The organism is Halosaccharopolyspora lacisalsi (assembly GCF_014137975.1).
Lineage (GTDB): Bacteria > Actinomycetota > Actinomycetes > Mycobacteriales > Pseudonocardiaceae > Halosaccharopolyspora > Halosaccharopolyspora lacisalsi.
Genome location: NZ_JACGWZ010000004.1, coordinates 115,344 through 173,014, shown reverse-complemented (window position 1 = coordinate 173,014; position 57,671 = coordinate 115,344). Strand labels below are relative to the sequence as shown.

Here is a 57,671-nt window from a genome sequence, read left to right as displayed (position 1 = left end):
GCCTGATGTACGTGGCGGCCGAACGCGTGAGCGCGGGAAACATCGTGCGCCGTAGCGGGATCAGGCTCGTCACCGAAGCCACCGACCTCGGACACCGCTTCGGTGACCTGTTCGACGACATCGACCTCGAACGCGTCGAGGACTTTCACACCGAAACCTGGCGCAAGCTGCTCACCAACCTGGCCGCCAATCCCGTCACCGCGCTGACGCTCCGACGCCTCGACGTGTTCCGCACCACCGAGGTCCGCGAGCTCTCCGGAGGAGTGCTGAGCGAGGCCGTCGCCGTGGGACGGGCCGAGGGCGCGCAGGTGACGAAAGCCGACGCCGAGCGAACACTGGCGGGCCTGGCCGGCGACTACTCGCCGGAAAACGGCACGTCGATGCTCTACGACCGCCTCGCCGGACTGCCCACCGAGCACGAGCACATCACCGGTGCTCTCGTCCGAGCCGGGCAGCGCGCCGGGATCGCCACCCCGCTGAACCAAGCACTGCTCACGCTGCTGCGGGCGATCCGCCCCGAGCGTCGGGAGTGACTCAGGCCCGATCGGAGCTGTCGACCTCGGTCCTGCTGCTACGAGTAGCACCGACCGAGGCCACCACCACGCAGCAGATCGCCAGCCACTGCACCGCTCCCAGGGCTTCCCGCAGCACGAGCAGGCCCGCCAGGGCGGCCACAGCCGGTTCGAGGCTCATCAGGACGCCGAACACCCGTTGCGGAATGCGTCGCAGCGCCTCCAACTCCAACGAGTACGGGATCACCGAGGACATCAGCGCGACCACCAGTCCGACGGCCAGCACTTCGGGGCGCAACAGCACCGCACCGGCCTCGGTGACGCCGAAGGGAACGACCACGGCCGTGGCGACGAGCATTCCCAGCGCCAGACCTGAACCGCCACTGGTGTGGTCGCCGAGTTTGGCGCCCATCAGGATGTAGCAGGCCCAGCAGCAGGCGGCCAGCAGGGCGAACGCGATCCCGACCGGGTCCAGTTGCCCCCCGCCCTGGGACAGCAGCAGGACTCCCAGCCCCGCCAGCACGGCCCACACCACGTCCGTCTTGCGGCGCGAGCCGAGCACCGCCACGGACAGCGGGCCCAGGAACTCGATGGTGACGGCGACACCGAGCGGAATCCGCTCCAGTGCCTGGTAAAGACTCATGTTCATGCCGCCGAGCACGACACCGTAACCGAGCACCACCAGTGCCGTCCGGCGATTCATGCGCAGGGACGGCCGCCAGACGAGCAGCAGCACCAGGGTCGCGAAGGCCAGTCGCAGGGTGACCATCCCGCTGGCTCCCGCCAGGGCGAAGATCTGCTTGGCGAAGGCGGCACCGACCTGGAGGCTGATGATTCCCAGCACCACCAGCATCGGTGGGGGCACCGAACCGAACGCGCTGACCGCGAAGCGGTTCCATCCCCGCTCGTCCGACGATGCCCGATCTACCTGAGCCACTGTCTTCGGTGCTCCTCTCCGTACGACGGCGCCGATCGATCGACGCTCGTATCCGTCCGACCACGGCCGCCGAGCACGCTACTCGCAACCGCGATTCGCCGAACCGGCCATTCCCGCACCCTCACCACGGACTCACGCCGATCATGCGATGCTGATTCCCCGGTCGGCGCACACGACTGCCGAAAGCACCTCCACCCAGTCATCCACCGCGACGAGGAGTATCCGTGCCGCGCATCACACACCGAGTCGGTGCCTTGCTGCTGCCCCTGGTGCTGCTGACCGTCGCGGCCTGCTCCGCGGGGCCTTCCGACCGCCCCGCCGTGGCGTACCGGGGTGCCGAGCAGCAAGTACCCTCCGAGCCACCCGCACCGAAGCCCGCTCCGACCCCCCCGCTCGGTCCCACCGCCGATGACGCGCTGAGCTGGAGGGACTGCACCGAACGAACCAGCGCCGAATTGGCGGCCCCCGTCCCGCCGGAGCTGACCTTCTCCTGCTCGCGGCTGCTCACCAGCCTGAGCCCGCCCAATCCGAGCGGCGGTGGAACCGCCCGGATATCGCTGCTGTCGGTCGGTACCGGTTCGGTTCCGCTCGTGGTGGTCGACGGTCTCCGGGGCGAAACCGGTACCACGCTGGCGGCTCGATGGGCCCTGCGCCTTCCTCCCGAGGTGCTGAGCACGTTCAAGATCATCGGTGTGGACCGTCGGGGACTCGGGAGGTCCGAACCCGTCGAGTGCGCACCGCCCGCCGACCGCGCGGCCATCGTCGGATTCGATCCCCGCGCCGACCGCCGCGAACAAATCGACCGCCTGCTGAACTCTGTCCGCTCCGCCAGCCAGGAGTGCCTGCTGGAGCTCAGCGGGCGCGCCCAGGCCTACGACACCTGGCGCGCCGCCTCCGATCTCGAGGAACTGCGCATCGAGCTGGGCGTGCCCAAGCTGCACGCCATCGGCCGGGGTGGAGGTTCCCGCGTGTTGACCACGTACTCCGAGCGCTACCCGGACTCGGTGGGACGCATGGTCCTCGACGGCGCCCCCGATCCGTCGCTGGACGCGCTGCGGAGAACGCGACAGCGGGCGGAGAACGCGGAAAGCACCTTCGACGCCTTCGCGGCGGCGTGCGCGGAAAACGCTCCCTGCCCGCTGGGCCCCGATCCGCGCCGATCCCTCGACGAGCTCGTCGAACGCAGCCGCGGTGCTCCCCTGCCCGGGCCGGGTTCACCGGTAACGGCGGGTGAAATCGTCCGAGCGACCCTGCACGGGCTCGCCGACCCGAGTAGGTGGCCACGGCTGGTGCACGCCCTGGACAAAGCCCTGCACGGCGACGGCGGCGGTATCGCCGAGATGATCGCGCCACTCGTCAGCGGCGACACACACGGTCCGGCCGGCCTCGACTCGAGGATGATCACCCGGTGCAACGACACCGCGCTCAGGCTGCCACCGCAGCGGAGCACCGAAATCGCCGCGACCTGGAACGACCGGTACCCGCTGTTCGGCGGAGTGTTCGCCCAGCAACTGATCCGCTGCTCGCTGTGGCCGCTACCGCGGCAACCAGTACCGGCGCCAAGCGACCCGAGCCTTCCCCCGGTTCCGGTCATCGCCACGGCCCACGACCCCTTCACCCCTGCCGAGGGCACCCGGAGCATGGCCTCCCAGCTGGCAGCGGGGGTCACCATCACCTGGCAAGGCAGCGGCCACGGAGCGATCGGACGATCGCGATGCGTGACCGGTAACGTCAGCCGATTCCTCGTCCACGGCGCCGTCCCGGCGGCGGACACGGTCTGCCCGGCCTGAACACGACCAGAAAACGGGCGGTGCCCGGGGCTCCCCCGGACACCGCCCATCAGTTCAGCAACTGGAGCAACATCCGCACGAAGGTCCAGTGCAGCTACCACAGCAGTTGCAACCGCCCAGCTGGGCGGTCTCGGCGGGCTTGTCCTCAGTGCGAACCATCGCAGCCTCCCGGAACGAGTGAAAACCGGCGACACCGATAATGCTGCGTGCGGTGTCCGACGTGATACCGCCAGTCAGGGGATATGCACCCCGACGAGATGTCGGACAGACCACATGATTGGTGGGTTGCGTCACTCAGCGTGTGGTCGAACCGCTCCTCCTTTGGTGAACCGCACCGTCGAGAGAGCATGACCCGGTCGAACGGGTTTATCGTGAGCATATGGCACAGCACGGCCGGGACGACGAGGAGCCGGAAGGACCGACCGGCCGGTTCGCCGACGACATGATCGGCCTCGACCCGCACGACCCCGAGGTCCAGGCGTTCGCCGCTCACCTGGACCGGATGGAACGGTCCCAGTCCAGGGCCACCGTCGAGGGGATGCTCCAGGGAGTCGGGGAGTTCGCGCAGAGCGCCAACCGAACCGGTGGCGGGCGGCGGTTGCTCGCGGTCAGCGTGGTCACGCTGATCCTCATCGGGGTCGCGCTCACGATATGGAACGCTCTCGGCTTCATGCTGACGGTCTTCTTCGGCTGACGGCTTCGACGCGGCACCGCACCGAAGTATTAGTGTGGAGGCATGGAACCGGCAGCAGGATCCACGCGGGTCGCGAAGTCCGAACAGCAGTGGAAGGAACAGCTCGGCACCGAGGAGTACGCGGTGCTGCGCCAGGGCGCCACCGAGCCCCCGTTCAGCGGTGCCTACGTCAACGAGAACACCGTCGGCTCCTACGAGTGCCGGGCCTGCGGAACGGAACTGTTCCGCAGTGAGACCAAGTTCGCCTCCCACTGCGGCTGGCCGTCGTTCTACGACCCCCGCGACTCCGACGCGGTGATCGTGCGCGAGGACCGCGGCATGGGGATGGTCCGCACTGAGGTGCTGTGCGCGAACTGCCACAGTCACCTCGGCCACGTCTTCTCCGGCGAGGGCTACGACACCCCCACCGACCAGCGTTACTGCATCAACTCGGTGGCACTGAGGCTCGTCCCCGCCGAGTGAGCGCGGGGTTCAGGCCACGACTTCGACCTCACGGGGAAGTCCCGGCGCCCCGGCCAGGCGCTTGTCCGTCATCAGCAGCGGAACGCTCAGCGTCTCGGCCAGCGCCCCGTACAGGGCATCGTAGGACGTGATCGCCCCACGCAGTCGCCACGCCGCATCCGACAGCGGACCACCATGTGAGTAACGTTGATCCACCATGTACCTGGTCGTGCGCAGGGCCGAAGCCGCCGCTTCCTCGGTGACAAGGCCCGCGCGCAGCTGCTCACGCATCACATTGCCCACTTCCGCATCGATCAGGTGCGGAGCTCGGCACTCAGTCCGTGACAAGCGCACGGAGAAGGGCTCCGCCCCTCCGAAGGATCCGTGCAGGCGAAGACAACAGCCGAGCTGTCGATAACCGCGACTTCGGTCATCGACGACCCGCGTCCTCGGCCTCCAGCACGGAGTCGACGGACACTCCGGACCCGGTGCTTCTGGCTACCTCGCGCACCGTGGCCATGACGTCGGCTTTGGCGACAAAAGCCGCTCTCCATAGCCGCATCACGCATGTACGCCTGCAGCGACTTGCCCTGGGCACGAGCATCCCCGCGGAGCTGCTCGTAGTCCTCCTCCGGTATTTCCCGGATCTGAATCGTCGCGAGACCACGCCTGTAGCGCACCGGCAGCGCATTAGCGCCCGAAAAGCGCACCTTCGGGGATCCGCTCGGCTCAGGGCAGCTTCGCGACGAGGGCGGCGACATCTAGGCGGTGACCGGTGTAGAACGGCGTCTCCCAACGCGTGTGCCTGCGAGCCTCGGTTCCCCGCAGGTGCCGCATCAGATCGACGATCCGGTGCAGCTCGTCCGCCTCGAAGGCCAGGATCCACTCGTAGTCGCCGAGTGCGAAGGCGGGAACCGTGTTCGCCCGAACGTCCGGGTAGTCCCGGGCCTCCTTGCCGTGACCGGCGAGCATCGCGCGCCGTTCCTCGTCCGGCAGCAGGTACCACTCGTAGGAGCGCACGAACGGGTAGACGCACACGTAGTCCTTCGGCTCCTCGCCCGCGAGGAAGGCCGGAACGTGGCTCTTGTTGAATTCCGCGGGCCGGTGCACGGCCACGTTGCTCCACACCGGCTCGGAAGCCTGTCCCAGCGGAGTCGTCCGCCGGAAGCCCGTGTAGGCGTCCTGGAGGGTCTCGATCTCGGAGCAGTGCCACCAGATCATGAAGTCGGCGTCGGCACGCAGGCCGGAGACGTCGTAGACACCGCGCACCACCACGTCGGAGTCCGCGAGACCGTCCAGGTACTCCTGCGTCTGCTGTGCGGCCTTGTCCCGCTCCTCGGGCAGCATGCCCGGCTCGATCCGGAAGACCGACCACATGGTGTAGCGGATGGTGTCGTTGAGCTCGGAGTAGTTCAGGCGCGCCATGCTCCCAGTTTCCCACCACGAACCGGCCCCCGCGCCAACAGGTGGTCGGTGATTTCCGTCGCTGCCGCCTCCCCAGTGGCCACGCAGGCGGGCACTCCCACACCGTGCAGGGTCGCACCGGCCAGGGCGAGACCGGGCACCCCCGCCACGGCCTCCTCGATCCCGGCGACGGTGTCGAGATGACCGACACCGTACTGCGGCAGTCCACCTCCCCAGCGAGCCACGGCGGTGTCCACCGGCTCCGCTCGAACACCGGTGAGCTCCGCGAGGTCGGCACGCACCCGACGAAGCAGCTCGTCGTCGTCCACGCGCAGCTCGGCGGCATCACCGCGCCCGACGGAAGCGCGGAGCAGCACCTCTCCACCGCTGCCGCGCAGGTGCGGCCACTTGCGGTCGGAGAGCGTGAACGCCTTCGCCGTGAACGGTGTTCCGTCGGAGTGGGTCTCTCCCCGGGCCACCAGCACGCCCGACGCGTCGGGCAGCTCCGTTCCCGGAGGCAGGGCCATGCCCACCACCACCGTGGAGGCGAGCTCGACCGTCCCCATCCCCTCCGCCGCCGCGGGCACCACGTCGGACAGCAGGCGCCGGGCCGAGGGGGCGGGCACCGCCAGCACCACGGCATCCACGTCGAGAAGTTCGGCACCCGTCGCGGAGCCGACCCGCAGCCGCCAGCCCCCGTCCGAGCGTTCCAGGGATCGCACCGGCAGACCCAGCCGCACCCGCGCCGAGCTCCGCTCGGAGAGTCGGTCGATCAGTGTCCGGTATCCGGAGCGGAAAGCCCCGAAAACGGGCGGCTTGCTCTGCTGGTCGGGAGCCGGTGTCGGAAGCGCGGCCCGCACGGCCGCGGTGATCGACTCGGCGCCGGCGTCCAGCGCCGCGGCCAACGAGGGAACCGTGGCTCGCAACCCCAGCGCATCGGCAGTACCCGCGTAGACTCCGCCGAGCAGCGGCTCGACGAGGCGCTCGACGACTTCGTCGCCCACCCGCTCGCGGAGCAACCGTCCCACCGAGACGTCGGCGCCCTCCATGCGCAACGGTTCCAGAGCGGACTCGGCGTGCATCGCTCGCACACCGGCTTCCGACAGCACGTGGCGGGCCGACTCGGCCGAGGCCGGAATCCCCATGACCGCTTCGGCGGGCAACCGGGTCCGAGCACCACCGGCTCGGAGCGCGGCCGATGCCGAACTCGGATTCACGAGCTCGTCGGTCAGGCCGAGTTCCGCGGCCAGCCGTGGCACTTCCGGACGACGGGCGAGGAAGGCCTCGGCCCCGAGGTCGTAGCCACACCCGGCCAGCTCCACCGTCCGGAGCTTGCCGCCTAGTCGGTCGGCCTGGTCGAGCACGACGATGTCGGCCTCCGGCCCCAGTTCCCGCCGCAGTCGGTGCGCGGCGGTCAATCCCGCCACACCGCCCCCGACGACGGCAACCCTGGCCCCGGCCATCACCGGCGCCGGCTCGCCGTGTGGACGAGCTCGACGACCCGGGTGAGCACGTCCGGATCGGTCTCGGGAAGTACACCGTGACCGAGGTTGAAGATGTGTCCGCCGGTCTGCCTGCCTTCGTCGAGAATGCGACGCACTTCCCGCTCGACGGCGTCGTTCCCGGCGAACAGGACCGCCGGGTCGAGGTTGCCCTGCAGCACGGGTTCCCGCGTTCCCGATCCGCGCACCCGGTGTGCCGCGGCATCGAGCGGGACCCGCCAGTCGACCCCGACCACGTCGGCTTCCGCCGAAGTCATCGCGCCGAGCAGCTCACCGGTACCGACACCGAAGTGAATACGCGGAACTCCTTCGGCGCTGGCGGCAACGCCCTCGAAGATCCGCCGGCTGTGCGGGAGCACGAACTCGCGGTAGTCCCGCAGGGACAACGCACCCGCCCACGAGTCGAACAACTGCACGGCATCCACGCCGGCGGCCAGTTGCGCGCGCAGGAACGTCAGTGTCGTCTCGGCCAGCTTCTCCAGCAGCGCGTGCCAGGTGTCCGGGTCGGAGTGCATCAGGGCCTTGGTGCGCTCGTGGTTACGACTCGGCCCGCCTTCGATCAAGTAGGAGGCCAGCGTGAACGGTGCCCCGGCGAAACCGATCAGCGGAGTGCGGCCGAGCTCGCTCAACAGCATCGTCACGGCTCGACCGACCGGCTCCACCTGTTCCGGGGTCAGTCGCGGCAGGGCCGCCACGTCGGCGGGCTCACGCACCGGCTCGGCCACGACCGGACCTGTACCGGGGACGATGTCCAGTCCCACTCCGGCCGCGTACAACGGCAGCACGATGTCGCTGAACAGGATCGCCGCGTCGACGCCGTGACGGCGCACGGGCTGCGCGGTGATCTCGCACACGAGTTCCGGCGTCAAGCAGGCCTGCAGCATCGAGGTGCCCTCGCGGGCCTTGCGGTACTCGGGCAGCGAGCGTCCCGCCTGACGCATGAACCAGACCGGCGTGTGTTCGGGAACACCTCCCCGCGCGGCGACGAGCAGGGGAGTTTCGTCGAGGTCCCGGCGCGCCGGGACGGAGGGGGTATTGGTCATCTTCACGGGCTTCCGGTCGGTCGCAGTGGAGGAACAGTCACCGAGGTCGCAGGCTCCGGCCGGGCTATCCTCGCACGCCACGACAGACGGTGCGGTCAGGGCTTCACCGCTTCGTGCCATGATCACACGGCGTGGCTCCGACACCCTCCGCACCAAGACGCCTACAGTTGCTCCCCGTGACGGAGATGTCGGTGGTGCCCGAGGTGTTCCAGCAGGCAGTGGCCGCTTTGACGTCGCCAGACCCGCGACCGGAGATCGAAGTCGGCGAGGTCGACGCGCCCAGGCGGTTGGCCCCGTGGACGCACGCGCTGGCCGCAGAGGCCAACGGTCCCGCGGGAGAGCTGGCTACGGCGCGACTGATCCTGCTGCACGATCCGAACGGTCAGGAGAACTGGGACGGGGTGTGGCGACTGGTCGTCTACCTGCAGGTCGAACTCGATCCCGAGTTGGCCGCCGACCCGATGCTGCCCGCCGTCGGATGGTCGTGGCTGACCGAAGCGCTCCAGAAGTCGGGCGCCCCGTACACGGCCCTCGGCGGGACGGTCACGCTGACCTCCTCGGCGCGCTTCGGCGACATCGCCGGCCCGGAGCGTAGCCACGATCTCGAGATGCGTGGCTCGTGGACCCCTCTCGACGCACACCTCGAGCCACACTCGATGGCCTTCCACGACCTGATGGCCAGCGCCGCCGGACTGCCTCCGGTGGGGGTGTCGATCCTCGCTCCCCGCTCGGGCGAGGGGCCCCAGCGGGGCTGAAGACGACGAGCCGCGGACGGTCGACACCGCTCCCCTTTGGTTGAATGCACAACCTTTTCACCAAGCTCAAACCCTGTTTGTCGCATGAACACGCTTCGGCGTTAACAGGATTCAGCAATAACCCCCAAAGGGGTTAATTGATCATGGTTTTCCGGCAACTCGATTGGATACATACCCGATTGATCGTCCCATCAGCCCGCTCGGACGGTTAGGCTACTTCCTGACGACACCACTTTCGGTCGATCAGTGGCGCGGCTGATTGGACGAAAGTCCCGGTGCCGGTCGGGGGGCACGACCGACTCCAGGGAGGTAGTGACGTGGCTGCCGTCGGCTTAGCTCAGGCCGCTCGTACCACGCCTGCCGGCGCGTTGCCGGCCAACATGGTCCCGCACCCGCGGGAAGAGCTGTTCACGGTGCTCGTGGTGGACGACCATCCGCTGCTTCGGGAGGCCATCTCCTCCCGTCTGCTGCAGATGGGAGCCGGCACGGTGCACGAGGCCGCATCCATGGCCGAAGCCAGAGCTCGTGCTCTGGCGACCGGCCCGTGCGACCTCGCCATTCTCGATCTCGGGCTCCCCGACGGAACCGGTATAGATCTGGTTACCGAACTCCGCACCCAAGGCTGGCCGCGGATCGTGGTGCTCGCTTCGTCCGATGACCCCTACGCGGTCCGGGCCGCCTTCCAGGCAGGCGCACAGGCGTATCTGCTGAAGTCGGCCTCTCCGATGGTGGTCACCGACGGGGTGCGCCGCGTTCTCGACGGCGGTGTCTACGCAGATCCCAGCGTGGCCCCCGTGCTGGCCGCGGGCACGCGAGTACCGGGGACCGACAACACGCCACGGGAACTGTCCGGGCGCGAAGTCGAAGTGCTCCAGCTGGTGGCCGACGGTCGATCCAACAAGGAGATCGGCGAGGCACTGAACCTGTCCGCGCTCACGGTGAAGAGCCACCTGTCGCGGATCGGCCGCAAGCTGGGTACAGGCGACCGGGCACAGATGGTGGCCTTGGCCATGCGAGCCGGGGTGATCCGATGAACGAGTAATCGTCGTCACGTTCGGTCGGTACCCGACGGACATGGCCGGCCCAGGCCATGAGCACGGCGCACCACGTATCGTCTGATACTCGTGGAAGCTGCTCATTCTGAGTCCGCCGGGACCGCCCGTTGTGACCCCGTACCGCTGACCGAGCCCGCCGGTGGCACCCCACCGGTGACCGAGGATCCGGAAACGCTGCACGCCGTTGCCGACACGCTGGCGGCGGGGCGAGGTCCGGTCGCCATCGACACCGAGCGCGCTTCGGGCTACCGGTACTCACAACGTGCCTACCTGGTGCAACTACGCAGGGAAGGTGCGGGGACCGTCCTGGTCGACCCGATCGCGCTCGGGGGCGAACTCGCCCCGCTGGTGACAGCGCTCTCGGAGACCGAATGGGTCCTGCACGCGGCCTCCCAGGACCTGCCGTGCCTGGCTGAGCTCGACCTGCACCCCGCCCGGCTGTTCGACACCGAGTTGGCCGCCCGACTCGCCGGATTCGACCGGGTTTCGCTGGGTGCGCTGGTGGAGCGAACGCTGTCCTACCAGCTCGAGAAGGGCCACGGCGCGGCCGACTGGTCACGCCGTCCGCTGCCACGGGAGTGGCTGGTCTACGCCGCGCTGGACGTGGAGCTGCTGCTCGAGCTGCGCGCGCTGCTTCGAACCGAGCTGGACGGGCAGGGCAAGCTCTCCTGGGCACACGAGGAGTTCGAGGCGATCCGCACCGCGCCACCCCCGGCACCACGCGCCGAACCCTGGCGCCGCACTTCGGGGATTCACCGCGTACGCAGCCCCAGGCAGCTCGCGGCCGTTCGGGCTCTCTGGCAGGCCCGGGACAAGCTGGCACGCGAGCGCGACATCGCTCCCGGCCGGGTGCTGCCGGACAGCTCGATCGTGCAGGCGGCCCGGTCGACTCCCCGGAACGAGGCCGAACTCACCGCGCTGCCGGTCTTCGGCGGTAAGCAGCAGCGTCGCCGATCGGGCGTGTGGATGAACGCGCTGCGTACGGCGGCGCAACTGCCCAAGGGCGAGCTTCCCGACCCCTCACCTCCCCAGGAAGGGCCACCGCCGGCGAATCGCTGGGCCGAGCGCGACCCCGCGGCCGCCACCCGACTGACGGCGGTGCGGGACACGCTCACCAGGATCGCCGAAGCGAACCGGCTGCCGGCCGAGAACCTGCTGCTACCCGACCTGGTACGTCGCCTCTGCTGGCAACCTCCGGAGGATCCGACGGTGGAGTCCGTCACCGAGACGCTCCGGTCCGGCGGTGCCCGTGAGTGGCAACTCGCTCTCACCGCCGAGGCCATCGTTGACGCCCTGCGAGTGTCCTGACACCACCACGGATCACGCCGACCGAGGGACCGACTGCGGGGCCGATTGGTTACCGGCCGGTAATAAGCGCTAGAGTCGACATTACCGGCCGGTAGCGGCGTGGCCTCCTCGCCCGCGGCCGAGGCTGACACCACACCGACAAGGAGTACGCCGTGGCCGCACCTGCGTCGGCACCCGCCGACACCAGCGCACCACGTGCCCTGCGGAACGTGGTCTTCGTCGACGGCGTCCGCACGCCGTTCGGCAAGGCCGGACCGAAAGGCATGTACGCCGAGACACGCGCGGACGACATGATCGTCAAGGTCATCCGGGAGCTGTTGCGACGCCATCCCGAGATGCCCGCCGAGCGCGTCGACGAGGTCGCCATCGCGGCGACCACCCAGACCGGCGACCAGGGAATGACCATCGGACGGACGGCATCACTGCTGGCCGGCCTGCCCAAATCCGTCCCCGGCTTCGCCATCGACCGCATGTGCGCGGGAGCGATGACGGCGGTGACCACGACCGCGGGCGGGATCGCCTTCGGCGCCCAGGACATCACCATCGCCGGCGGCGTCGAGCACATGGGGCATCACCCGATGGGCGAGGGGGCGGACCCCAACCCCCGATTCGTCTCGGACAAGATCGTCGACTCCTCGGCGATGGTGATGGGCTCCACCGCCGAGAACCTGCACGACCGCTATCCCGAGATCAGCAAGCAGCGCGCCGACGCCTACGCCGCCCTGAGCCAGCAGCGCTTCGGCGCGGCCGCCAAGGCGGGCAGGATCGCCGCGGACCTGGCACCGGTGGCCATCCGTTCCGCCGAGCAGGGCTGGGGACTGGCCACCGCCGACGAACCGCCCCGTCCGGAGACCACGGTCGAGAGCCTGCAAGGACTCAAGACGCCGTTCCGTCCGCACGGCCGGGTCACGCCCGGTAACGCCGCCGGACTCAACGACGGTGCCACAGGCTGCCTCCTCGCCGCCGAGGACACCGCCGCCGAGCTCGGCCTGCCCGTGGGGATGCGCCTGGTCGGCTACTCCTTCGCGGGAGTGGAGCCGGAGGTCATGGGAACCGGGCCGATCCCGGCCACCGAGAAGGCCCTGGAGCGGGCCGGGTTGTCCATCGACGACATCGGACTGTTCGAGATCAACGAAGCCTTCGCGGTCCAGGTGCTGGCCTTCCTGGACCACTTCGGCATCGCCGAGGACGACGATCGGGTCAACCCGTGGGGCGGTGCGATCGCCTGCGGGCACCCGCTGGCTTCCTCCGGCGTCCGTCTGATGAGCCAGCTCTCCCGCCACTTCGCCGACAATCCCGATGTCCGCTACGGCATCACCACCATGTGCGTCGGCTTCGGCATGGGCGGCACGGTGATCTGGGAGAACCCGCACTACACCGGGGGAGCCCACAAGGGGGGTACGCAGTGAGCACGCAGCAGAACTCCGCGGCGGTCTTTCCGAACGAGGTCGTCACCCGAGCGTTCACCCGCCTGATCGAGGTTCCGGGTGTGGACGGTCGGATCGCCCTGGTCACCGTCGACAACGGTCACGACCACACCCGCCCCTCGACCTTCGGTCCCGCGGGCCTGGCGAGCCTGGACGCGGCTCTCGACGAGGCCTTCGCCGCGGAACCCACCGCCATCACGGTCACCGGAAAGCCCTTCGTGTTCGCCGTCGGCGCGGACCTGGACGGCATCGGTGAGATCCGTGAGCGCGAGCAGGCCCACCATGTCGCCAGGGCGGGCCACGAGGTGTTCCGTCGCCTGACCGAGTCGACCATCCCGACCTTCGCGCTGGTCAACGGTGCCGCGCTCGGTGGCGGCCTGGAGCTGGCGTTGTCCTGCCACTACCGCACCGTGGCCTCCAACGCCGGCGCGATCGCCTTCCCCGAGTGCTTCCTCGGACTGTTCCCCGGATGGGGAGGTACCCAGCTGCTGCCGAACCTGATCGGCGCGGACGGCGCCGTCACGGTCATCCTGGAGAACTCGCTCAACCAGAACAAGATGCTCGACCCGGGCAAGGCCACCGGAATGGGCATCTTCGACGTCGAGCTGGACTCCCCGGACTTCCTCGAGGAGTCGCTGCGCTGGGCGGCTCGCGTGCTGTCCGGTGAGGTTCGGGTGCAGCGACCGACCATCGACCGCGGCCAGGCGTGGGACGACGCCGTCAACAGGGCCAGGGACATCGTCGAGGCCAAGACCCACGGTGCCTCCCCCGCCGTGAGCCGGGCCGTCGAGCTGATCGAGATGGCGCGCAACGACGATCTCGACGCCGGGTACGCGGCCGAGACCGAGTCCCTGACGAACGCGCTGATGTCCGACGAGCTGCGGGCGGGCCTGTACTCCTTCGACCTGACCCAGAAGCGGGCCAAGAAACCGGCCGGTGCCCCGGACAAGTCGTTGGCCCGGCAGGTCAACAAGGTCGGCGTGGTCGGTGCCGGACTCATGGCCGGTCAGCTCGCGTTGCTGTTCCTGCGCCGCCTCCAGGTCCCCGTCGTGCTCACCGACATCGACCAGGAGCGCATCGACAAGGGAGTGGCCTACGTCCACGGCGAGATCGACAAGCTCGCCGGGAAGGGCCGGATCACCGGCGACGAGGTCAACAAGCTCAAGTCCCTGGTCTCCGGATCGCTGGACAAGCAGGCCTTCGCCGACGCGGACTTCATCCTCGAGGCCGTCTTCGAGAAGATGTCGATCAAGCAGCAGGTCTTCGGTGAGCTGGAGCGGTACGTCTCGCCGGAGGCGATCCTGGCCACCAACACCTCCTCGCTGTCGGTCTCGGAGATGGCCTCGACGCTGGAGCACCCCGAGCGGGTCGTGGGTTTCCACTTCTTCAACCCCGTGGCGGTACTGCCGCTGCTGGAGGTGGTACGTGGCACGTCCACCGACGACGCCTCGCTGGCCACGGCGTTCTCGGTCGGAAAGCAGCTGAAGAAGTCCTGCGTGCTCGTCTCCGACGCTCCGGCCTTCGTGGTCAACCGGCTGCTGACCCGATTCCTCGGCGAGGTCATCGCCTCCGTCGACGAGGGAACGCCGTTCGAGGTCGCCGACCGCGCCCTGAACCCCCTCGGGCTGCCGATGAGCCCGATGGTGTTGTTGGAGCTCGTCGGCCCGGCCATCGCCCAGCACGTCAACGAGACTATGCACGCCGCCTACCCGCAGCGCTTCGGCCTCAGCGAGAACCTGCAGCGCTTCGTCGAGGCGGGCAAGACGGGTGTGTGGCGGACCGACGACCAGGGCAACCAGGTCCTCGATCCGGAGGTCGCCGAGCTGTGGAAGCAAGGTGACCGGCCCTCGACCGAGGAGCAGGTCCGCGAGCGGTCGCTGCGGGCGCTGGCCGAGGAGGCCCGGATCATGCTCGACGAGGGCGTGGTCATGGAGGCCCAGGACCTCGACCTGGGCATGATCCTCGGTGCCGGCTGGCCGTTCTGGCTCGGCGGCATCACCCCGTACCTGGACCGGGCCGGCTACTCCGAGCAGGTCAACGGCAAGCGGTTCCTGCAGCCGGGCGTGGCCAGCGTGCCCACCGACTGAATCGAGCCGTCGAAACGGGGCCCGGACGTGTTCGTCCGGGCCCCGTTTCGCATGTCGGCGGCCGATGTGAGCTGCCTCATGGCATGACGAGAACGAGCACAGAGCAGAAGTGGGGACCGGTGACCACGCTAGTTCAGCACGAACTCGCCCGCACCGATCTCTACGCGCTCGGCGGTGTCGGGGTGGAGATCAGCACCGCGAACCGCACCGCGGGGGCCCCGACTTCGCCGGGCTCGACACTCCTCCGATCGGCCCCTCCTCCGAACCGCCAACGTCCTGCTGTTCGGCGAGATCTGGTCCCCGGACAACACGTGGTCGGAGCAGCAGCGCGAGTTCGAGTCCTGCGCGCACGCGAGGATTTCCCACCTCTGGAGCGTGACCCAGGATCGGCGCGGCCCCGTGGAGGTCGCCGCCTACCGGCTGGAGGACGGCCACTACGTTCCCGAGACCACGGCCAAGCTCGGTGACGGCCCCGCATCGTCACCACCGGTAACGTGCCCGTCGAGCTGGACATCGTCGCCCTGCGACTGTGGATCTCCGGACAACGACGACGGCGCAGGGGTGGCACCGGGGCCGGTGTCGAACCCGTACACCTCGGATCACGGACGCTGACTGGCAGGCCGACTTCGAAGGCCGGATCCTGATCCTCGACTGTGGTGCCGTCTCCCGTTGTCTACAGCCGCCGCTGCTGCGTCCCCGAAGCCGGACTTCCGTGACCTCACCGTCATGGACATGGCCGAGCTACGGGAACACATCCCGAGAAGCTGGCCACGGGAGCACGCTACGTCCGGCACCCCGATCGAGACGTGGTCCTCCAACGGGGACGGCTCCACTCCCCGATCGAACGAACCACCTACCACCGTCACACGCGGCTCTACGAGCTGGCACGAGAAACTCGCTCCCCGGGGCCCACGGCGGTCGTGGAGCACGGAACCAACCCGGGCCTGGTGAGTCACCTGACCAAGCAGGCTCTCACCGACGTCGCCACCACGATGCTCGCCGAACCGACGCGGGCTTTCCGCACACCGGAGCGCGACGAAGTGCTGGCGGCGGCGAACCCCTACCTGGGCGAACGCCCCTCCGTGGCCACCGGCTGGACCCCGCACAACACCGGTACGGACTCGCTCACGGTTTCCCACGACGATGCGCACACCACCGACCCGTGGCAGTTTTCCAGCGTCCTCGCGTCCTGACGGGACTCTCCCCACGAGTGAGCGGAGGCATGCCGGCCCGCACACCGGTCACGGTGCGACGGGAAGCTCGACGGTCACCGCCAGTCCGCCACCGGACACCGGTTCGGCCCGGACTCGACCGCCGTGAGCCAGTACCGCCGCCCGCACGATGGACAAGCCCAGACCGGCACCGGTGCGCATCGTGCGCGGTACCCCCGCCCGGCGGAACGGCTCGAACAACGCCTCGGCTCGGTCCGGAGCCACTTCCGCGCCCGAAGCCACCACGTGCAGCAGTGCCCACCGGGGACCACCATGCGTGGTGATCTCGATCCAGCCGTCGTCGACGTTGTGCCGGACCGCGTTTTCCACCAGATTGCCCACCACCCGCTCCAGGAGGGCCGGATCTCCCACGGCGAAGGTCGGCTCGGCACAACGGTGCACGCTCAATCCGCGTTCCCGCGTCTCCCCGGAGACGGCGGAGAGCGCACGGTGCACGAGATCGGTGAGATCGACCGGCTCGCGCACCGCCAGCTCCGCTCCCTCCGTCCTGGCCAGCAGTAGCAACGACTCCACCAATCGCTCCGACTTGGTGGTGGCTTCCCGGACCACTCCCGCCATCCGGCGCAGCTCGGCGGCGTCGGCGTCCGGATCGGACAGCGTCACGTCCAGTTCGGTACGGATCACCGACAGCGGGGTGCGCAGTTCATGACTGGCATTGGCAACGAAGCGTCGCTGTGATTCGAAGGCGGACTGAAGACGATCGAGCATCGCGTCGAAGGTGTCGGCGAGTTCGGCCACCTCGTCGCGCGGCCCCTCCAGACCGATACGTTCCCCGAGCGACTCGACCGACAGTCGGCGGGCGTACTCGGTGACCTCGTGCAGCGGACTCAGCACCCGGCCGGTCACGGTCCAGGCGAGTACGGCTGCCGCCACGACGACGGTCACGAAGGCGGATCCGCCGACCACCAACACCTGTTCTCGTGCCGATTCCCGCAACACCGCACCCAACTGGTGCGTCGGGACCGGCACGCCGTCCACCCGGACCGTGGTCTCCCCCGGCAGTCGAGGAACCGCGCTCACGACATTGCCGACCAGCAACCATCCCAGCCACAACAGCAGCGCACTCACGATGGCGACCAGCCCGGTGGCGAGCAGGGTCAGCCTCAGCCGCAATCCCGGCCCCCTGCGCACGGCAGGGCGCGCGGACGCGGACAGCGCCCTCAGGGCCGCACGCCCCCGCACCACGGCTCAGTCCGCACTCGCGGTGCCGGAGTCGGTCCCCCGCCCGGCCGTGGGGACTCGGTAGCCGGAGCCGACCATCGTCTCGATCAAGCTCGGCTCCCCCAGTTTCTTGCGCAGTGTCATCACGGTGACCCGCACGGTCGTGGTGAACGGATCGGCGTATTCGTCCCACACCCGTTCCAACAGCTCCTCGGAACTGACCACCGCGCCCTCGGCGGCGAGCAGCACCTCCAGGACGCCGAACTCCTTGCGGGTCAACTCGACCTCGCCACCACGGCGGCACACTCGACGCCTGGCCGAGTCCAGCGTGAGACCACGAGCGGTGAGCAGCGGCGGAACGGCGGGAGTGGAACGCCTGCCCAGGGCCCGCACCCGAGCGGTCAACTCGTCGAACGCGAACGGCTTGGCGAGGTAGTCGTCGGCACCCAGCGACAGCCCTTCCACGCGGTCCTGGACGGTACCGCTGGCGGTAAGCATGATCACTCGAGTGAGTTCCCCCGACTCGACCACTTCCCGGCACAGTTGGTCACCGGAGAGTTCCGGCAGGTCCCGATCGAGCACGATGACGTCGTAGCGGGTGATCGAAGCCTTCTCCTGGCCGCTCGCACCGTCGTAAGCGACGTCGACGGCCATACCCGCCTTGCGCAGCCCTCGTGCGACCGCATCCGCCAACGGCTGCTCGTCCTCCACAACAAGGATCCGCACACGTTCACCGTGCCACAATCCGGCCCCTCGTGAGGGGCCGGGGCATGGCTTGCTCATTCATCGTGCGGCGGTTCCCCGCCCGTGGCCACGTGGGCGTCGGTCTCGTCGAGCGACCCACCGAGGCGGTCGGACACCCACTCGGTCACGCGTCGGGCGACACCCTGCTCGGTCAGGCCCAGCTCCGCCAGCACCTCGCCACGCGAAGCGTGCTCCGGGAAACGATTCGGGATCGCCAGGTCGCGCAGGGCGACATCGATGTCGGCGTCGCGCAACTCCGCGGCCAATGCCGAACCGAAGCCACCGTGGCGACCGCAGTCCTCCAGCGTCACGACGTGGCGGTGTTCGGCGGCCATGTCCAGCACCACCCGCGGCACCGGAAGCACCCAGCGCGGATCCACCACGGTGACCCCGATGCCCTGGTCCGCGAGCCGTTCCGCGGCAGCCACGGCGAGCTCGCCGAAGGCGCCGATCGCGACCAGCAGCACGTCACGGTCCTCCTCGGAGGCCGGACGCCGCAGCACGTCAACACCACCGACGCGTTCCAACGCCGGAACCTCGTCGATGACCGAACCCTTCGAGAAACGCACCACGGTGGGGCCGTCGTCGACCGCGACGGCCTCGCGCAGCTCCTCGCGCAACGTCCCGGCATCGCGCGGCGCCGCGACGCGGATCCCCGGCACCACCCCGAGGATCGACAGGTCCCACATGCCGTTGTGGCTGGGGCCGTCGTCGCCGGTGACACCGGAGCGGTCCAGGGTCACCGTCACCGGTTGGCAATGCAGCGCCACGTCCATCAACAGCTGATCGAAAGCGCGGTTGAGGAAAGTGGAGTACACCGCGAAGACGGGGTGCAACCCGCCCATGGCCATACCGGCGGCCGAAGTCATCGCGTGCTGTTCGGCGATGCCCACGTCGAAACAGCGCTGTGGATAGGCCTCGGCGAACTTGTCGAGCTCGGTGGGGCCGAGCATGGCCGCCGTGACGGCCACGACGTCGTCACGCTCGCCCCCGATGCGTACCAGTTCCTCGGAGAAGACATTGGTCCAGCTCCGCGGTGCGGGGGCGGCCGGAACACCGGTCTGCGGGTCGATCACCTTCACCTGGTGCATCTGGTCGGCCTCGTGGTTCTCCGCCGGGGCGAAGCCGTTGCCCTTCTGAGTGACCGCGTGCACGATCACCGGGCCGCCGAAGGTCTTGGCCATCGTCAGTGCGTACTCCAGCGCACGCATGTCGTGACCGTCCACCGGCCCCAGGTACTTGATGCCGAGATCGGAGAACATCACCTGCGGGCTCAGCGCGTCCTTGATCCCGCTCTTGGCGGCGTGCAGGCCGGTGTAGAGCGGCCTGCCGACGACGGGGAGGTTACGCACGGTGCGGCGACCGTTCTCCAGGGCACGCTCGTAGCCGGGACGCAGTCGCAGCGAGGCCAGGTGCTCGGCCAGTCCGCCGATGGTCGGTGCGTACGAACGACCGTTGTCGTTGACCACGATCACCAGCGGCCGTTCCTGGTCGGCGGCGATGTTGTTCAGCGCCTCCCAGCACATCCCGCCGGTCAGGGCACCGTCACCCACGACCGCCACCGCGTGCTGGTCACGCCCACCGAGTTGGAACGCGCGGGCGAGCCCGTCGGCGTAGGACAGCGATGTCGAGGCGTGGCTGTTCTCGACGAAGTCGTGCTCGCTCTCCGCGCGTGAGGGGTACCCCGACAGCCCGCCACGCTTGCGCAGTCGGTCGAACCCTTCCCGACGGCCCGTGATGATCTTGTGCACGTAGGCTTGGTGCCCGGTGTCGAAGACCACGGCGTCCCGCGGGGAGTCGAACGTCCGATGCACTGCCAGGGTCAGCTCCACGGCCCCCAGGTTCGGCCCCAGGTGGCCACCCGTGCGGGAGACCTTCTCGATGAGGAAGGTTCTGATCTCGGCCGCCAGCTCGACCAGCTCACCGTGCTCCAGGGACTGGACATCGGCCGGGTCATGCACGGACTCCAGCAGCGTCACCGCTCCACCTCGCTCGTAGTACCGGACTACTCGGGTTCGCTCGCATGTTCTTCGTATCGACCGGCCGGCCACCATGCGGCCCCCGCCAGTCTACGGAGCCGTCCGCGCCATACCCGACAAGGTCCGGTCCGCCACGCCACGGTCACCCACCGAGGATCTCAGTCCTGCTGTAGTACGCAACATCACTCGGCGTAGTCAACGTCCCTCTCCAGCAGAGCCAGGCTCTCGACGTGGTGAGTCATCGGGAAGGCGTCGAAGGCCTCGATCTCCCCGAGCCGGTAGCCCTGTTCCACGAACAGCCCCACGTCCCGCGCCAGTGCCGCCGGATCGCAGGCCACGTGCACGATCCTCGTCGGGCGCCGCGCCGAGATCGCTTCGACGACCTCGCGACCGGCGCCCTTGCGCGGCGGGTCGAGCACGACCACGTCGGGATCGGCCGCACCGAGATCTCTTCCTCCGAGGACCTTCTCGACCGGCCCCGACCGGAAACCGACCTGCGGCAGGTCGCTCAGGTTCGCCGTGGCGTCGCGCACCGCGCTGCGAGCCGATTCCACCGCGAGCACCGCGCCGGCGGGACCGACCTGCTCGGCCAGCACCGAGGCGAACAAGCCGACACCCGCGTAGAGGTCCCAGGCGGTACCACCGAAAGGTGTCGCGGCCATCCTGGCCACGGTGGCGGCGAAAGCGTCGGCCGCGGCGGGGTGCACCTGCCAGAACCCGTGTGCCGACACGTTCCAGGAACGCCCCACCGCCTCCTCGCGAGCGAACTCCCCGCCCTGCACGCGTTGGGAAGCCCGCTTGACACGACCCCGGCGCGGGTCACGCGTGTGCGCCGTCACGTGCACTTCGTCGTCGACGTCCTGCGTGACTTCCACCTCGGAATCGGGCGACCAGTCCCGCGAGGTCACAGCACCGACCGCCGCTTCCATCGTGATGGGGCAATCCGTGATGGGAATCACCTCGTGGCTGCGATGCACCCGGAAACCCGGTCTGCCTTCGCCGTCCACGGCCGTCCGAGCACGACTACGCCAGCGCAGCAGTCCACCCGGGAGCGCGCGCACCTCGACGGGATGGTCGATGCCCGCGATACGACGCAGTTGCTCCGTGACCACCGAGGACTTCAGCTCAAGTTGCGTCTCACCGTCGGCGTGCTGCCAATCACACCCACCACAGCGGCGAGTGCCTCTGGCGGGATCGGCCAGCGGACACGGAGGAGTCACTCGCCCGGCCGCGGCGGAACGTACCTCCACGGCGTCACCCCGGCAGAAACCGCCGCCCTTGTCCTCGGTGATTTCCACCACCACGGTCTCCCCCGGCAGGGCATGGCGGACGAACACCACCCGTCCCTCGTGACGCGCCACGCAGTGGCCGCCGTGGGCGGCAGAGCCGACCTCGACCTCCAGTCGACTGCCCGTCCAATCCGGCTTGTCGTTCACCGTTTACCGTTGCCCTTCTCCTGTTGATCCGCCCCCCAGCGCACGGAACGCCTGGGCACCGGAGTGCGCGACTTCGCCCGGGCCGAGGATTCCAGCTGCCAGGGCACGCTGGTCACCATGACACCGGGTTCGAACAGCAGCCGGCTCTTCAGACGTAGTGCACTTTGATTGTGCAGCAGTTGTTCCCACCAGTGCCCGACGACGTACTCCGGAATGAACACCGTCACCACGTCACGCGGGCTCTCCCTGCGGGTCCGCTTGACGTACTCGACCACGGGACGCGTGATCTCCCGGTAGGGCGACTCGATGACCTTGAGCGGAACGGGCGGGTTCTCGGCGTCCCAGGCCTTCCTCAGCGCCCGCGTGTCCCCCTCGTCGACGTTGACCGTGATCGCCTCCAGGGTGTCGGGGCGGGTGGCCCTGGCGTAGGCCAGCGCCCGCAGGGTCGGCAGGTGCACCTGGGAGACCAGCACGATCGCGTAGTTGCGCGAAGGAAGGACGGCGGGCTCGTCGTACTTCTGCAGCTCCTGGGAGACCCGGTCGTAATGCCTGCGGATGGCGGTCATCAGCAGGTAGATCCCGCCCATCGCGGCGATGGCGATCCAGGCGCCGTTGGCGAACTTGGTGATCAGCACGATCACCAGCACGGTCGACGTCATGAACAGCCCGAACGAATTGATCGTCTGCGCGCGGCGCATTCGCTTCCGGGCGGGCGGGTCGGTCTCGGTGCGCAGCAGCCTGTTCCAGTGCCGGATCATGCCGCTCTGGCTCAGCACGAAGGAGACGAACACCCCGACGATGTAGAGCTGAATCAGGCTGGTGACCTGAGCTTCGAAGGCCAGCACGAGCACGATCGCGAAACCGGCCAGGAACAGGATCCCGTTGGAGAACGCCAGGCGGTCTCCACGAGTGTGCAGCTGGCGAGGCAGGTAGCGGTCCTGGGCGAGGATCGAACCCAGCACCGGAAAACCGTTGAACGCGGTGTTGGCCGCCAGCACCAGGATCAGGCCGGTGAAAAACATCAGGTAGTAGATCGCCGGGGAGAAACCCCCGAAGACCGCCCCGGCAAGTTGGGCGATCAAGGTCTTCTGCTCGTACCCGGCGGGTGCTCCGACCAGCTGGTGCTGCGGTTCCTCGGCGATCACGGCGCCGGTCATCCCCGCCAGCGTCAACAGGCCCATGAACATCGTCACCGCGAGCAGTCCCATTCCCAGCAGGGTCGTGGCGGCGTTGCGCGACTTGGGCTTGCGGAAGGCGGGCACTCCGTTGCTGATGGCCTCCACACCGGTCAGCGCGGCGCTGCCCGACGAGAACGCCCGCAGCACCAGAAAAACGAATCCGACGCCGACCATGTGGGCCTGCTCGGTCTTCAGCTCGAACCCGGCACTCTCCGCGCGCAACTCCTCGCCCAGCACGAACGCGCGGAACAGCCCGACGGCGATCAACCCGAGAACACCGACCACGAAAGCATAGGTCGGAATGGCGAACAGTGTTCCGGACTCCCGGATACCGCGCAGGTTCAACGCGGTCAGGACCACGATCGCGAGCACGGCGAAGGCGACCTTGTGAGTGCCCACGAACGGCACCACCGAGCCGATGTTGGCCGCTGCGGAGGAGATCGACACGGCCACCGTCAGCACGTAGTCGACCAGCAGGGCACTCCCGACCACCAGTCCCCACCGGGGACCGTGGTTGACCGTCGCGACTTCGTAGTCCCCTCCACCGGAGGGGTAAGCACGGACGTTCTGCCGGTAGGAAGCCACCACGGCGAACATCACCAGCACGACCACGAGCCCGATCCACGGGCCGACCGCGTAGGCGGACACCCCGGCCACCGACAGCGTCAGCAGGATTTCCTCGGGGGCGTAGGCCACGCTGGACATGGGGTCCGAGGCGAAAACCGGCAGGGCGAGCCGCTTCGGCAGCAGGGTGTGAGATAACCGGTCACTGCGGAAAGGCCGCCCCACCAGCAGGCGTTTCGTCGCGATCGCGAGCTTGGACACGCCCAGAGCGTAAGGGCTGCGCTCACCACTTCGTAGGACGGCTGGCATCGGCTCCCGTTCACGTCACAACCCGTTTCCAACCTCCTACCGCAACCCCCTGCCACAACCCCCGCGTCACCCGATACGGTGCATCAGCCCGCGACCCGCCACAGGCCGGTCCGCGGGTACGACATATCGGTCTTGATCTCGTGAGCGCGGTCGCGCTTCCCTGCGTCGAGTACCGTCACAGCTACCGGACCGCCGTTGGCGGAACCGGTCGACATCCCGCGATGAGGAGAACAGGTCGTGCACGTGGTGATCTTGGGCTGCGGGCGGGTGGGAGCCTCCCTCGCAGCGGCGCTACAGCGGCTCGATCACACCGTGGCCGTGGTGGACAAGGACACCCAGGCGTTCCTGCGACTGAGCAGACAGTTCCACGGGCAACGGATCAACGGCAACGGTTTCGACCGCGAGGTGCTGGTAGAAGCGGGCATCGAGCGGGCACAGGCGTTCGCCGCCGTCTCCAGCGGAGACAACTCCAACATCATCGCTGCCAGGGTCGCCCGCGAGACCTTCGGCGTCGACCAGGTCGTGGCCAGGATCTACGACGCCAAGCGCGCCGAGGTGTACGAGCGACTGGGCATCCCCACGGTGGCCACCGTGCCCTGGACCACCGACCGGTTCCTGAGGATGCTGCTACCCGAAGGGGTCGCCACCGAATGGCGTGAACCCTCGGGGTCGGTCGCGGTGCTGCAACTGCCGCTGCACGAAGACTGGGTGGGGCACCACGTGTCCGCCCTGGAAAGGGCGACCGGCACCCGCGTGGCGTTCATCATGCGATTCGGCCGGGGAGTGTTCCCCGACGGCACCACGGTCGTACAAGCCGACGACACGGTCTATGTCGCGGCGCTGTCCGGCAGCATCACAGAGGTCACCGCTGTCGCCCAACGAGCCCCCGAGGAGAGCGAGTAGATGCGCATCGCGATCGCCGGCGCCGGTGCTGTCGGTCAGTCCATCGCGCGCGAACTTCTCGACGGCGACCACGAGGTCATGCTGATCGAACGCAGCCGTCAGAACCACCAGCCCAGCAACATTCCCGGCGCGGAGTGGGTGCTGGCCGATGCCTGCGAACTGTCCTCCCTCGAGGACGCGGGCATCGAACGCTGCGACGTGGTGATCGCCGCCACCGGCGACGACAAGGTCAACCTAGTCGTGTCGCTGCTGACCAAGACCGAGTTCGCGGTACGCCGGGTCGCGGCCAGGGTCAACGACCCCCGCAATGAGTGGTTGTTCACCGATGCGTGGGGGGTGGACGTGGCCGTGTCCACCCCGCGAATGCTCGCGGCGATGGTGGAGGAAGCGGTCAGCGTCGGTGACCTGGTCCGTTTGATGACCCTGCGGCAGGGGCAGGCCAACCTGGTCGAGGTGACGCTGCCCCAGGACACTCCGCTGGCCGGGTCCCGAGTGCGTGATCTCGCCCTGCCCACCGACGCCGCCCTGGTCACGATCCTGCGTGGCGGACGCGTCATCGTCCCGCAGCCCGACGATCCCCTCGAAATCGGCGACGAGATGCTGTTCGTGACCACCGAGGACGTCGAACAGGAGATCCGGGCAGTCGTCCACGGCGGGAAAGCGACCTGACCGGTCGACGACGAGGTGGAGGTCCCACGCGTGTTCCCGCCGCATGCTCCTCCGGCGAGCTTCACCCCATCGAGGGGTTCGATCGTATGGAAGCGTCGTCCTGCCTGGTCTCGCTCTCCGAGGCCGCCTCCGCTTCCTCGGCGATCCTGGAAGCGCGGCGCACCGCCCAGACCGTCACCAGCAATGCCACACCGGTCAACGGGTACCCCATCGCGATTCGCGCGAAGGCGAGCCAGCCGGTCGCGTCGGCGACGTACAACCACTGCTGGACCACGAACTTGGCGGCGAAGACCGCGGTCCACGACAAGGTGGCCACGTCGTAACCAATCAGTGCTCGACGCTGGTGACGCCACGAGAAGCCCAACCCGTTCAGCGCGGACCAGGCGACGCCGACGAGCGGCCAACGCGCCAGGACGGACAGCAGGAACGCCCCACCGTAGACGAGACTGGTCCAGATCCCCAGCAGGAAGAACCCCTTGGCGTCACCGGTGCGGTAGGCGATGAAGGAGCAGATCACCACACCGAGCACTCCGGAGATCGCCGGCTGCACCGCCTCCTTGCGGACGATGCGCACGACCATGATGGTCACGGCCACCCCGACCGCGGTCCAGATCGCCGGCATCATGCCCAGCAACGAGTTCACCAGCACGAACACGACGATCGGCACGGAGGAATAGGCGAGGCCACTGACACCACCCATCTGCTCCAGCAGGGTTCGTTCGGGGTCGGTGCCGGCCACGCGATGGCGTGCTCCTCGTCCCTGGGTCGTCGGGGTCTCCTGAGAGTCCCCGTCCGGCCGCGTCTCGGAACCGCCGACCAGGTCGGGTGCCCGATCGCGGTATTCCGATGATCCATTGTCGCTCATGCGGTGTTCTGCAACTCGTAGTAGGGGTTGTAAAGAACCTTGTGACCGTCGCGCACCGCGATCCGACCACGAGCCTTGACAGTGCGGCCCGGTTCGATGCCGGTGATACGGCGCCGTCCCAACCACACCAGAGTCACCCCGTCGGTACCGTCGAACAGCTCGGCCTCCAACGTCGGCGCCGATGCCTTGGGGGCCTGCCCCACACTGCGCAACCGTCCCAGCACCACGGCCTCCTGGCCGCACTGGCAGTCACACGCGTGCTGCGCACCGAACGCCTGCGACCTCTCGGAGAGGTCGTCGGCGTCGAGTTCACCGACATCGCTGGTGAGGCGACGTACGAGGCGGCGTAGATAACCACCTCCGGTGTTGTTCATCTGGCGCTCCCGTGCGCTTCGGGGGCCGACTCCCAGCCCGTCCGCGATCCAGCGTAGCCCGCTGGGCGGCCCTGAGCGCCACCCCGGCGCGAATCCGGGCCTCAATCCCACGATCGTGTTCTCTTCGCGCTCACGCCGACGTTCAGGCCTGTTCGTCCTGCTCCTGGGCCTGCTGGATGTGCTGGGCGATCTCGTCGGGGAGCTCGATCGGCAACGGAGTGCGCACCGGCATCGGTTCGTCACCGCGCACCACCACCGTCTCCTCCACCAACGAGTACAGCATCTTGGTACAAGCTTCGATGTTGTCCGCCGGTGCCGCGGCGACGCCGCGCAGCAACCAGCGCGGCCCGTCCACTCCCACGAAGCGCAACGCGGCCTTGGAGGTGTCGGCCTCGAGTTCGGGACCCCACTCCCCCTCGCGCACGTTCACTCTCGCTCCGTCCGAACGCAGTTGCTCGACGAGCTCCTTGCGGACCTCCTGCCACAACTCCCCCGTCTTGGGAGCGGCGAACGCGCTCACGGTAAGTCGACCGAGCTCGGTGAGTACGTGTACGGCGCGCACCGGGCCGGAGGGATCGACCTCCACTTGCAACTGGCCCCCCTCCGGAACCGGGAACCGCACCGAGCCCAGGTCAAGCCGCTCCATCCCGTCGTCGGGAGCTTCGGCCTCGTCGTAGGGACCGGCTATCTCCTCATCGGTGTGCCCGCCGTCGTCGGCGGACATCTCGGCCTCGTCCGACTCCGTCTGCCGCCCTCGACGACGACCCCATCCGAACATGAGCTCAGACCTCCGTTTCCTGCTCGGCGCCGGACAGCTCCGACGCCGTCAGCGATTCGTGTCCACCGGTTGATCCATAGCCACCGGCGCCCCGCCGTGTTTCCGGCAGCCCCCCCACCTCGTCCACCTCGTCGAAAACCACGTGTTCGACCCGCTGGAAGACCAGCTGCGCGATCCGGTCACCACGACACAACGACACCGCAGTGGTGCGATCGTGATTGACCAGACACACCTTGATCTCGCCCCGGTACCCGGAGTCGACCGTCCCCGGCGCGTTGACCACGCTCAGTCCGGTACGAGCAGCCAGCCCCGAGCGGGGGTGCACGAATCCGGCGTAGCCGTCGGGCAACGCCACCGCCACCCCCGTACCCACCAGGGCACGTTCTCCCGGGCCGAGCTCCACGTCACGGGTCGTCACCAGATCGACACCAGCGTCACCGGGATGAGCATACGAGGGCACGGGAACATCGGGATCGGTACGGGTCAGCAGGACCTTCACACATGGCACGGACGGCGAGACTACCCTGAAAACGTGTCGGAGAGTTCAGAAGTAGCCGGTTCGCAAGGTGCTACCCCCGAACGGGTGAGCCCCACTGCCGGGTCGGCGGAGTCCGAACGGCGTCCGCTCTTCCGAGAGCGCCTCTATGCTTCCTGGTGGATGTGGCCGCTGCCGGTGGCCGCGGCCGTGCTGCTGGGCGCCGAGGTGCACCTGGGGTACCCCGGTGTCCGAGCGTGGCTGCCCTACGTGGTGCTGATCCCCCTGGCCGTGGCCGTCCTGTTCTGGCTGAGCCGCACCACGGTGGAAGTCACCGAAGAAGAGCTACGGGCCGGTGACGCGCGCCTGCCTCGCAGGTTCATCGAAGACGCCGAGATCGTGCGAGCTTCGGAGAAGCAGCGAGCGCTGGGCCCCGAACTCGACCCGACGGCTTTCGTCGTGCACCGTCCGTGGGCTCCGACGGCGGTGCGCGTGTGGCTCGACGACGCGAACGACCCCACTCCTTACTGGGTCGTCAGCACACGTCACCCGCGGGAATTGGCCGCACTCCTGCGCACGCGCTGAGAACGGCTCGGAAAACGAAAACCGGACCGGACGGCCACGTTGGGGTACACGTCCGGTCCGGTCTCACGCCGTCGACTTCACGCCGCGCAATCGCGGCAGACCAGCTGACCGCCACGCTCCTCCGCGAGGCGGCTGCGGTGATGCACGAGGAAGCATTTCGAGCAAGTGAACTCGTCGGCCTGCTTCGGCAGGACCTTGACGGTCATCTCCTCGCCGGACAGGTCAGCGCCCGGCAGCTCGAAGTTCTCGGCCATCTCCGACTCATCGGCGTCGACGACGCCGGACTGCGCGTCGTTGCGCTTGGCCTTCAGCTCCTCCAGCGAGTCCTCGGCGAGCTCCTCGGAGTCATTGCGCCGTGGAGCGTCGTAGTCGGTCGCCATCGTGTTTCACCCCTGCGTTTGTGGAGATTGCAATGGTGTGCCGCTGGATAACGATCCAGCGCCCGGATTTGTGCCCGTGGGGCCGCGTGACGGAGGTCTCGCCCAGCTGCGCCCCAAGTGCCCCCGAAACGAGCGACTCGCACCGGCCGTCACACCCTCAAGCGCCGAGAGGGTAGCCCATCACGACTCGGATTACGCATCAGGTCACCCGTATGTGTGGTATGCACTTCACCTACGCCGCTCGCCATCGCCACGAACCGGCGAGCGGTTGCCCGTGAAGGGTTCCCGTGGTCCGATAGCAGCGGCGCGCGAAGCGTTTCGACTCGATCGGACAACAACTCCGATACAACCCCCTTCCGGACTCACACGGCTTCCACTGAGCGCCTAGGCTGATCTTCGAGTACCCGTGTACCGGGTGAACCCCGTGCATCGGGCGAACACGGCATCGACCAGGGGAGGATGGCAGGACGTGTCCACCGCGAGGACAAGGCAAGGGCAGCGGAAGCCGCGGTACAGGCGGCGGCGGCCGGTGCCGGCGATCATGCTGCTCGCGGCACTCATCGTGCTCTCGGGCTTCGCGTGGACCAGGGTCTTCGAAAGCACCGAGACCACCGAGGTGGCCACTCGGTGCAACATCCCGACCAGTTCGGCGCAGCAGAGCCCGGCGCCGGTACCAGCTCCGACGGACGGGCCGGTTGCCACTCCGGTCGGCAGGATGCTGCCCCGGGACGGCCTGAACGACACCGCCCCCATCCCACCGCAGGACGTCGGGGTCCGGGTGCTCAACAGCAACGGCGAGGTGAACCAGGCGACCCTGATCAGTCAGGAGTTGACCAATCTCGGCTTCGGCAAGGGCGGCGAACCCGACAACGATCCCGTCTACACCGCCTACAACCTGAACTGCCACGGTCAGATTCGCTTCGGTGAATCAGGGGCGCGGGCAGCCCGCACGCTGAGCCTGATCGTCCCGTGCGCCCAGCTCGTTCGCGACCAGCGCGGTGACGCGACGGTCAGTCTGGCCCTCGGCTCGGAGTTCGACGGCATCAAGAGCACTCAGGAAGCCAAGCGAATCCTGCAGAAGCTGCAGAACTGGGACGCCAAGCACGGGCAGGGCGGGGCCCGGCAAGTGAGCCAAGCCCCGCGGATCAGCGACGAGATGCTGTCACGGGCACGCGACGTTCACTGCTGAGGGACCTCCCTGCCCGGCACTCAGACCTCGGTGGCACCGGAGCGCTTCAACGCCGTGGCGAGATCGTCGGCGATGCGGGGTGTCACGCAGAGGATCGCCTCGTCCCCGAGCCCGTCGTCCGTCCCGGACTCCGGCAGGCGTACCAGGGCGCCCGCTTCTTGGGCGATCAGTGAACCCGCGGCCCAGTCCCAGCGTTTCAGGCCGTACTCGTAATAACCGTCCAGCCACCCCGCGGCCACCGCGCACAGGTCGAGCGAAGCCACTCCCCCGCGGCGAATGTCACGAATCTCACCCACCAACCGGGCCACGGCGCCCGCCTGGGCGTTACGCCGCTCTTGATCGTAGCTGAATCCGGTACCGATCAGCGCCAGATCCAGTCGTTCGGAAGCGCTTACGTGTAGTGGTTTCCCATCGAGATCCGCGCCCTGGCCCAGTGCCGCGCTCCAGACACGGCCGGAGCAGGGCTCCACCACGGCACCCGCCACGGAAACCCCGTCCACCTGGGCCGCGATCGAGACCGAGAACCACGGGTAGCCGTAGAGGTAGTTGACGGTGCCGTCGATCGGGTCGACGACCCACCTCAGACCGCTCAGGGAGGTGTCGCCGCCTTCCTCCTCCCCCAGCACCGGTTCGTTCGGGCGCAGCTCGGCCAGCTCGTCACGGATCAGGCGCTCCGCCGCCCGGTCGGCGGCGGTGACCACGTCGGTCTCCGTGCTTTTCGTATCGACGTCGCCCCGAGCGGTCACCTCCTCGCGTAAAGTGCTGGCAAGTTCGGCCGCCAGGCCCGCGATCCGCACCGCGACCGTGCGCAACTCCCGGACGTCGTACTCGTTTACCAATCCCACGAACACATCGCACCACAGCGCGGTTAAGGTCTGCACACCTCGTCCTGAATCGAATAGGAAGGATCAGGCATGAGCACTGCCCGCGGTTTCGGCATTGACATCGGGGGGTCCGGCATCAAGGGGTGTCCGGTCGACACGGACGAAGGTCTGTTGACCGAAGAGCGCCTGAAGTTGTCAACTCCGCAGCCTTCGACCCCGGACGCGGTCGCCGACTCGGTCGCGGAGATCGTCGAGAAGTTCGGGTGGAACGGCCCAATCGGCATCACCCTGCCGTGCGTGATCAAGCAGGGCATCGCGCTGACAGCAGCGAATATCGATCGGAGCTGGATCGATACAGACGCCCAGGGGCTCTTCGCCGAACGACTCGGGCGTTCCACCGAGGACGTCATCGTGCTCAACGATGCCGACGCGGCCGGAGTCGCCGAGATGCAGTCCGGTTCCGGCACCGGACGCAGCGGGTTGGTCGTCGTGCTGACCTTCGGCACCGGCATCGGCAGCGCGATGTTCCTGAACGGCGAGCTGGTGCCGAACACCGAGTTCGGCCACATAGAGATCGACTCGCAGGACGCGGAGTCCCAGGCCGCCGCCTCGGTCAAGGACGCGCTGGAGCTCTCCTACCCCGAGTGGGCTCCCCGAGTCAGCCGCTACATCCAGGGGATCGAGCGCTTCCTGTGGCCGGACCTGATCATCGCCGGGGGCGGGGTGAGCAGGGAGGCTGAAGAGTGGTTGCCACTGCTGGCCACACGCACGCCGATGGTGGCCGCGACCCTGAAGAACGACGCGGGGATCGTGGGGGCGGCATCGGCGGCCGCCACGGGCATTGAGCACTGATCACGCCCCCCACGTGATGTCCGGACGAGGGGTGAATCCCCCTTGCAGCGGAACCAGACTCACTCGACGCAGTTACAATGGAACACGACCCGCCGAATTCGAGGTCTCCCGGCAAGCCTCGGAAGGCTCGGATGGCGGGCTGTTCCCGACCTCTGGCGGCCGAGGTTTCGCGCCCCCGGCCAGCCCTGATCGACCGTCGCGAAAGGGCGTACGTGGCAGCCGCAGAAACCGCAACCCGACGCTCCAGCTCCGCTGCATCCACCGGCGGTGCCTCAGCCGAGCCGGCCCCGTCGAAGGCCACCCCTCCCGAAGAGGTGGCGCCGCAGTCCGACGCCGACGAGCCTCAGAAGCCGAAGACGTCTCGCAGCAAGGGGACGTCGAAGGGTTCCGGCGGCACTAAGTCGACCACCCGCAAGACCGCCGCCAAGTCGACGGCGAAAAAGGGCACGAAGTCGGCGTCCCAGACAGGCTCGTCCGCCACGGACGCATCGGCGGACCCGGCTCAGGCCACGGGCGAGAATCTGGAGATCGACGAACCCATCGAAACCGATCTGACCTCGGCGGATGTCGGCGACCTGGCCGGCGTCGAGGTGGACATTCCCGAAGAACCGGCCGTCCCCGAGGACGAGGACGGCAAGGCCGACCCCGACTTCGTATGGGACGAGGAGGAGTCGGAGGCGCTCCGGCAGGCGCGCAAGGACGCCGAGCTGACCGCTTCCGCCGACTCCGTCCGGGCCTACCTCAAGCAGATCGGCAAGGTCGCGCTGCTCAACGCCGAGGAGGAGGTCGAGCTCGCCAAGCGCATCGAGGCCGGGCTCTACGCCTCCGAGCGGCTGCGCCAAGCCGAGGAAGCCGACGAGAAGCCTCCCCTGCAGATGCGGCGCGACCTGCGCTGGATCGTGCGTGACGGCGAACGCGCGAAGAGCCATCTGCTCGAAGCCAACCTGCGCCTGGTCGTCAGCCTCGCCAAGCGCTACACCGGACGCGGTATGGCTTTCCTGGACCTGATCCAGGAGGGCAACCTCGGCCTCATCCGGGCCGTGGAGAAGTTCGACTACACCAAGGGCTACAAGTTCTCCACCTACGCCACTTGGTGGATCCGCCAGGCCATCACCCGCGCCATGGCCGACCAGGCCCGGACCATCCGGATCCCGGTCCACATGGTCGAGGTGATCAACAAGCTTGGCCGGATCCAACGTGAGTTGCTGCAGGACCTGGGCCGCGAGCCCACTCCCGAGGAACTCGCCAAGGAGATGGACATCACTCCGGAGAAGGTGCTGGAGATCCAGCAGTACGCTCGGGAGCCCATCTCACTGGATCAGACCATCGGCGACGAGGGCGACAGCCAGCTCGGTGACTTCATCGAGGACTCCGAAGCCGTGGTCGCCGTGGACGCGGTGTCGTTCACCCTGCTGCAGGACCAGTTGCAGTCGGTCCTGCAGACGCTGTCCGAGCGCGAGGCCGGCGTGGTGCGACTGCGCTTCGGCCTCACCGACGGCCAGCCGCGCACCCTCGACGAGATCGGGCAGGTCTACGGCGTCACCCGTGAGCGGATTCGCCAGATCGAGTCCAAGACGATGTCGAAGCTGCGTCACCCCTCCCGCTCGCAGGTGTTGCGCGACTACCTGGACTGAAGGGCTCCGACACGCACGCGCGAAGGCCGCCACCGCCGTCGTGGCGGCCTTCGCGCGTGCGTGACCCCGTGCCCGCAGCGTCCCGCTGTACCCGCTCGCGCGAATTTCGCTTTTTCCTCCCGAATGCTGGACGGTGGGTGTTCGCTTCCAGCGGAATCCCCAGTGGCCCTACCCGCTCAAAACTGTGGCTCAAGACACTCCAAAGGCCCCGAGGGGACTTTCCCGCCACTCAAACCAGGGCAGCCAATGTCCATTTTTGCTGGTCACAGGGCTTATTCCAACACTTGATCACCATGAGTAACTTTCACTGGTGCGTTCGGGTGTCACGGAGTGACGAGCCTCGCGAACTTTGCTTGGAACACTGACTTCCGCTCAAACGTCTGTAAGAGTGGAGCTAGCGAACACCGACCCAAACAGAAGGGACCCGGTGGTCGCAGCAGGATCGAGGCGCCGGAGAAGTCCGGCGCCGGGACGGAGGGAGATTCCGATGCCTGACACGCTCACCCGCCCCGAGCTGACCGCCGCCGACCGCTGCGACCGCTGCGGGGCCGCTGCGAAACTTCGTGCCGTTCTTCCGTCTGGCGGAGAGCTGCTGTTCTGCGGACACCACGCCCGCGAGTTCAAGTCGAGCCTGAACGACATGGAAGCCGAGCTGCAGGAAGACGAGCAGGTCGAGTTCTGAGGCGATCGTGATTCGTTCCCCCGCGGAAGGCCTTCGGGTCCTCCGCGGGGGAACTTTTATCTGGCCGGGCCCGGTTACCAAGAGCGCAGCGTGGCGATGCGTTCCTCGATCTGTTCGATCGTGGCCATCGCTGTGGGCGGGCCACCACAAGTCTTGCGCAGCTCGTTGTGGATCGCCCCGTGCGGCTTCTTCGTCCGGTAGTGGTGCAGGGAGACGAGGTTGTTGAGTTCCTTGCGCAAGCCCTTCAGACGCTCCTGCACGCCCTCGGGCTGCTGCTGGCGGGGCTCCTGCCGAGTGGACTGCTCCGTGGCCTTCGCGGCCTTGTCAGCCGTTTCCCGCTGGTCCACCTCCTGGATCTGCTGCTGCTGACGCTGCTGTAGCAGTGCACGGACCTGGTCCGGTTCGAGCAGGCCTGGCAGCCCCAGGTAATCCTGTTCGTCCTCGGTGGTGGCGAACGCGGCGGTCCCGAACGAGGAACCGTCGTAGATCACCTGGTCCAGCTCGGCATCGGCGCCCAACGAGGTGTAGGCCTTCTCCTCCTCGCCGGGTTCGTCACGCTCCCGGTTGGCCTCAGCCAACAACTCGTCGTCCCAGCCCTCCTTCTCACGGTGCGGCTTGCCCAGCACGTGATCACGATCCGCCTCCAGCTGACTGGCCAGCTCCAGCAGCACCGGGACGCTGGGCAGGAAGATGCTCGCCGTCTCCCCCGAACGCCTGGCACGCACGAAACGACCCACGAGCTGGGCGAAGAACAACGGCGTCGAGGCGCTCGTGGCGTAGACCCCGACCGCCAGCCGCGGGACGTCCACCCCCTCGCTGACCATCCGCACCGCGATCATCCATCGATCGTCGGACTCGGCGAACTCGGCGATCCGGCTGGAGGCCTGCGGGTCGTCGGAGACCACGACCACCGGTTCGACTCCGGTGATCCGGTGCAGGATCTTGGCATAGGCACGGGCGTTGTTCTGGTCCGAGGCGACCACCAGACCACCGGCGTCCCGGATACCGTCCCGGCGCAACTGGGTCAGCCGGGTGTCGGCCGCCTGGAGCACCGAAGGGATCCACTCGCCCGCCGGATCCAGCGCGGTGCGCCACGCACGAGCCGTCTGTTCGGCGGTGAGCGGCTCCCCCAGCCGAGCGGCGAACTCCTCGCCCGCACTGGTGCGCCAGCGGGCCTCACCCGAGTAGGCCAGAAAGACCACCGGTCGCACGACCCCGTCGCGCAGCGCCTCGGCATAGCCGTAGGTGTGGTCGGCCTTGCTGCGCAGTGCTCCGTCGGCGTCCGGCTCGTAGCTGACGAACGGGATGGGGGAGTCGTCGGTGCGGAAGGGCGTACCGGTCAGCGTCAGCCGCCGTGCGGCGGGGGTGAACGCCTCGCGGATGGCGTCACCCCACGATTTCGCGTCACCACCGTGGTGGATCTCGTCGAGGACGACCAGCGTCTTGCGGCGCTCCGTACGCAACCGGTGCAGGTTCTCGTGAGCGGCCACCTGGGCATAGGTGACCACGACGCCTCGATAGTCGCTCGAGGTCGTGCCGTCCGAGTTGCTGAAGTTGGAGTCCAGCGGGATGCCGGCCCCACCGGCCGCCAGCGCCCACTGGTGCTTGAGATGCTCGGTGGGGGTGACCACAGTGACCGATTCCACGGTGCGGTCGGCCAGCAGCTCCGCCGCCACACGCAGCCCGAAGGTCGTCTTACCGGCCCCCGGCGTAGCCACCGCCATGAAGTCCCGCGGTCGACCCGACAAGTATTTGGCCAGGGCACGGCGCTGCCACGCGCGAAGTGGCTGCGCGGGAGCCTGTGCGGGATCACTGAACACGGATCGTACTGATTGTTCGGGTTGCGTCCCGGACACGCTTGATCTTCGCTCCCTCCTGGTCAGTTTCGTATCCCGCGGACAAGCGCCGCACCACTCCGGGTGCACCACGCACGGGAGCGGCCGTCTGCATCCGGAGCAGGACCCCCGCAGCTTACCGTTCACGAGGCCGCCCACCCCTCCGACGGGGCAGCTGACGACGAACAATGAGACGGTCGTGACACTGGCGTGGTGTACGGGTCAGCACTCGGGACGCCCAGGGGCACCATGCTGAGGAGCGCGATGGGGTCGACGAATCCGAAGACCGGTGGCCGGGGACACAGGAGTGCCTCGGAGAAGCGAGCTGTTCGGAGGCCGCTGCGTCTGGTACTGCGCACGCTGTCCAAGGCGTGGTACGACAACATCTTCTCGGAGTCGGCCGCCGCCGCCTTCTGGCAGACGTTGTCACTGCCTCCGCTGCTGCTCGGCCTGCTCGGCAGCCTCGGCTTCGTCAGCGACTGGTTCGGCCCCGTGGTCGTCGAAACCGTCCAGAGCAAGATCGTCAGCTTTTCCCGGACGGTGTTCAGTCCGAACGTCGTCAACGAGATCATCGGGCCCACCGTTGGTGACATCCTGACTCAGGGGCGCACCCAGATCGTCTCCCTGGGGTTCCTGCTGTCGCTGTGGGCCGGATCCTCGGCGCTGGCGTCCCTGATCGACTCGATCACGCTGGCCTACGACCAGTACCTCGTGCGCAACGCCATCTGGCAACGTGTCTTCGCGCTGGTGCTGTACTTGGTCAGCCTGGTGCTGGCCGTGGTACTCCTGCCCGTCGTGGCGCTGGGACCGGCCTGGTTGCCGACGGTGTTTCCGAGCGAGCTGCAGGACGACATCGCCACCACCATCAGGATCTTCTACTACCCCGCGACCGGTGTCGTCCTGGTGCTCGCGCTGGCGACGCTGTACAAGCTCTCGCTGCCGAAGAAACTCCCGTGGCACCGTGGTCTACCCGGAGCCCTGCTGGCCATGCTGGTGTTCCTGTGCTCCAGCGTCGGCCTGCGGATCTACCTCACCTGGGTCGCCGGAACCGGTTACACCTATGGCGCGCTCGCGACCCCCATCGCGTTCCTGCTGTTCGCGTTCTTCCTCGGACTGGCCATCATCGGGGGCGCTTACTTCAACAACGCCATCCAGGAGATCTGGCCCGCCAAACCGACCCGCCGGGAACGGCGCCACTGGCGGAGGTTGGAGATGAAGCGCGCCGCACAGCGGCTACGCACCGAGGAGGGGTACACGGCCTGGTCCGGCAACGTGAAGTCGGCCTCGGACGAACTGCCGGACACCGGCTCGCCGCTGGCGGACCAGTCCGGCCCACCGCCGCGCGACGGCAGCACGGCTCCGTCTCCACGCTCACCCGAGGCACGCGACCAGGGCAACGCACCCGAGAACGGCACCGGACAGCGCGGCGGATGAATCTCACCGCCGCGCTCGCCGATTACTCGTCGTCTCCACCGCCCGGGGGAAGCCCCTCGTACACCTTCTTGCAGTCCGGGCACACCGGTGATCCGGGCTTGGCGGACTTGGTGACCGGGAAGACCTCGCCGCACAAAGCCACCACGTGGGTGCCCGTGACCGCGCTCTCGGCGATCTTGTCCTTTTGCACGTAGTGAAAGACCTCGGGCCGGTCATCACTCGTCTGCTCGGTGTTCTCGGGCCGGGTTTCGGTGTCCGGCAGCGTCATGGTGCTCATGCCTCCATGATGCCGCACCCGGAGACTTTTTGGGGTGCTTGGCTCCGCACGTGGCGCCCCAAGGCCGTCAGCGCGCGTTCACGAGTTCTCGATCACGCGGTGTTCGCGGCTCTCCAACTCACGGCGGGACCATCGATGCTGGTACTTGTTGACGTGCTCGTTCTTGCGGGGCGGCCGGTCATTGGCGATCAGCACCGCCACCCAGGGCAGCGGAATGGACACCGCCAGGATGGCCAGCGACAGCCACCAGATTGGATGTACCAGCACGGCCAGAACCAGGCAGGGGATCCGCAACGACATCATGATCGCGTACTTGCGGCGTCGTGCTGCCTGCTGATCGTCATAGGACGGCTCTGCCTCGGTGATCAGCACCGGGGTGTCGTCGCCGCGCTGCGAGCTACTCACGACACCACCTCCACCCCCATCGTCGCACTTCGCCTCGTCCGTCGACACCTGGGGAGCATGGCGAATCTCACGGTTCACCGGGGCGTCGCGCCCCGAGGAGCCACGTGCCGAGTGCCGCTCCGGCGGGACGTGTGAGGATCGGATCCGTGACTGTCGACCTCACACCCGACCGCATCGACCGACTCCGCGAGGCCTTGCTGGCGACCGGATACGACGCCGACGGGGTCGTGAACCTGCTCGGCCCGGAGGCGCACGCCGCCCTGGGCAGGGGCGAACCGGTACCGGCCCTTCGAGCGACGACCGATGCCGGTGCCCTGGGCACGTTGATACGCCTGTTCCTGCTGGGCGAAGCCGAAAGCCCCACGGCGGCAGAAGCCGCCCTGAACCCGCTGGCCGTCGCGGAGGCTCTGGCCGCCGGACTGCTCGTCGAGGACGGCGACGCGGTACGTGCGGGCTTGGACGTTCGCCCCCATGCCGCGGCGGACGGCTCGTGGTGGGTCATCTCGGACCTGGACTCCGACCTGCTCCCCGAAGGACAACAGCTGCGCACCGATCACGTGCTCGGTGTTGGACAAGCTTCGCTGAGCCTGGTCCGAGCCACCTCCCGGCGCTCCGTCGACTCGGTCCTCGACCTCGGTACCGGTTGCGGTGTCCAGGCGTTGCACGCCAGCACTCACGCGCGACGCATCACCGCTACCGACGTCTCTCAGCGCTCACTGGCGTTGGCCGCGGCGACTTTCCGGCTGAACCGGATCGACGTCGAGCTGGCCGAGGGCGAGTGGTTCGGCCCGGTCCGTGGCCGGCGCTTCGACCAGGTGGTCTGCAACCCGCCGTTCGTGGTCGGTCCCCCCAGATCCGACTTCGTCTACCGCGACTCCGGTCTGGCGGGCGACGACGCCAGCGCCATGGTGGTCCGGCAGCTTCCCTCCTTCCTCAACGAGGGCGGAACCGGCCAAATCCTGGCTTCCTGGCTGCACAAGAGCGGAGAGGACTGGCAGGACCGCGTCAGCCGATGGCTGCCGCCCGGTGGTGTCGACGCCTGGTTCGTGCAGCGCGACGTCGCCGACCCGGCGCTCTACGTCGGGACTTGGCTGCGCGATGCCGGTTACGACCCGCGCTCGACGGTCGGGCGCCGCAAGGCCGCCGAGTGGCTGGACTGGTTCGACCAGCACGACGTCGAGGGCATCGGTTTCGGGTTCGTCACGGTGGGACGTACGCAGGCACAGCACGGTGAGGTGGTGTGCGAGGACCTGAGGCAGGCCTTCGACGATCCGCTCGGCCCGGAATCCGACCAGTGGCTACGTCGCGCGGCCTGGCTCCGCGAACACGGCTCCCCGGAATCGATCCTCGAATCGCGCCTGGTGACGGCCTCCAGCACGGTTCTGGAGCAGGTCTCCTCGCTCAGCCGGAACGGCTGGGAGGAGTTCGTGCACCGACTGCACCGCACGAACGGCCCCGGGTGGCAGCACGAGATCGACGAGCTCGGGATGCGGCTGGTCGCCGGGTGCCAGGGAGCGCTGCCGGCCGGTGAGCTCGTCGGGCTGCTGGCCACCGCCTACGGCGAGGACTCCACCGCATTGACGAACGCGGCCGTGCCGATGTTGCGAGAACTGATCCGCCACGGGATGGTGCTCCCCGCGGACTGGTCGGAGGCCGAACGATGAGGGCGGTCGTCACCCGGGTCCGGAATGCTTCCGTACGCGTGGACGAGACGGTCGTGGGCAACATCGACGAACCCGGTTTGCTGGTGCTGCTGGGAGTGACCCACTCCGACGGCCACGAGCAAATCACGACGATGGCACGCAAGCTCCACGAGATTCGCGCGCTGCGCGACGAACAATCCTGCGCGACCACCGGAGCCCCCCTGCTGGTGGTCAGTCAGTTCACCCTCTACGGAGACACCCGCAAGGGCCGTAGGCCCTCGTGGAGCCGCGCGGCCGGTCCCGACCAGGCCGAGGACGCCGTCGAGGCGGTCGTGACCGAGCTGCGGCGCAGAGGCGCACGCGTGGAGACCGGGGAATTCGGCGCGGCGATGGCGGTGGAAAGCACGAACGACGGGCCATTCACTCTGCTCGTCGAAACCTGAGCGGACGGGGACGGTTCTCAGCGGATTCTCAGGATTTCCGCACAACGGGTGTGACCGCCGTGACGTCCTTCGGACAACGGACTCGGGAACGAATTCGCGGTCGCGTTCGTTTTACGGGTAACCAGCTTCGACAACAGGCCCGTACGGGGCCGCTAACAGCCGGGGGGCGTCACCGACACTCGCTCACTCGGTCTCACACCCGTAAAGGACCGCCCATGAAGGACCGTACTCCCGAAGTGCGAGCGGCGCTCGGACCAAACCCAACTCCGAGCATACCCGTCCTTCGCATCGCGCACCCTCGTACCGATGCACAAGCGCCCGCTATCCAGCCCGCCAGGGAGGGAGCTCAATGACCGTCCCGCAGACCGCCACCCCGGACGTCACCACCGAAGCGGACCTCGACAACCAGGGGCCTTCCGCCGATCTCGTACGGGTCTACCTCAACGGCATCGGGCGCACGGCACTGCTGAGCGCACAGCAGGAAGTCGATCTCGCCAAGCGCATCGAGGCCGGAGTCTTCGCCAAGCACAAGCTGGATACCTCCGAAGAACTGTCCCGCCAGCACCGCAGCGACCTGAACGCGGTGGTCCGGGACGGCCAGGTGGCCAAGGACCACCTGATGGAGGCCAACCTGCGCCTGGTCGTCAGCCTCGCCAAGCGTTACACCGGACGCGGTATGCCGCTGCTGGACCTGATCCAGGAGGGCAACCTCGGCCTCATCCGCGCCGTGGAGAAGTTCGACTACACCAAGGGCTACAAGTTCTCCACCTACGCCACTTGGTGGATCCGCCAGGCCATCACCCGCGGCATGGCCGACCAGAGTCGCACGATCCGCCTGCCCGTTCACCTCGTCGAGCAGGTGAACAAGCTGGCCAGGATCAAGCGGGACCTGCACCAGAAGCTGGGCCGCGAAGCCACCGACGAGGAGATCGCCGGTGAGGCAGGCCTGCCCGTGGAGAAGGTCCTCGACCTGATGGACCACTCCCGCGACCCGGTGAGCCTGGACATGCCGGTGGGCGCCGAGGAGGACGCACCGCTCGGGGACTTCATCGAGGACGCCGAGGCCGCCGACGCCGAGAACGCCGTCATCTCCGGTCTCCTCCAGGACGACCTGCGTCGTGTACTGGGCACGCTGGAGGAGCGCGAACAGCAGGTCATCCGGATGCGCTACGGACTGGAAGACGGCCAGCCGCGCACACTGGACCAGATCGGGAAGGCCTTCGGCCTCTCCCGGGAACGTGTCCGGCAGATAGAACGCGAGGTCATGTCCAAGCTGCGTCAGGGTGACCGAGCGGCCCGGCTGCGCTCCTACGCGAGCTGAGACTTCGCGGCCCAAGGGCACCGGGTGTCCTTGGGCCGCACGAAGATCCTTCACCACGCGTGGGGAAGGCCGTCAGGGCATGGTGTTCACGAAACGCGCCCGCCACCGCTCGATCTCGGCGCTGGTGGCTCCCTGAGCGAGCAGCCACCCCGTGGCGCCCCCCTCGCTGCCGTCGAGTTCGTTCAACACCGTTTCGATGGCCTCCGTCGGTGCCGAGATCAGTTCCTTGACCGCCTCTTCTTCGACACCGGGAGGTAGGGCGGGTGCTTGATCGAGCCGCTGCAACACGCGGTACATATTGCGGTCGGTCCGCACGTAGTCGGCGACGATGGCGTCCGGGCGCACCCCGGCGGTGCGGAGCAACAAGGCGGAAGCCACTCCGGTGCGATCCTTGCCCGCCGCGCAGTGCAGCAAGACCGGGCCCTCGGTTTCCACCGCGATGCGGAAGATCTCCAGGATCCTTCCCGGGGCGTATTCGAGGATGTACTCGTACAGAGCGCTCAAGCTCAGCCATTCCTCGTCCGGAGAGCTCCGCAGGCCTTCCAACACCGGAACCGAGTAAACCGTGCTCAACCCTGTCAACGGATGCCTGTCAGCCTTCAGCTCGGCGCTGTCCCTCAAGTCGACTACCGCTGCAGGCGGCCACTGCGCCATCCCCTCCGGTGCGCAGTCCCCGTAGTGGGGAGCGTCACTGCGATACAGCACCCCTGTAGCGGTGACTTCCTCGTCCTCGGTGGGCAGGCCACCCAGGTCACGGAGGTTCACCAACTCGTCGGGGATGTTCGTCGCCTGTTCTGTCATGGAACGCACCCTCCTCGGCTCTTCACTCTCGTATCACGAGTGTGCCCGCCTCGCAGCTCACACTACAGCGCTACCGGCCTCCCCCGGATATATCCGCCGCGGACCGGGCACGAAAATCAACCGGGTACGCCGCGGGCGGGAGGCACGGTACCGAGCAGTCCCGCCGGTCCCGTTCGTTTCCGACATCAAGTCGGAGGACGCCTACCTCGAACGGCTCCGGCCGGCGGGACGCCTCCCGAAACGACGCGTTTCTCCCGCAGGAGGACCGCCTCCTGCGGGAGAAGCACCGCGCTCGTTCTCACGCGGGGATGTGGCTACTTCGGCACCTTCACATCACGCTGTTGCAGGACGATCGTGCGCTTACCCAACGGAGCGTCCAGCTTGGCCGCGACCTCGGGATACCGGATATCCATGGTGCACATCTGAGGTTGCTGTGGAATTTCCTCGACGAGGACGACGGTGACCCGACGTGTGTTCTCCCGGGCGACTTCGGCGTGGACCCTGCTGCAACCGCCTTCCTGTCCCGTGGCCACCACGACGGTGCCCTCGTTCTGGGTCCACACCTGGCGCGGATAGCCCTCCGGGAGCTGGGCTTCGACGGACGCGGCGGGTACCTGCTCGCGCTGTTCGACGGGCTTAGGCTTGACCGGTTTCGTCGGTGCCTCCTTGCTCGGAGGCGGAGCCGGCGGCTGCCCCCCGAAGCCCACTTCCGGTTGCTTGTCAGCGCAGGCTGCTACCGCTAAAAGCAGGGCGCCCGCGCCTACTGCGGTGTATAGGCGTCTCATGCCCCGAAGACGGGAAGTCCCCCCTGCCGGGTTGCAGATTCGGCACACCCATCCGGACCTCGACTCCGCGTCGTGGGCAGGGCCTCGATCAGCGCAATCGCCTCGGTCCGGTGTCCGGTGAAGTCCCGGAAGGCCCGATGCCGAGAACGGCACCGGACACGTAGGCCCCGCTCGCCGAGGCCAGCACCGGCTCCAACGTCAACTCCCGGATTTCCGGCAGGTCCTCGGCCAACGTCGCCACCCGCCACACGAGGTCCTCCAGCGCCTCGAGATCAGCGGGTTGGCCACCCCGATACCCGGTCAGCAACGGTGCCGCCCTGGGGGCGCGCACGAGCGCGGAAACATCCACGTCGGAGAGGGGGACCGCCCGGTAGGCACGGTCCCCGAGCAGATCACTGGCCACGCCCGAGAGACCGAACGACACGAGCGTGCCGAACGAGGGGTCGTCCATCAGGCTGACCACGCACGAGTTCCCCTTCGGCGCCATCCGTTGCACGTAAACGTCCTCGACCCCGGATATCCGCCACAGATCCTGGTAAGCCTGCCGAACCACGTCGGGAACCGCGAGATCGAGCCGGACGCCGACGAGGTCGGTACGGTGCCGCAACCGTTGGCTGGCCGACTTCAGTACGACGGGAAACCCCAGTTCCTCAGCCACCGCGACAGCCTGCTCGGCGTCGGTGACCAAGCGAAAGGGCACGACATCGATGCCGTAGCAGCCGAGCAACCGCACCACGCGTTCGTCGGCGAGCTTGCCCTGCCCCTCATTCAGCCACTCTTCCACCAGTTCACACGCCCGATCACGGTCGACGTCGTCGGGACGCCGAAACTCACCCTGCGGAGCGGCGCGCCACTTCGCGTACCGGGTGACGCGTGCCAACGCCAGCACAGCTCTCTCCGGGCTGGGATACGACGGCACCGAGCCCCAACCGGCACTTTCCTCCCGGCCTGGCACCGCGAGCTCGTCGGGCACTCCCTCCGCCGCCAAGAAGGTGGTCACGACCGGCTTGGACGAGATCGTCTCCGCCTCCTGGAGTGCTTCCCGGATCGCCCGTGCATAGCGGGCACCCGGTACCGGCACCGGTGGAGCGAACACCGTCACCAGCGCATCGACGTCATCACGCAGGGCTGCCGCGCGCACCGCGGCGGCGAACTCCTCCGGTGCCGCCGCCGCTCCCACGTCCACGGGTTCGGCCGCCAGGTGCAGCCCCTGGTCCAGAGCGACATCGGCGGCCAGCATCCCCAGTGCCGACGAGTTGCCGACCACGGCGAGCCGCTCACCGAGCGGAAGCGGCTGATGCGCCAGGAGCAGGGCGGTGTCGAACATCTGCGCCACCGAATCCACGCGAATCACGCCGGCCTGGTCGAACAGCGCCTGCACACTGGCCTCGTCCACCTGCACCGAGGTGGCGGCCAGGCCGGCACGGACCGCGTTGCGCCCCGACTTCACCGCCACGATGGGTTTCGTGCGAGCGAGCCTGCGGGCGAGCCGAGCGAACTTGCGAGGATTGCCGAAGGACTCCAGGTACAGCAGCACCACATCCGTGCGAGGATCCGTCTGCCAGTACTGCAGCAGGTCGTTGCCGGACACATCGGCACGGTTGCCGGCCGAGACGAACGTGGACAACCCCAAACCACGCTCGGTGGCCGTTGCCAGAATCGCCACCCCCAGCGCCCCCGACTGGCTGAAGAACCCCGTACGTCCCCCACCGGGCAACTGGGGGGCCAAGCTCGCGTTCAACTGGCAGGCGGGGTCGGTGTTGACCACTCCCAGGGCGTTCGGTCCCACCACCCGCATCCCGTGCACTCGTGCGGCATGCACCATCCGGCTTTCCACGTCGCGACCGGACACCCCCGCCTCGCTGAATCCGGCGCTGACGATCACCAACGCCTTGACCGCCTTGGTCAGACACGCGTCGAGGACCTCCTCGATGCCCGAGGCGGGAATCGCCACCACGGCGAGATCGACCTCGTCGGGAATGTCCAGCACCGAGGAGTAGGCGCGAACCCCGCGCACGGACCGGTGCTCCGGGTTGACCGGATAGACGGGACCGGCGAACTCGGCCGTCAACAGATTGGTCAGTACAGCGTGGCCGATCTTGGAGGAGTCCGTGGAGGCACCGATCACCGCCACCGATCGCGGGTGCAACAGGTTGTGCACGCTGCGGGCCTCAGCGGCCTGCTCCCGCCCCCTGGACACCTCCAGGGACTCCTCGGTGAGGTCCAGCGGGAACTCGAGGTGCACCACACCTTCCTCCATCGCGCGCGTGACCTGGTAACCGGCGTCGCGGAAGACACGCACCATCTGGGAGTTGTCCGCCAGCACCTCGGCCACGAACCGGCCCAGGCCACACTCCCTGGCCGCAGCGGCGAGATGCTCCAGCAGGATCGAGCCCAGTCCTCGTCCCTGGTGGTCGTCCCGGACCACGAAAGCCACTTCGGCGGAGTCCTGCTCATCGAGTCGGTCGAAGCGTCCGACCGCTACGATCTCGTCGCCGAGCAACGCCACCAGCGCGACCCGGTTGACGTAGTCGACCTGGCTGAAGCGTTCGACGTCGCGGCGCGGCATCCGCGGATAGGCTCCGAAGTAGCGGAAATACCGTGTCCGGTCGCTGAGCCTGCCGTGAAACGCCACGATCTGATCGGCGTCCTGCGGCGTGATCGGGCGAACATGGACCGTCCCACCATCGGAGAGCACCACATCGGCTTCCCACCGACGTGGATATCCCTCCGGCTGCGGTTGCTGACTGTCTCCGTCCAATGCCGACCTCTCAGTCACGACTGTCGAACGGGTCGAGGCCGTGCAGGGGGAACACGGCCTGGCGAGTGTCGCGGATAGCGGTGTCCACCGATGAGTGAGTCACACCGTCCCACGGTACGAAGGAGCTGTCGTAGCCGTCGCTCATCGAAGTGGGCAGAGGTGTGTTACCGGCCACTCGGGCGGCGTGCGCCATCCAATCCGCCGGCAGGGTCGTCTCGGGGGCGAGATCGGCATCCAGCACCGTGGCCAACAGATGCGTCCACGCGCGTGGGACCACCCGGAACAGCGAGTAGCCACCCCCTCCGAGTACGAGCCACTTCCCCCCCGCGTATCGCTGGGACCATTCCCGCAGAGTTCGGTAGATACTGCGTTGACCATCCACCGACAGGGCGAGATCGGCCAGCGGATCCTCCCGATGCGGATCCGCACCACACTGGGTTACCAGCACCTGCGGGCGAAACGAGTCCAACAGCGACGGCACGATGGCGTGTGCGGCACGCTGCCACCCTGCGTCGTCGGTGCCCGGGGGCAACGCGACGTTCACCGACCGTCCCGCCGCATCGGGGGGACCGCACTCGCCCGCGCTACCGGTACCCGGCCACAACGTACGGGGGTGCTGGTGCAACGAGATCGTCAGCACTCGGGGATCGGATTCGAACGCGGCCTGCACACCGTCACCGTGATGAACGTCGATATCGAGGTAGGCGATGCGTTCGAAGCCCTGCTCCAACATCCAGGCGATGGCCACGGCACAGTCGTTGTAGATGCAGAAACCCGCGGCGTGATCACTCATGGCGTGATGCAGACCACCCGAGATGCTGATCGCCCGCTCGGCCCGACCGGACACGATCTCCTGAGCGGCCCCGCGAGAGCCACCGGCGATCAGTGCGGACGCCTCGTGCATCCGATCGAAGATCGGATTGTCGGCCGTCCCCAACCCGTGGCCGACCTCCGGACCCACCGTGGGGGCCGAACGAACGGCGTCGATGTAGTCGGGGCGGTGCACTCGCTCGAGGTCCTGGTCGGTGGCCTGCGAAGGTACTACCGGTTCGACGCCGTCCAGCACGCCCAGCGAGCGCGCCAGCCGCATGGTCAAATCCAACCGAACGGGATGCAGCGGGTGTTCGCCTCCGAGGTCGTACCCGAGAACCGACTCGTCCCAGAACACCGCGCACTCACTGCCCATGGGGAGACGCTACCTTTCTTGTGCCGTTCCACACAGCCGCTCGACCCAGCACGAGTGCGCGTTCATCCCGGCTGCTCCCCCGTGGCCGCCGAGCGCCGGGGATCGGAAACCCAGTCCGACCACGAACCGGCGTACAGCCGTGGCGGGTTGTCCGGGCCACTGACACCGGCCTGTTCCAGGGCCAGGATCACCGAACACGCGGTCACGCCCGAACCGCAGTACGCGCCGACGGGCGTGTCACCGGTCACCCCCAGGTCCGCGAACCGATCGGCGAGCTCGGCGGGAGAACGCCAGCGGCCCGCGGAGTTCACGTGTTCGGCGAAGGGCGCGTTGACCGCTCCCGGGACATGGCCGGGTCTGGGGTCCATCGGTTCGTGAGCACCCCGGTACCGCTCCGGGGCCCGCGCGTCCAACAACAGGCCCTCGCGAGCCAGTCGGGCCGCCCCTTCCGCCTCCACCACCGGAAGCTGTCCCGGCTCGACCCGAAAATCGCTCGGTGCGGGCCGCGGTTGTTCCTGGGTGACCGGCCTGTCCTCGGCCACCCAGGCGGCGTACCCACCGTCGAGTACCGCCACCTGGCCGTGTCCGGCCCAGCGCAGCAGCCACCAGGCCCGAGCCGCCGCCGATCCGTCCCCGTCGTCGTAGATCACGACCGGCAGGGTCGAGTCGACTCCTGCGCGACGCAGCGTCACTTCGAGCGCATCAGCCTCGGGCAACGGATGGCGTCCCCCTCCGGAGGAGGGCGCGGCCAGCTCTGTGTCCAGATCCACGAACACCGCTCCGGGCAGGTGACCCCGTTCATAGTCCTGGCGACCCGGTGGGCCCTGCAGCCTCCAGCGAACGTCCAGCACCGTCGGCGACGATTCTCGACGCAACATCCCGGCCAGCTCGTTTGTGGTGATCAAAGGACTCATGGTGTCGCCTTCCTGCACGGTGATCGAAAGCGGGACGTGGGCAGTGACCGGTTGTCGCCCGGTACGGCTAGCATTGAGAAGTGGACTGAATGGGGAGCCAGCGTGAACGATCTCATCGATACCACCGAGATGTACCTGAAAACCATCTACGAACTCGAGGAGGAAGGCGTCGTTCCACTCCGCGCCCGAATTTCGGAGCGGTTGGAGCAGAGCGGGCCGACGGTGAGTCAGACAGTAGCTCGCATGGAGCGGGACGGACTACTGTCCGTCGCCGAGGATCGCCACCTGGAACTCACCAAATCGGGTCGCGCGCGGGCGATCGAGGTCATGCGCAGGCACCGGTTGGCCGAACGACTCCTGGTCGATGTCATCGGCCTCGAGTGGGAGCACGTCCACAGCGAGGCGTGTCGGTGGGAGCACGTGATGAGTGAGGCCGTGGAGGTCAAACTGGTCACCCTGATGAGCAACCCGAAGACCTCGCCCTACGGCAACCCGATTCCCGGTCTGGACGAGTTGGGCGTCGGTGAACCCGCCCCTCCCGCCGAGGTCGACCTGCAGCGTGTCGACGAGATCGCCCGCCACGGTGGTGGCCGTGCCCTGGTATGCCGTATTGCCGAGCACGTACAGCTGGATCCCGATCTGATGAGTGAGCTCAAGAGCGTCGGCGTCGTGCCGGGCAGCGACATCGACATCGTCTCGGTGGTCGGCACGAACAAACCCATCGAAGTACGAGGCAGCGAGGGCAGTACGCAATTGCCACCGACCATCGCCCACGCACTTCTGGTCCGGTCTCGATGAGCGCGGGCGCACGCGCGGCGAAGGCCTTCTCCGAGGAGCACGGACACGCCCCCGACAGGGTCTGGTCGGCTCCCGGCCGAGTGAACCTGATCGGCGAGCACACCGACTACAACGACGGGTTCGTGCTCCCGTTCGCGCTGCCGCACCGCACAGCGGTGGCGGTGGCGGCCAGGACGGACGGGCTGCTTTCGATGGCGACCGTGGGTGACGACGGGCGATTGCAACGGTCGGAGCCGATCGCCCTCGACGATCTCGCTCCCGGAGCTGTCCGGGGTTGGGCCACCTATCCCGCGGGCGTGGCCTGGGTGCTCGGCGAGGCCGGTGTGGCGTTGCCGGGAGCCGAACTGGTCATCGTCGGCGACGTCCCGACGGGGGCGGGACTGTCCTCCTCCGCCGCACTGGAATGCGCGACGGCGCTGGCGCTGCTCGACATCGCCGGCTACGGACGCGACGGTACCGATGCTCCCGGTCTTTTCGAGGTCGCCCGGTGGGCCCAGCGCGCCGAGAACGAGTTCGCGGGAGCTCCGACCGGACTCCTGGACCAGACGGCATCGCTGGCCTGTACCGAGGCACACGCCCTGTTTTTCGACGTTCGTTCCGGTGAGACCGAACAGATTCCCTTCGACCTCGACAGCGCCGGCCTGGAGCTGTTGGTGATCGACACTCGGGCCAACCATGCGCACAGCGAGTCGGGGTACGGAGAGCGCAGGCGGGGCTGTGAACGTGCCGCGGAGCTGTTGGAGCTCAGGGCACTGCGGGACGTCACGGCGACGGATCTGGAAGACACCCTGGCACGGCTGCCCGAGGATCTTCGTCCCCTGGTACGGCACGTCGTCACCGAGAACGACCGTGTCCTGGCGACCGTGGAGAAGCTGCGCACGGCGTCCCCCACCTCGATCGGGGACCTGATGACGGCCTCGCACGTGAGTATGCGCGACGACTACCGTATTTCCTGCGAAGAGCTGGACGTCGCCGTCGATGCCGCACTCACGTCGGGAGCGGTGGGGGCTCGTATGACCGGCGGCGGATTCGGCGGCTCGGCCATCGCCCTGGTTCGGTCGCAGGATCGGACCGCCGTCGAACGGGCCGTGCTCGAGGCGTTCGAGCAGCGGAACCTGGCCACACCCCGGTTGTTCACCACCGTCGCGGCAGCCGGAGCAGGACGCGACCTGTAGCACCATCACCATGCCCGGGCAACGGGCGACGGTCGCGGACGATGACCCCGTTCGCGACGACGCTCCTCGGAGAAAGGCGGTAGTCGGGTGAAGCTCCTCGTGACGGGCGGAGCGGGATATGTCGGCAGCGTGTGCGCGGCACGCCTGCACGAGTCGGGGCACGAGGTCGTCGTGGTCGACGACCTGTCCACCGGCCACGCCGACGCCGTCCCGGACGGATGTCGATTCGTCCAAGCCGACATCGCCGAGTCGGCCGCGGCCCTGCTGGCCGAGGGTTTCGACGGCGTGCTGCACTTCGCCGCCAAATCGCTGGTCGGTGAGTCCATGCAGGACCCGTCGAAGTACTGGTGGGGCAACGTGGTGACCACGCTGGCACTGCTGGAGGCCATGCGCACACACCGCACTCCCCGCCTGGTGTTCTCCTCCACCGCCGCCGTCTACGGCGAACCGGATACGGTCCCGATTCCGGAGAGCGCCGCGACTCGCCCGACCAACACCTACGGTGCCACGAAACTCGCGATCGACCAGGCGATCACCTCCTACGCGACCGCCTACGGAATGGCCGCCACGAGCCTGCGCTACTTCAACGTCGCCGGAGCATACGGCGCGTTCGGAGAGCGGCACACCGTGGAGACCCACCTGATTCCCATCGTGCTGCAGGTCGCTCTCGGCCTGCGGGAGCAGGTCCAGATGTTCGGTGACGACTGGCCGACGGAGGACGGCACGTGCGTACGTGACTACATCCATGTCACCGACCTCGCCGATGCGCACCTGCTCGCACTCGAGCAGGCCCAACCGAACCAGCACGGTATCTACAATCTCGGCAACGGCACGGGGTTTTCCGTCAAGCAGGTGGTCGATGCCTGCCGCGAGGTCACGGGACACCCCATCCCCGCTCTGGTCGCTCCACGACGGGAGGGCGATCCGGCATCGCTGGTGGCCGCCAGCACGCGCGCGCAGCAGGAGCTGGGGTGGCAACCCGTACGCTCCCAACTCAGTCGGATCGTGATCGACGCCTGGGAATTCGCACGCGCCCGGCAGTGAAGCACGCTGCCGGGTCACCGGGCACCGTCCTCGTCGATGAGGAGCTGAGCATCACGGGCCGCGTCGACGATGGCGACTTCGAGATCGGACGGCGGGAGCCCCGCTCCCAGTGCCTTCCGCAACAGCGTCCCCAGACTGTGCTCGGGTCGCGACTCCTCGACGCGTTCCAGAGCGATTCCCGCCAGCGCGCCGTCACCCCGCACGTAGGCCGAGAACGCCAGCAGAGCGGCCACATCGGCCACTTCCGGAGCGGGCGCCCGGCGTACCAACGTGATCCAGAGTTGTTCGGCCGCCGTCGCCAGGCTGGTGCGACAGGTGCCCAACGCCAGGTCCCGGACACGGGCGTCCGACAGCGCGATCAGCACGCGGAGCATGTCCTCCTCGGTCAGCGCGGCGCCATCGGCCGTTCGGCGAATCGCCGCCAAGACGATCCGCACATCCGCTTCGGGTGATCCGCCGGCGCAGACCCTTTCCTGCTCGATGTCCTCGTACATCGCGTCCAGCCGCGCCGAGCGCCGCGCGATGCTCTCCTCGCCCTCGGGAGTCAGCAGGGCGGCGAGATCCTCCCGCGATTCGAAGGTCACCACCCCCGCCACCGCCATGGCCGCCGCCAGTGGCGACGTGTCCGGGTCGGGGACCTTTCCGGTACGACCATCGCCGTAGCACCACCACGGGCTTTCCGCCCGGATCCGCGGCGTCCAGACGGCGTGGAGCACCGGCGACCCCATGTCGCCGAACTCGTCGCGAAGCATCCCGACCAGCTCCGAACACGGTGGGGTGGAGGCCGGTGGAGACGCGGCCTCCCCCGGACCGGCGACATCCGGTGCGCCCTCGGTAGCGGAGTCTCCGGACGAGCCGCCGACAACGGCCATGATCACCGCATCGACGTGCTGGTTGCCCATCGGACCGTGCACCACGTGTTCGACGAAATCGTTCACCCTGTCGAGCGGGGGAAGATCGACGCGCAACGTCATCCCGAGCCGCTGTGCTTGCCGGTCCACCACGATGAACACGATCGAGTCAGTCGGACGGAAACCCACCATGTGGGGAACGGCCGCGAGGACTTCTCCGGGGTCGGTCAGTGTGATCGTGCTGTGCAGCGGTGTTGTCGTCATACTTCCACGATCAGCGGCATTGCCGTGGAATAACAGGGCGAAGTCGACAACCTGGGGACACCCGTGGTGCTTGTGAACAACTCGGAATTCGCCTCATCCCCGGGAGACCGCGACACGCACCTGCCGCGTCACCGCGTTCACCGTGACGCCGAGTTCGGCGCTACCGGGGTGCAGCGCCGTCAGCAAGCCCGTACCCGGGTCGAACGCGGCCACGTCCCGGGGGGAGGCGTCCTCGGGAACCCCCACGTGCAGGTTGGAACCCCCCCACCAGTCGGCACCGACCGGGTAGGAAACCGGAATCGTCCGCTCGCCTTGCACGAGCTCGGCCGTGACTCGCTGCCGAGACCCGACCGTGACATGTTCCGGAGCGTCGATGCGCAGCTTGTCGACGTACGGACGTGGTTGCCAACGAATCGGCCGGCGTTCGTCCGTCGGTGACAGACACAGCAGGCTCCAGCCGGTGAACCCACCGTCATCGGAGGCGGTCGACGGTGTCTTCCCCGCGTTGCCGTTGATCAAGTGGGGCACTCCGTCCACGGTCGTGGCGTGGAAAGTACCCGCGTGCGCGGCGACCGAGACCGCCGGTTTCCCGCTCGCACGCTCGAACTCGGTGAGCCACTCGGTCACGAGATCGGCCTCCAGCGGATCCGACAGCTCCGAGGAGTCAGCGGGAGTGGGGTCCTCGTCGGGGTGGTGCCGAAACACCGCGACCGAGGTGATCGACGGGTCTCCCACGGCGCCATCCAGCGCACGGCGCAGCATCGTGATCTGGTCGAATCCGCTCGCTCGCAGCGAGCCGCGCGAGGAGTCGAGCGTCACGAACCGGGTCCCTCCGCTGTCGACGACCCCGTGACCACGCCCGAACTCGGCCGTGAACTCCCCGAGATCACCGGGTCCGTAGGTTTCGTGGTTGCCCGGTACGTAGACCCACGGCACCCGATCACCGACTTCCTGGCGGACGACGCGACGCGCCAGGTCGAAGTCGGCGGCCGTGCCACGATCGACGAAGTCGCCGTTGATGACGATCATGTCGGGATCGGCGGCCACCGCCTGCCGCAAGGACCGTCGTGCCCGCCGGACCAACCATCCGTTCGGATCCGCTGCGGTGAACTGGGCATCGCTGACCACTGCCACGCGATTCGCCGCGGACGGGCAGGTCCCGTCCTCCACCACCGCATCGGCCTCGACGGCAGGCGACTGCGGAACGCGAACGGGTGGGGACACCGATGCGGTCAGATCGTCGAACACCAGCCGCCCCCGGTACTGACGGTCCGGGTCCGGTTCCACGACGTAGAGCCGCCGCAATCGCAGCTCACCACTCAGCTCCGCCGGCAGTGGTGCCTCGACGTAGCGCCAACCGGTCCAGTCCACGTGTCGAGCGAGGTCCACCGTCGTGGCCACACCGGCCTCGTCGACCACGGTGAATCTCAGCCAACCACCGTGTCCGTCCCCGTTGACCCAGCCGCCGAGCTTGCGGGTACCTTCCGGCAACCGCAGGCTCGGGTCGGCGTCGACGTAGGCGGCACGGGTCGCGGTCGTGCCGCTGAGCGAGTAGTCGAGCGCCAATCCCGGTGTTCCGGCACGTCCTGCTGCCTCGCTCAACCGCGCGCGCACCTGCTGCGGGTGGACGCTGGTACGCCAACCACGAACCTCGTCCATCGCCGACAACCGCTCCGGACGCGAGCCCACCGCCACTCCCACCCGCGTCACCAGGTCCCCGACTCTCGCCGTGATCACCGTAGCCGCGGAGGGGGCCAGAGCGGTCACCACGAACCCGTCGCGATCAGGACTGACGCGCAGGAGTCGCGGATCGTACCGCAACTGCACGTCGGCGGGTCGTACCCGGGTGTGAAACCCCTCGTCGTCGTAGCCGATCACCCGGAAACGGCCTCGGTCGTGACGATGGTCCAGCCGCAGTCGTTCGGTGCTGGTGGACAGCCGCACCGGAGGACCGAGCACGGTCAGCCCGGTTTCACCGGCGACACCACCACGGGTGGCGGTCACCCGTGCCGGTCCGGGACGCTCGGCACGGAACACGGCACCGCCCGAGATCGGGTCGATGCGACCGGCTCCGGGAGGGGACACCGTCCACCGCGGAGTCGCCGCGACGGGATCTCCGGTCTCGTCGTGGCCATAAGCACGGAGACCGCGGGTCAGACCGGTCAGTACACGATCACCGTGGTCATCGCCGGCACCCGCTTCCACCCGAAAATCCCGCAACCTTCCACTGCCGGGTGCGGTAGCGAAGCCGATTCCATTGGGTACCGGACGCTGCCGACCCGCCGAAGGCGAATTTCGCACCCCGACCGCGCTGTCCCCGGGTTCCCGCGCGACCAGGGTCGAGGAGCCGCCCCCATCGAGGTTGAGGGCGTCGTCGGCTCCCAACGACTTCAAATGCACCGCTAGTTCACGCTCGGTCATCCCCCGGCTGCGTGCCTGACGACCGTCGACGGTAACCAACCACATACGCTCGCCGTCCGCCGAGAACCCCACCGCCGTGCGCGGGTGCATGGTCGTGTCGTCGACGGACTGTACGACACCGTCGCGCAACAGCACCTTGTTACCACCCACTGCCACGCGTGGCACGGCTCCTCGGGTGCGGGGCCGGTACCGCACGTCGACCCGCTCCCCCGCGCTCATCGAGGCCAATGCCTCGGCACCTGCTCCCACCCCGAGAAGACGTACCGCTCCGGTCGGTATCGACCCCGGGGCCGGAGCGTCACGCACCGCGCGCACCACACCACCCGACACCTCGATCTCTGTGACACGCCGGGCCCCTTCGACCGCGCTCGACCGGGACGCCGTGCCCCAGAAGGACGTGTACACCCCGATGCCGTCCGGAGCCACCTCCGGTGAGTTCAGGTCGGTGGCTGGCAGCACGGAACCGTCAGCTCGGGTGATCTCCGCGTCCAGGAACACGCGCATCAACCGACCGACACGCTCACCGACCGCCGCGACGCGCTCGTTTTCCCCGGAGGACGCGTGCAACAACTCGCCGTTGGCGATACCGACTCCCACCGGAGCACCGGTCGCGCCGATGTCGAAGAAGTCCCCGTTGACCCCGGCCACCGCACCGGTTCGGGCCGCCTGACGCGACAACGACGCTCGTTCGCTCGCCTTACCGGGATGCAGATATCGCGCGTGCAACGCGGGGTCGGCGAGGTCGGCCGCGAGCACGTCTCCCCGAAGCCACCCGCGGGGGCCGAATCGGTCGAACTCCGTCAGGTGCAGGCCGGCAGCGACCTCGGAGGTCGTGCTCCCGGTCTCGATTCCTCCGAGCACTGTGGAACGATCATTCGCCCCGGACGGCCGAACACCGACCGCCCCCGCACGCTCCGAGGACGCCGTCCCCTCGACAGGGGGCGGCCCCAGCGGTGCGGCCTCGGCCCCGGGAGCGGCGCTGGGTGCCGGGAGCACGCTCGGCAACACGATACCGACCACCACCGTGGTCAGGAGTTTCACGCCGATCCCGCCACGACGCCGGTGCATGCGAACCTCCCGAGCGCGCTCCGCTCCGCGGGATCAGCGCCACTGCCGAACCGAACCCACCACCGGCACGCGCACACGACTGGCTCCCAGGTCCAGGCTCAACCTCGTGCCGGGATCCGGGCGGAGCGTGAACTCGTGATCGCTGGAAAGCACCACGAGCCCCAGCCTGTGTCCGGTGGGAAGCACGTAGTCGTCGGGCATCATCCGCACACCGATCCGGTACTGACGACCGGGCCGAATCGGCGATGTCCGGTCGAGCGAGTGCCGATTCTGCGGATCGGTCCAACCACGAGTGATCGGGGTCGTCGTCCCGTCCGGAGCCAGGTCCACCAACATCGCGGTCACGTTCGCCGCTCGCCGGTCGAACGACAGCGCGAGGTCGGCGCTCACGGTCCCGCTGATGCGCACCGGCTCAGCCGACGGCCCGGTGAAATAAGCCAACCGGTGGGGGGAACTCGGCGCCGCCGCCAGCTTTTCCGCGCGCTTGCTCGCGTCGTCCCGCAACACCTCGGTCACATCGCGGTCGCCCCGTGCGGACACGCTCAGCCCCCCACGCTGGTCACCGCCCGACGACGGTTTCAGCGGCACCTCGTGCGCTCGCGGAGCGGGCCACTCCGGCTCCCGGGTCCAACTGGAGTCCTCCCGCTGAATCGTGGCCCTCGATTCCCGCTCGACACCGTTTTGCACGCCGTGGAGATAGCGGGTGAACCAGCGATTCACCGTGCGCAACCACTCGTCCTTGCGCAGCGTGATCGGATCCGTGTGACCGGACTGGTGCCACCAGATCTTGTGCGCGACGCCGTTCTCCCGTAGCGCCTCGTACCACTGAGCGGCCTGCTTCGTCTTGACGTTCCAGTCGTTGAGCCCGTGGGCCATGAGCACAGCGGCTTCCACCTCGTCGGCGTCGTCGAGGTAGTTGCGCTCGTCCCAGAAAGCGTTGTAATCGCCTGTGCGGCGGTCCTGCTTCGCGGAAAGCCGCGCGATCTCCCGACGACAGTCCGCGTCGTTGGTGTGCACGGCCTTGGCCAGGACGTCGGTGTCCTCACCCTGATAGCCACCGGGCGCGACCACCGCTCCGTCGGCTCGGTAGTAGTCGTACCAGCTCGAGATCGCGCCGATCGGCACGATCGCTTCCAGGCCCTCGACCCCGGTGGCCGCCACCGCGTTCGGCAGCGTGCCGTTGTAGGACACTCCCATCATGGCGACCTCACCCGTCGTCCAGTCGGCCGCTACCGGGTTGCCCGCGCCGTCCCGGGCGGGTGCCCGCGAATTCAGCCAGTCGATCACCGAACGAGCGCCGATCGTCTCGTTGCGGCCCCCCGAGGTGGGGCAACCGGTGGAGGCCCCGCTCCCGAGCGATTCGGCGTAGACCACCGCGTAGCCACGCGCGAGCAGGTATTCCTCGTAAGGCCAACTGATCGCGGCGGCGCTCCCGCCCGCCATCGCCAGCCGTTCGTCACCGGCTCGTTCGCTCGACCGACCGGAACCCGACGTCGAACCCGGTCGTCCCGGCGCGTAGAGCTCCCTGTCCACACCGTGGTTGGCGACGTCGTTCAGTCCCGCGTAATACGGACTGGCCCGATAAACGACCGGAACGTCCAAACCTCGTTCGGTCGCCTTCGGACGGACCACCTGAACGTGCACCCGGTCGGATCTGCCGTCGTGGTCACTGTCCACGGGAGCCCGGACAAAAGCACTTTCGCGTATCGCGCTGCTCGGATCGAAAACCGGCTGGGCCGCACCGTTGTCGAACACCGGGCCGGGCGGAGCGGCCGCGGCCGGTAACCCTGTCGAGAGAAGTGCGGTCACCGTCGCGAGCAGGATCGTTCGAACACGCCACATGCGCTGTCCCGGGGAGCCGACGACAAGTCAATGTCGTCCAGCGTTGACCGCCCGGGCGAGGATGTCAATCACTGCGCACGGCGTTTTCTCGCCATTCGACGAATCGGGTGACGCGGCACTGCCCCCCACGACGAACGGCGGGAAGCCGACTTCCGTCGACTCCCCGCCGTGGTCCACTTCGGTTACCCGGTGACCGCGAATCAGCTGCAGCCGGAAGTGGCCCCGCATCCCTCGCACAGGTAGCAGGCACCGGAAGGACGCATCTTGGTGCCGCAGGTCATGCACAGCGGTGCGTCCGCGGCCTTGCCCAACCTCAGTTCCATCAGCTCGGTCGAACTCCCCACCGCCTGGTTGTCCTCACCGCCGGACCGGGAGGAGTCGGACGAGGAGTCCACCGTGGAGCGCATGGTGTCGAGCTCGGCACCGCCGGCAGCGGGCCCGGAATCGTACTCGGCTGCCTGCGCGTTGCGCTCGTCGATGGTGAAGATGCCCAGCTGCGCCCGCTTCTCGTAGGACAGGTAGTCCAGCGCCAGCCTGCGGAACAGGTAGTCGAGCACACTGCTGGCCATGCGCACGTCGGGATCGTCGGTCATCCCGGCGGGTTCGAAGCGCACGTTCTGGAACTTGGATACGTA

The 57,671-nt window shown here is 68.1% G+C and carries 53 protein-coding genes (2 of these 53 cut by a window edge); 25 read left to right on the top strand and 28 right to left on the bottom strand.

Annotation, left to right across the window (positions count from 1 at the left end):
* On the top strand, positions 1 to 533 hold the 3' portion of the coding sequence (locus FHX42_RS14910; protein ID WP_182544999.1) for a 2-dehydropantoate 2-reductase. Its footprint begins 355 nt before the window's first position; only the last 533 of its 888 coding nucleotides appear in the window; its start codon lies off the left edge, out of view; its stop codon occupies positions 531 to 533.
* A gap of 1 nt (position 534) precedes the next feature.
* Here FHX42_RS14910 and FHX42_RS14905 read toward each other — a convergent pair whose 3' ends face one another.
* On the bottom strand, positions 535 to 1,449 hold the full coding sequence (locus FHX42_RS14905) for an EamA family transporter (protein ID WP_328796162.1): 915 nt from the start codon (positions 1,447 to 1,449) through the stop codon (positions 535 to 537).
* Positions 1,450 to 1,673: 224 nt separating this feature from the next.
* Here FHX42_RS14905 and FHX42_RS14900 point away from each other — a divergent pair, with 224 nt between their 5' ends.
* The 3 genes from FHX42_RS14900 to msrB all read left to right on the top strand — a co-directional run bounded on the left by FHX42_RS14900 (position 1,674) and on the right by msrB (position 4,395).
* Positions 1,674 to 3,239 carry an alpha/beta hydrolase gene (locus FHX42_RS14900; protein WP_182544998.1) on the top strand — a complete coding sequence of 522 codons (1,566 nt, stop codon included), beginning with the start codon at positions 1,674 to 1,676 and terminating at the stop codon, positions 3,237 to 3,239.
* Between the two features lie 379 nt (positions 3,240 to 3,618).
* Entirely contained in the window at positions 3,619 to 3,933 is a 315-nt protein-coding gene (locus FHX42_RS14895; RefSeq protein ID WP_182544997.1) for a hypothetical protein, read from the top strand.
* 42 nt (positions 3,934 to 3,975) lie between these two features.
* Complete coding sequence (gene msrB / locus FHX42_RS14890; protein ID WP_182544996.1) at positions 3,976 to 4,395, top strand: peptide-methionine (R)-S-oxide reductase MsrB; 420 nt, start codon at positions 3,976 to 3,978, stop codon at positions 4,393 to 4,395.
* 9 nt (positions 4,396 to 4,404) lie between these two features.
* Here msrB and FHX42_RS14885 read toward each other — a convergent pair whose 3' ends face one another.
* From FHX42_RS14885 to hemE, 4 genes are all read right to left on the bottom strand, one after another.
* Positions 4,405 to 4,665, bottom strand: coding sequence for a hypothetical protein (locus tag FHX42_RS14885; RefSeq protein ID WP_182544995.1), 261 nt, complete (start codon positions 4,663 to 4,665; stop codon positions 4,405 to 4,407).
* Positions 4,666 to 5,103: 438 nt separating this feature from the next.
* The gene (hemQ, locus tag FHX42_RS14880; protein ID WP_182544994.1) at positions 5,104 to 5,799 is read right to left on the bottom strand and encodes a hydrogen peroxide-dependent heme synthase; all 696 of its coding nucleotides are present in this window, start codon (positions 5,797 to 5,799) and stop codon (positions 5,104 to 5,106) included.
* Positions 5,787 to 7,241 carry a protoporphyrinogen oxidase gene (gene hemG / locus FHX42_RS14875; protein WP_182544993.1) on the bottom strand — a complete coding sequence of 485 codons (1,455 nt, stop codon included), beginning with the start codon at positions 7,239 to 7,241 and terminating at the stop codon, positions 5,787 to 5,789. Before hemG ends, hemQ begins: the two co-directional genes overlap by 13 nt.
* On the bottom strand, positions 7,241 to 8,323 hold the full coding sequence (gene hemE, locus FHX42_RS14870) for a uroporphyrinogen decarboxylase (RefSeq protein ID WP_182544992.1): 1,083 nt from the start codon (positions 8,321 to 8,323) through the stop codon (positions 7,241 to 7,243). The genes hemG and hemE overlap by 1 nt, the downstream gene beginning before the upstream one ends.
* A gap of 176 nt (positions 8,324 to 8,499) precedes the next feature.
* Here hemE and FHX42_RS14865 point away from each other — a divergent pair, with 176 nt between their 5' ends.
* From FHX42_RS14865 to FHX42_RS14835, 7 genes are all read left to right on the top strand, one after another.
* Positions 8,500 to 9,078, top strand: coding sequence for a DUF3000 domain-containing protein (locus tag FHX42_RS14865; protein WP_328796160.1), 579 nt, complete (start codon positions 8,500 to 8,502; stop codon positions 9,076 to 9,078).
* A gap of 317 nt (positions 9,079 to 9,395) precedes the next feature.
* Positions 9,396 to 10,112, top strand: coding sequence for a response regulator transcription factor (locus FHX42_RS14860; RefSeq protein WP_328796158.1), 717 nt, complete (start codon positions 9,396 to 9,398; stop codon positions 10,110 to 10,112).
* Positions 10,113 to 10,196: 84 nt separating this feature from the next.
* The gene (locus tag FHX42_RS14855) at positions 10,197 to 11,441 is read left to right on the top strand and encodes an HRDC domain-containing protein (RefSeq protein WP_182545295.1); all 1,245 of its coding nucleotides are present in this window, start codon (positions 10,197 to 10,199) and stop codon (positions 11,439 to 11,441) included.
* 200 nt (positions 11,442 to 11,641) lie between these two features.
* Positions 11,642 to 12,850, top strand: coding sequence for a thiolase family protein (locus FHX42_RS14850; protein WP_220480430.1), 1,209 nt, complete (start codon positions 11,642 to 11,644; stop codon positions 12,848 to 12,850).
* The gene (locus FHX42_RS14845; RefSeq protein ID WP_182544991.1) at positions 12,847 to 14,955 is read left to right on the top strand and encodes a 3-hydroxyacyl-CoA dehydrogenase NAD-binding domain-containing protein; all 2,109 of its coding nucleotides are present in this window, start codon (positions 12,847 to 12,849) and stop codon (positions 14,953 to 14,955) included. Before FHX42_RS14850 ends, FHX42_RS14845 begins: the two co-directional genes overlap by 4 nt.
* Before the next feature lie 375 nt (positions 14,956 to 15,330).
* A complete protein-coding gene (locus FHX42_RS14840) occupies positions 15,331 to 15,567 on the top strand; it encodes a hypothetical protein (RefSeq protein WP_182544990.1) in 237 nt (78 codons plus the stop codon).
* A 194-nt stretch (positions 15,568 to 15,761) separates the two neighbouring features.
* Positions 15,762 to 16,148, top strand: coding sequence for a hypothetical protein (locus tag FHX42_RS14835; protein ID WP_182544989.1), 387 nt, complete (start codon positions 15,762 to 15,764; stop codon positions 16,146 to 16,148).
* A gap of 48 nt (positions 16,149 to 16,196) precedes the next feature.
* On the opposite strand, the gene FHX42_RS14830 is transcribed toward FHX42_RS14835, so the two are convergent.
* From FHX42_RS14830 to FHX42_RS14810, 5 genes are all read right to left on the bottom strand, one after another.
* Positions 16,197 to 17,342, bottom strand: a complete 1,146-nt coding sequence (locus FHX42_RS14830; protein WP_182545293.1) for a sensor histidine kinase — start codon at positions 17,340 to 17,342, stop codon at positions 16,197 to 16,199.
* 33 nt (positions 17,343 to 17,375) lie between these two features.
* On the bottom strand, positions 17,376 to 18,074 hold the full coding sequence (locus tag FHX42_RS14825; RefSeq protein ID WP_182544988.1) for a response regulator transcription factor: 699 nt from the start codon (positions 18,072 to 18,074) through the stop codon (positions 17,376 to 17,378).
* A 53-nt stretch (positions 18,075 to 18,127) separates the two neighbouring features.
* Entirely contained in the window at positions 18,128 to 20,071 is a 1,944-nt protein-coding gene (gene dxs / locus FHX42_RS14820) for a 1-deoxy-D-xylulose-5-phosphate synthase (RefSeq protein ID WP_182544987.1), read from the bottom strand.
* 182 nt (positions 20,072 to 20,253) lie between these two features.
* Positions 20,254 to 21,507 (bottom strand): class I SAM-dependent RNA methyltransferase, encoded by a 1,254-nt coding sequence (locus tag FHX42_RS14815; protein WP_182544986.1) that lies wholly within the window; start codon positions 21,505 to 21,507, stop codon positions 20,254 to 20,256.
* Positions 21,504 to 23,510, bottom strand: a complete 2,007-nt coding sequence (locus FHX42_RS14810; RefSeq protein WP_182544985.1) for an APC family permease — start codon at positions 23,508 to 23,510, stop codon at positions 21,504 to 21,506. Before FHX42_RS14810 ends, FHX42_RS14815 begins: the two co-directional genes overlap by 4 nt.
* A gap of 285 nt (positions 23,511 to 23,795) precedes the next feature.
* Here FHX42_RS14810 and FHX42_RS14805 point away from each other — a divergent pair, with 285 nt between their 5' ends.
* Together FHX42_RS14805 and FHX42_RS14800 are read left to right on the top strand one after the other, a co-directional pair.
* Positions 23,796 to 24,461, top strand: coding sequence for a potassium channel family protein (locus tag FHX42_RS14805; protein ID WP_182544984.1), 666 nt, complete (start codon positions 23,796 to 23,798; stop codon positions 24,459 to 24,461).
* Positions 24,462 to 25,130 (top strand): potassium channel family protein, encoded by a 669-nt coding sequence (locus tag FHX42_RS14800; RefSeq protein ID WP_182544983.1) that lies wholly within the window; start codon positions 24,462 to 24,464, stop codon positions 25,128 to 25,130.
* Between the two features lie 61 nt (positions 25,131 to 25,191).
* Here the strand turns inward: FHX42_RS14800 and FHX42_RS14795 are convergent, their stop codons facing one another.
* The 4 genes from FHX42_RS14795 to dut form a co-directional block, all read right to left on the bottom strand.
* Positions 25,192 to 25,869 (bottom strand): DUF3159 domain-containing protein, encoded by a 678-nt coding sequence (locus FHX42_RS14795; RefSeq protein WP_407926246.1) that lies wholly within the window; start codon positions 25,867 to 25,869, stop codon positions 25,192 to 25,194.
* A gap of 122 nt (positions 25,870 to 25,991) precedes the next feature.
* On the bottom strand, positions 25,992 to 26,369 hold the full coding sequence (locus FHX42_RS14790; protein ID WP_182544981.1) for an OB-fold nucleic acid binding domain-containing protein: 378 nt from the start codon (positions 26,367 to 26,369) through the stop codon (positions 25,992 to 25,994).
* 142 nt (positions 26,370 to 26,511) lie between these two features.
* Positions 26,512 to 27,147, bottom strand: a complete 636-nt coding sequence (locus FHX42_RS14785) for a DUF3710 domain-containing protein (protein ID WP_182544980.1) — start codon at positions 27,145 to 27,147, stop codon at positions 26,512 to 26,514.
* A 4-nt stretch (positions 27,148 to 27,151) separates the two neighbouring features.
* Positions 27,152 to 27,655 carry a dUTP diphosphatase gene (gene dut / locus FHX42_RS14780; protein WP_182544979.1) on the bottom strand — a complete coding sequence of 168 codons (504 nt, stop codon included), beginning with the start codon at positions 27,653 to 27,655 and terminating at the stop codon, positions 27,152 to 27,154.
* 75 nt (positions 27,656 to 27,730) lie between these two features.
* Here dut and FHX42_RS14775 point away from each other — a divergent pair, with 75 nt between their 5' ends.
* Positions 27,731 to 28,207, top strand: a complete 477-nt coding sequence (locus FHX42_RS14775) for a DUF3093 domain-containing protein (protein ID WP_328796152.1) — start codon at positions 27,731 to 27,733, stop codon at positions 28,205 to 28,207.
* A gap of 77 nt (positions 28,208 to 28,284) precedes the next feature.
* Here the strand turns inward: FHX42_RS14775 and FHX42_RS14770 are convergent, their stop codons facing one another.
* A complete protein-coding gene (locus tag FHX42_RS14770; RefSeq protein WP_182544977.1) occupies positions 28,285 to 28,587 on the bottom strand; it encodes a DUF4193 domain-containing protein in 303 nt (100 codons plus the stop codon).
* Positions 28,588 to 28,993: 406 nt separating this feature from the next.
* Between FHX42_RS14770 and cei the strand changes: the two genes are divergently transcribed.
* Positions 28,994 to 29,776 carry an envelope integrity protein Cei gene (cei, locus tag FHX42_RS14765; RefSeq protein WP_328796151.1) on the top strand — a complete coding sequence of 261 codons (783 nt, stop codon included), beginning with the start codon at positions 28,994 to 28,996 and terminating at the stop codon, positions 29,774 to 29,776.
* A 20-nt stretch (positions 29,777 to 29,796) separates the two neighbouring features.
* Here cei and FHX42_RS14760 read toward each other — a convergent pair whose 3' ends face one another.
* Positions 29,797 to 30,627, bottom strand: coding sequence for an inositol monophosphatase family protein (locus FHX42_RS14760; RefSeq protein ID WP_182545292.1), 831 nt, complete (start codon positions 30,625 to 30,627; stop codon positions 29,797 to 29,799).
* Positions 30,628 to 30,690: 63 nt separating this feature from the next.
* Here FHX42_RS14760 and ppgK point away from each other — a divergent pair, with 63 nt between their 5' ends.
* From ppgK to FHX42_RS14745, 3 genes are all read left to right on the top strand, one after another.
* Positions 30,691 to 31,452: a polyphosphate--glucose phosphotransferase gene (ppgK, locus tag FHX42_RS14755; protein ID WP_182544975.1), complete on the top strand. Its 762-nt coding sequence runs from the start codon at positions 30,691 to 30,693 to the stop codon at positions 31,450 to 31,452.
* Positions 31,453 to 31,637: 185 nt separating this feature from the next.
* Positions 31,638 to 33,086, top strand: a complete 1,449-nt coding sequence (locus tag FHX42_RS14750; RefSeq protein ID WP_235987394.1) for an RNA polymerase sigma factor — start codon at positions 31,638 to 31,640, stop codon at positions 33,084 to 33,086.
* Positions 33,087 to 33,573: 487 nt separating this feature from the next.
* Positions 33,574 to 33,768, top strand: a complete 195-nt coding sequence (locus tag FHX42_RS14745; protein WP_182544973.1) for a DUF7455 domain-containing protein — start codon at positions 33,574 to 33,576, stop codon at positions 33,766 to 33,768.
* Positions 33,769 to 33,842: 74 nt separating this feature from the next.
* On the opposite strand, the gene FHX42_RS14740 is transcribed toward FHX42_RS14745, so the two are convergent.
* Positions 33,843 to 35,588, bottom strand: coding sequence for a DEAD/DEAH box helicase (locus tag FHX42_RS14740; protein WP_328796258.1), 1,746 nt, complete (start codon positions 35,586 to 35,588; stop codon positions 33,843 to 33,845).
* A 279-nt stretch (positions 35,589 to 35,867) separates the two neighbouring features.
* On the opposite strand from FHX42_RS14740, the gene FHX42_RS14735 reads away from it, so the two are divergent.
* A complete protein-coding gene (locus FHX42_RS14735) occupies positions 35,868 to 37,037 on the top strand; it encodes a YihY/virulence factor BrkB family protein (protein ID WP_235987361.1) in 1,170 nt (389 codons plus the stop codon).
* 22 nt (positions 37,038 to 37,059) lie between these two features.
* Here FHX42_RS14735 and FHX42_RS14730 read toward each other — a convergent pair whose 3' ends face one another.
* Both FHX42_RS14730 and FHX42_RS14725 read right to left on the bottom strand, forming a co-directional pair.
* Positions 37,060 to 37,314: a DUF3039 domain-containing protein gene (locus FHX42_RS14730; RefSeq protein WP_182544971.1), complete on the bottom strand. Its 255-nt coding sequence runs from the start codon at positions 37,312 to 37,314 to the stop codon at positions 37,060 to 37,062.
* A gap of 78 nt (positions 37,315 to 37,392) precedes the next feature.
* Complete coding sequence (locus tag FHX42_RS14725; RefSeq protein ID WP_182544970.1) at positions 37,393 to 37,719, bottom strand: DUF3099 domain-containing protein; 327 nt, start codon at positions 37,717 to 37,719, stop codon at positions 37,393 to 37,395.
* A gap of 146 nt (positions 37,720 to 37,865) precedes the next feature.
* On the opposite strand from FHX42_RS14725, the gene FHX42_RS14720 reads away from it, so the two are divergent.
* The 3 genes from FHX42_RS14720 (at position 37,866) to FHX42_RS14710 (ending at position 41,126) form a co-directional block, all read left to right on the top strand.
* Positions 37,866 to 39,383: a DUF7782 domain-containing protein gene (locus FHX42_RS14720; protein ID WP_182544969.1), complete on the top strand. Its 1,518-nt coding sequence runs from the start codon at positions 37,866 to 37,868 to the stop codon at positions 39,381 to 39,383.
* Positions 39,380 to 39,805: a D-aminoacyl-tRNA deacylase gene (gene dtd / locus FHX42_RS14715; protein ID WP_182544968.1), complete on the top strand. Its 426-nt coding sequence runs from the start codon at positions 39,380 to 39,382 to the stop codon at positions 39,803 to 39,805. The genes FHX42_RS14720 and dtd overlap by 4 nt, the downstream gene beginning before the upstream one ends.
* Before the next feature lie 349 nt (positions 39,806 to 40,154).
* Positions 40,155 to 41,126 (top strand): sigma-70 family RNA polymerase sigma factor, encoded by a 972-nt coding sequence (locus FHX42_RS14710; protein ID WP_182544967.1) that lies wholly within the window; start codon positions 40,155 to 40,157, stop codon positions 41,124 to 41,126.
* 72 nt (positions 41,127 to 41,198) lie between these two features.
* Here the strand turns inward: FHX42_RS14710 and FHX42_RS14705 are convergent, their stop codons facing one another.
* From FHX42_RS14705 to FHX42_RS14685, 5 genes are all read right to left on the bottom strand, one after another.
* Complete coding sequence (locus FHX42_RS14705) at positions 41,199 to 41,927, bottom strand: tyrosine-protein phosphatase (protein ID WP_182544966.1); 729 nt, start codon at positions 41,925 to 41,927, stop codon at positions 41,199 to 41,201.
* Positions 41,928 to 42,241: 314 nt separating this feature from the next.
* Positions 42,242 to 42,712: a hypothetical protein gene (locus FHX42_RS14700; RefSeq protein WP_182544965.1), complete on the bottom strand. Its 471-nt coding sequence runs from the start codon at positions 42,710 to 42,712 to the stop codon at positions 42,242 to 42,244.
* Between the two features lie 88 nt (positions 42,713 to 42,800).
* Positions 42,801 to 45,473, bottom strand: coding sequence for a bifunctional acetate--CoA ligase family protein/GNAT family N-acetyltransferase (locus FHX42_RS14695; protein WP_220480421.1), 2,673 nt, complete (start codon positions 45,471 to 45,473; stop codon positions 42,801 to 42,803).
* 10 nt (positions 45,474 to 45,483) lie between these two features.
* Positions 45,484 to 46,659: an acetoin utilization protein AcuC gene (locus tag FHX42_RS14690; protein ID WP_182544963.1), complete on the bottom strand. Its 1,176-nt coding sequence runs from the start codon at positions 46,657 to 46,659 to the stop codon at positions 45,484 to 45,486.
* 62 nt (positions 46,660 to 46,721) lie between these two features.
* The gene (locus tag FHX42_RS14685; RefSeq protein ID WP_182544962.1) at positions 46,722 to 47,573 is read right to left on the bottom strand and encodes a sulfurtransferase; all 852 of its coding nucleotides are present in this window, start codon (positions 47,571 to 47,573) and stop codon (positions 46,722 to 46,724) included.
* 102 nt (positions 47,574 to 47,675) lie between these two features.
* On the opposite strand from FHX42_RS14685, the gene FHX42_RS14680 reads away from it, so the two are divergent.
* The 3 genes from FHX42_RS14680 to galE all read left to right on the top strand — a co-directional run bounded on the left by FHX42_RS14680 (position 47,676) and on the right by galE (position 50,590).
* Positions 47,676 to 48,371, top strand: coding sequence for a metal-dependent transcriptional regulator (locus FHX42_RS14680; protein WP_182544961.1), 696 nt, complete (start codon positions 47,676 to 47,678; stop codon positions 48,369 to 48,371).
* A complete protein-coding gene (galK, locus tag FHX42_RS14675; RefSeq protein ID WP_182544960.1) occupies positions 48,368 to 49,546 on the top strand; it encodes a galactokinase in 1,179 nt (392 codons plus the stop codon). Before FHX42_RS14680 ends, galK begins: the two co-directional genes overlap by 4 nt.
* An 87-nt stretch (positions 49,547 to 49,633) precedes the next feature.
* Positions 49,634 to 50,590, top strand: coding sequence for a UDP-glucose 4-epimerase GalE (gene galE / locus FHX42_RS14670; RefSeq protein ID WP_182544959.1), 957 nt, complete (start codon positions 49,634 to 49,636; stop codon positions 50,588 to 50,590).
* A gap of 14 nt (positions 50,591 to 50,604) precedes the next feature.
* Here the strand turns inward: galE and FHX42_RS14665 are convergent, their stop codons facing one another.
* From FHX42_RS14665 to FHX42_RS14650, 4 genes are all read right to left on the bottom strand, one after another.
* A complete protein-coding gene (locus FHX42_RS14665; protein WP_182544958.1) occupies positions 50,605 to 51,705 on the bottom strand; it encodes a DUF4192 domain-containing protein in 1,101 nt (366 codons plus the stop codon).
* Between the two features lie 93 nt (positions 51,706 to 51,798).
* Entirely contained in the window at positions 51,799 to 55,194 is a 3,396-nt protein-coding gene (locus FHX42_RS14660) for a phosphodiester glycosidase family protein (RefSeq protein ID WP_182544957.1), read from the bottom strand.
* Positions 55,195 to 55,227: 33 nt separating this feature from the next.
* Entirely contained in the window at positions 55,228 to 57,036 is a 1,809-nt protein-coding gene (locus tag FHX42_RS14655) for a Xaa-Pro dipeptidyl-peptidase (protein ID WP_182544956.1), read from the bottom strand.
* Positions 57,037 to 57,236: 200 nt separating this feature from the next.
* Positions 57,237 to 57,671 carry the 3' end of a vitamin B12-dependent ribonucleotide reductase gene (locus FHX42_RS14650; protein ID WP_182544955.1) on the bottom strand. Its footprint extends 2,388 nt past the window's final position, so only the last 435 of its 2,823 coding nucleotides appear in the window; its start codon lies off the right edge, out of view; it ends in the stop codon at positions 57,237 to 57,239.

Coding starts and splice junctions, on each gene's coding strand:
- hemG (WP_182544993.1), bottom strand. CDS start 7,241: ATGGCCGGGGCCAGGGTTGCCGTCGTCGGGGGCGGTGTGGCGGGATTG.
- dtd (WP_182544968.1), top strand. CDS start 39,380: ATGAGGGCGGTCGTCACCCGGGTCCGGAATGCTTCCGTACGCGTGGAC.
- FHX42_RS14690 (WP_182544963.1), bottom strand. CDS start 46,659: ATGGGCAGTGAGTGCGCGGTGTTCTGGGACGAGTCGGTTCTCGGGTAC.
- FHX42_RS14770 (WP_182544977.1), bottom strand. CDS start 28,587: ATGGCGACCGACTACGACGCTCCACGGCGCAATGACTCCGAGGAGCTC.
- FHX42_RS14705 (WP_182544966.1), bottom strand. CDS start 41,927: ATGACAGAACAGGCGACGAACATCCCCGACGAGTTGGTGAACCTCCGT.
- hemE (WP_182544992.1), bottom strand. CDS start 8,323: ATGACCAATACCCCCTCCGTCCCGGCGCGCCGGGACCTCGACGAAACT.
- FHX42_RS14655 (WP_182544956.1), bottom strand. CDS start 57,036: ATGTGGCGTGTTCGAACGATCCTGCTCGCGACGGTGACCGCACTTCTC.
- FHX42_RS14735 (WP_235987361.1), top strand. CDS start 35,868: ATGGGGTCGACGAATCCGAAGACCGGTGGCCGGGGACACAGGAGTGCC.
- FHX42_RS14660 (WP_182544957.1), bottom strand. CDS start 55,194: ATGCACCGGCGTCGTGGCGGGATCGGCGTGAAACTCCTGACCACGGTG.
- ppgK (WP_182544975.1), top strand. CDS start 30,691: ATGAGCACTGCCCGCGGTTTCGGCATTGACATCGGGGGGTCCGGCATC.
- hemQ (WP_182544994.1), bottom strand. CDS start 5,799: ATGGCGCGCCTGAACTACTCCGAGCTCAACGACACCATCCGCTACACC.
- FHX42_RS14665 (WP_182544958.1), bottom strand. CDS start 51,705: ATGACGACAACACCGCTGCACAGCACGATCACACTGACCGACCCCGGA.
- FHX42_RS14700 (WP_182544965.1), bottom strand. CDS start 42,712: ATGAGACGCCTATACACCGCAGTAGGCGCGGGCGCCCTGCTTTTAGCG.
- FHX42_RS14710 (WP_182544967.1), top strand. CDS start 40,155: ATGACCGTCCCGCAGACCGCCACCCCGGACGTCACCACCGAAGCGGAC.
- FHX42_RS14895 (WP_182544997.1), top strand. CDS start 3,619: ATGGCACAGCACGGCCGGGACGACGAGGAGCCGGAAGGACCGACCGGC.
- FHX42_RS14800 (WP_182544983.1), top strand. CDS start 24,462: ATGCGCATCGCGATCGCCGGCGCCGGTGCTGTCGGTCAGTCCATCGCG.
- FHX42_RS14885 (WP_182544995.1), bottom strand. CDS start 4,665: ATGCGTGAGCAGCTGCGCGCGGGCCTTGTCACCGAGGAAGCGGCGGCT.
- FHX42_RS14685 (WP_182544962.1), bottom strand. CDS start 47,573: ATGAGTCCTTTGATCACCACAAACGAGCTGGCCGGGATGTTGCGTCGA.
- msrB (WP_182544996.1), top strand. CDS start 3,976: ATGGAACCGGCAGCAGGATCCACGCGGGTCGCGAAGTCCGAACAGCAG.
- FHX42_RS14785 (WP_182544980.1), bottom strand. CDS start 27,147: ATGTTCGGATGGGGTCGTCGTCGAGGGCGGCAGACGGAGTCGGACGAG.
- FHX42_RS14745 (WP_182544973.1), top strand. CDS start 33,574: ATGCCTGACACGCTCACCCGCCCCGAGCTGACCGCCGCCGACCGCTGC.
- FHX42_RS14730 (WP_182544971.1), bottom strand. CDS start 37,314: ATGAGCACCATGACGCTGCCGGACACCGAAACCCGGCCCGAGAACACC.
- FHX42_RS14790 (WP_182544981.1), bottom strand. CDS start 26,369: ATGAACAACACCGGAGGTGGTTATCTACGCCGCCTCGTACGTCGCCTC.
- galK (WP_182544960.1), top strand. CDS start 48,368: ATGAGCGCGGGCGCACGCGCGGCGAAGGCCTTCTCCGAGGAGCACGGA.